The sequence below is a fragment of the Nocardioides sp. cx-173 genome, from assembly GCF_021117365.1.
Lineage (GTDB): Bacteria > Actinomycetota > Actinomycetes > Propionibacteriales > Nocardioidaceae > Nocardioides.
The window spans coordinates 1-57,671 of the sequence record NZ_CP088262.1; the positions used below are offsets into that span (position 1 = coordinate 1).

46 protein-coding genes, 2 tRNA genes and 1 pseudogene (1 of these 49 running past the window's edge) are annotated in these 57,671 nt (G+C 69.7%); 34 read left to right on the forward strand and 15 right to left on the reverse strand.

All coding sequences use genetic code 11. The annotated features are described in order from the left end of the window. The first annotated feature begins 312 nt into the window (after positions 1–312). The 16 genes from dnaA (at position 313) to LQ940_RS00080 (ending at position 20,816) form a co-directional block, all read left to right on the forward strand. Positions 313–1,740 carry a chromosomal replication initiator protein DnaA gene (gene dnaA, locus LQ940_RS00005; protein ID WP_231241251.1) on the forward strand — a complete coding sequence of 476 codons (1,428 nt, stop codon included), beginning with the start codon at positions 313–315 and terminating at the stop codon, positions 1,738–1,740. A 25-nt stretch (positions 1,741–1,765) separates the two neighbouring features. After that, positions 1,766–2,191, forward strand: coding sequence for an organic hydroperoxide resistance protein (locus tag LQ940_RS00010; RefSeq protein ID WP_231241250.1), 426 nt, complete (start codon positions 1,766–1,768; stop codon positions 2,189–2,191). Positions 2,192–2,544: 353 nt separating this feature from the next. After that, complete coding sequence (dnaN, locus tag LQ940_RS00015; protein WP_231241249.1) at positions 2,545–3,684, forward strand: DNA polymerase III subunit beta; 1,140 nt, start codon at positions 2,545–2,547, stop codon at positions 3,682–3,684. A 34-nt stretch (positions 3,685–3,718) separates the two neighbouring features. Next, positions 3,719–4,690: a phosphogluconate dehydrogenase (NAD(+)-dependent, decarboxylating) gene (gene gnd, locus LQ940_RS00020; protein ID WP_231241248.1), complete on the forward strand. Its 972-nt coding sequence runs from the start codon at positions 3,719–3,721 to the stop codon at positions 4,688–4,690. Between the two features lie 11 nt (positions 4,691–4,701). Beyond that, positions 4,702–5,844 (forward strand): DNA replication/repair protein RecF, encoded by a 1,143-nt coding sequence (recF, locus tag LQ940_RS00025; protein WP_231241247.1) that lies wholly within the window; start codon positions 4,702–4,704, stop codon positions 5,842–5,844. After that, positions 5,837–6,385 carry a DUF721 domain-containing protein gene (locus LQ940_RS00030; protein ID WP_231241246.1) on the forward strand — a complete coding sequence of 183 codons (549 nt, stop codon included), beginning with the start codon at positions 5,837–5,839 and terminating at the stop codon, positions 6,383–6,385. Before recF ends, LQ940_RS00030 begins: the two co-directional genes overlap by 8 nt. Before the next feature lie 252 nt (positions 6,386–6,637). Continuing rightward, positions 6,638–8,749, forward strand: coding sequence for a DNA topoisomerase (ATP-hydrolyzing) subunit B (gyrB, locus tag LQ940_RS00035; protein WP_269214280.1), 2,112 nt, complete (start codon positions 6,638–6,640; stop codon positions 8,747–8,749). A gap of 150 nt (positions 8,750–8,899) precedes the next feature. Continuing rightward, on the forward strand, positions 8,900–11,482 hold the full coding sequence (gene gyrA / locus LQ940_RS00040) for a DNA gyrase subunit A (protein WP_231241463.1): 2,583 nt from the start codon (positions 8,900–8,902) through the stop codon (positions 11,480–11,482). A 6-nt stretch (positions 11,483–11,488) separates the two neighbouring features. Further along, complete coding sequence (locus LQ940_RS00045; RefSeq protein WP_231241244.1) at positions 11,489–12,067, forward strand: DUF3566 domain-containing protein; 579 nt, start codon at positions 11,489–11,491, stop codon at positions 12,065–12,067. Between the two features lie 78 nt (positions 12,068–12,145). After that, positions 12,146–12,222: transfer RNA gene (locus LQ940_RS00050), tRNA-Ile, on the forward strand. 43 nt (positions 12,223–12,265) lie between these two features. Further along, a complete protein-coding gene (locus LQ940_RS00055) occupies positions 12,266–12,391 on the forward strand; it encodes a DLW-39 family protein (RefSeq protein WP_231241243.1) in 126 nt (41 codons plus the stop codon). Between the two features lie 14 nt (positions 12,392–12,405). Then, positions 12,406–12,478: transfer RNA gene (locus LQ940_RS00060), tRNA-Ala, on the forward strand. A gap of 167 nt (positions 12,479–12,645) precedes the next feature. Further along, positions 12,646–14,643 (forward strand): type I restriction-modification system subunit M, encoded by a 1,998-nt coding sequence (locus LQ940_RS00065; RefSeq protein ID WP_231241242.1) that lies wholly within the window; start codon positions 12,646–12,648, stop codon positions 14,641–14,643. 23 nt (positions 14,644–14,666) lie between these two features. Beyond that, on the forward strand, positions 14,667–15,866 hold the full coding sequence (locus LQ940_RS00070; protein ID WP_231365056.1) for a hypothetical protein: 1,200 nt from the start codon (positions 14,667–14,669) through the stop codon (positions 15,864–15,866). After that, positions 15,866–17,713, forward strand: coding sequence for a DUF262 domain-containing protein (locus tag LQ940_RS00075; protein ID WP_231241240.1), 1,848 nt, complete (start codon positions 15,866–15,868; stop codon positions 17,711–17,713). Before LQ940_RS00070 ends, LQ940_RS00075 begins: the two co-directional genes overlap by 1 nt. 4 nt (positions 17,714–17,717) lie before the next feature. After that, entirely contained in the window at positions 17,718–20,816 is a 3,099-nt protein-coding gene (locus LQ940_RS00080) for a type I restriction endonuclease subunit R (protein WP_231241239.1), read from the forward strand. A gap of 9 nt (positions 20,817–20,825) precedes the next feature. On the opposite strand, the gene LQ940_RS00085 is transcribed toward LQ940_RS00080, so the two are convergent. Then, positions 20,826–22,094 carry a hypothetical protein gene (locus LQ940_RS00085; protein ID WP_231241238.1) on the reverse strand — a complete coding sequence of 423 codons (1,269 nt, stop codon included), beginning with the start codon at positions 22,092–22,094 and terminating at the stop codon, positions 20,826–20,828. Positions 22,095–22,339: 245 nt separating this feature from the next. Between LQ940_RS00085 and mobF the strand changes: the two genes are divergently transcribed. The 3 genes from mobF (at position 22,340) to LQ940_RS00100 (ending at position 25,566) form a co-directional block, all read left to right on the forward strand. Continuing rightward, entirely contained in the window at positions 22,340–24,964 is a 2,625-nt protein-coding gene (mobF, locus tag LQ940_RS00090; protein WP_231241237.1) for a MobF family relaxase, read from the forward strand. A 172-nt stretch (positions 24,965–25,136) separates the two neighbouring features. Then, positions 25,137–25,376, forward strand: a complete 240-nt coding sequence (locus LQ940_RS00095; RefSeq protein ID WP_231241236.1) for a hypothetical protein — start codon at positions 25,137–25,139, stop codon at positions 25,374–25,376. After that, positions 25,369–25,566, forward strand: coding sequence for a helix-turn-helix domain-containing protein (locus LQ940_RS00100; RefSeq protein ID WP_231241235.1), 198 nt, complete (start codon positions 25,369–25,371; stop codon positions 25,564–25,566). Before LQ940_RS00095 ends, LQ940_RS00100 begins: the two co-directional genes overlap by 8 nt. 27 nt (positions 25,567–25,593) lie before the next feature. Here the strand turns inward: LQ940_RS00100 and LQ940_RS00105 are convergent, their stop codons facing one another. After that, positions 25,594–26,016, reverse strand: a complete 423-nt coding sequence (locus LQ940_RS00105) for a hypothetical protein (protein ID WP_231241234.1) — start codon at positions 26,014–26,016, stop codon at positions 25,594–25,596. A 361-nt stretch (positions 26,017–26,377) separates the two neighbouring features. Between LQ940_RS00105 and LQ940_RS00110 the strand changes: the two genes are divergently transcribed. From LQ940_RS00110 to darG, 3 genes are all read left to right on the forward strand, one after another. Beyond that, positions 26,378–26,704, forward strand: a complete 327-nt coding sequence (locus LQ940_RS00110; protein ID WP_231241233.1) for a DUF1508 domain-containing protein — start codon at positions 26,378–26,380, stop codon at positions 26,702–26,704. Between the two features lie 104 nt (positions 26,705–26,808). Then, positions 26,809–27,453, forward strand: a complete 645-nt coding sequence (darT, locus tag LQ940_RS00115) for a type II toxin-antitoxin system toxin DNA ADP-ribosyl transferase DarT (protein WP_231241232.1) — start codon at positions 26,809–26,811, stop codon at positions 27,451–27,453. A gap of 17 nt (positions 27,454–27,470) precedes the next feature. Further along, complete coding sequence (gene darG, locus LQ940_RS00120; RefSeq protein WP_231241231.1) at positions 27,471–28,529, forward strand: type II toxin-antitoxin system antitoxin DNA ADP-ribosyl glycohydrolase DarG; 1,059 nt, start codon at positions 27,471–27,473, stop codon at positions 28,527–28,529. Positions 28,530–28,535: 6 nt separating this feature from the next. Here darG and LQ940_RS00125 read toward each other — a convergent pair whose 3' ends face one another. Further along, entirely contained in the window at positions 28,536–29,714 is a 1,179-nt protein-coding gene (locus LQ940_RS00125; RefSeq protein ID WP_231241230.1) for a tyrosine-type recombinase/integrase, read from the reverse strand. A gap of 645 nt (positions 29,715–30,359) precedes the next feature. Between LQ940_RS00125 and LQ940_RS00130 the strand changes: the two genes are divergently transcribed. After that, positions 30,360–34,319 (forward strand): hypothetical protein, encoded by a 3,960-nt coding sequence (locus LQ940_RS00130; protein WP_231365057.1) that lies wholly within the window; start codon positions 30,360–30,362, stop codon positions 34,317–34,319. Between the two features lie 142 nt (positions 34,320–34,461). Here the strand turns inward: LQ940_RS00130 and LQ940_RS00135 are convergent, their stop codons facing one another. Continuing rightward, positions 34,462–36,768, reverse strand: coding sequence for a transketolase-like TK C-terminal-containing protein (locus LQ940_RS00135; RefSeq protein ID WP_231241228.1), 2,307 nt, complete (start codon positions 36,766–36,768; stop codon positions 34,462–34,464). Between the two features lie 133 nt (positions 36,769–36,901). Between LQ940_RS00135 and LQ940_RS00140 the strand changes: the two genes are divergently transcribed. Then, entirely contained in the window at positions 36,902–37,357 is a 456-nt protein-coding gene (locus LQ940_RS00140; RefSeq protein WP_231241227.1) for an Lrp/AsnC family transcriptional regulator, read from the forward strand. A gap of 22 nt (positions 37,358–37,379) precedes the next feature. Here LQ940_RS00140 and LQ940_RS00145 read toward each other — a convergent pair whose 3' ends face one another. Further along, positions 37,380–38,027 (reverse strand): dihydrofolate reductase family protein, encoded by a 648-nt coding sequence (locus LQ940_RS00145; RefSeq protein WP_231241226.1) that lies wholly within the window; start codon positions 38,025–38,027, stop codon positions 37,380–37,382. Between the two features lie 143 nt (positions 38,028–38,170). On the opposite strand from LQ940_RS00145, the gene LQ940_RS00150 reads away from it, so the two are divergent. After that, complete coding sequence (locus tag LQ940_RS00150) at positions 38,171–39,931, forward strand: MFS transporter (RefSeq protein ID WP_374229472.1); 1,761 nt, start codon at positions 38,171–38,173, stop codon at positions 39,929–39,931. Here the strand turns inward: LQ940_RS00150 and metX are convergent. From metX to LQ940_RS00165, 3 genes and pseudogenes are all read right to left on the reverse strand, one after another. Further along, a pseudogene (metX, locus tag LQ940_RS00155) lies at positions 39,851–40,894 on the reverse strand (homoserine O-acetyltransferase MetX); the annotation flags it as partial. The gene LQ940_RS00150 and the pseudogene metX sit on opposite strands and share 81 nt — an antisense overlap. Continuing rightward, entirely contained in the window at positions 40,891–42,174 is a 1,284-nt protein-coding gene (locus LQ940_RS00160; RefSeq protein WP_231241224.1) for an O-acetylhomoserine aminocarboxypropyltransferase/cysteine synthase family protein, read from the reverse strand. The gene LQ940_RS00160 and the pseudogene metX, both read right to left, overlap by 4 nt. Positions 42,175–42,367: 193 nt before the next feature. Beyond that, entirely contained in the window at positions 42,368–43,390 is a 1,023-nt protein-coding gene (locus LQ940_RS00165) for an App1 family protein (protein WP_231241223.1), read from the reverse strand. Between the two features lie 47 nt (positions 43,391–43,437). Between LQ940_RS00165 and LQ940_RS00170 the strand changes: the two genes are divergently transcribed. Next, a complete protein-coding gene (locus LQ940_RS00170) occupies positions 43,438–44,337 on the forward strand; it encodes a hypothetical protein (RefSeq protein ID WP_231241222.1) in 900 nt (299 codons plus the stop codon). A gap of 14 nt (positions 44,338–44,351) precedes the next feature. On the opposite strand, the gene LQ940_RS00175 is transcribed toward LQ940_RS00170, so the two are convergent. Genes LQ940_RS00175 through LQ940_RS00185 form a run of 3 tightly spaced genes read right to left on the reverse strand, consistent with a single transcriptional unit; the run spans position 44,352 to position 48,803 of the window. Further along, a complete protein-coding gene (locus LQ940_RS00175; RefSeq protein WP_231241221.1) occupies positions 44,352–46,643 on the reverse strand; it encodes a transglutaminase domain-containing protein in 2,292 nt (763 codons plus the stop codon). Beyond that, positions 46,640–47,845, reverse strand: a complete 1,206-nt coding sequence (locus LQ940_RS00180) for a DUF58 domain-containing protein (protein WP_231241220.1) — start codon at positions 47,843–47,845, stop codon at positions 46,640–46,642. Before LQ940_RS00180 ends, LQ940_RS00175 begins: the two co-directional genes overlap by 4 nt. After that, positions 47,838–48,803 carry an AAA family ATPase gene (locus LQ940_RS00185; RefSeq protein ID WP_231241219.1) on the reverse strand — a complete coding sequence of 322 codons (966 nt, stop codon included), beginning with the start codon at positions 48,801–48,803 and terminating at the stop codon, positions 47,838–47,840. Before LQ940_RS00185 ends, LQ940_RS00180 begins: the two co-directional genes overlap by 8 nt. 95 nt (positions 48,804–48,898) lie before the next feature. On the opposite strand from LQ940_RS00185, the gene LQ940_RS00190 reads away from it, so the two are divergent. From LQ940_RS00190 to LQ940_RS00205, 4 genes are read left to right on the forward strand one after another with little or no spacing between them, the layout of a single operon-like run. Continuing rightward, positions 48,899–49,648 (forward strand): SURF1 family protein, encoded by a 750-nt coding sequence (locus LQ940_RS00190; protein ID WP_231241218.1) that lies wholly within the window; start codon positions 48,899–48,901, stop codon positions 49,646–49,648. After that, a complete protein-coding gene (locus LQ940_RS00195; protein WP_231241217.1) occupies positions 49,645–50,001 on the forward strand; it encodes a DUF3817 domain-containing protein in 357 nt (118 codons plus the stop codon). The genes LQ940_RS00190 and LQ940_RS00195 overlap by 4 nt, the downstream gene beginning before the upstream one ends. 3 nt (positions 50,002–50,004) lie before the next feature. Beyond that, positions 50,005–50,829: a patatin-like phospholipase family protein gene (locus tag LQ940_RS00200; protein ID WP_231241216.1), complete on the forward strand. Its 825-nt coding sequence runs from the start codon at positions 50,005–50,007 to the stop codon at positions 50,827–50,829. A 7-nt stretch (positions 50,830–50,836) separates the two neighbouring features. Further along, on the forward strand, positions 50,837–51,865 hold the full coding sequence (locus LQ940_RS00205; RefSeq protein WP_231241215.1) for a 1-acyl-sn-glycerol-3-phosphate acyltransferase: 1,029 nt from the start codon (positions 50,837–50,839) through the stop codon (positions 51,863–51,865). A gap of 49 nt (positions 51,866–51,914) precedes the next feature. On the opposite strand, the gene LQ940_RS00210 is transcribed toward LQ940_RS00205, so the two are convergent. After that, a complete protein-coding gene (locus tag LQ940_RS00210; protein ID WP_231241214.1) occupies positions 51,915–52,580 on the reverse strand; it encodes a DLW-39 family protein in 666 nt (221 codons plus the stop codon). Positions 52,581–52,749: 169 nt separating this feature from the next. On the opposite strand from LQ940_RS00210, the gene LQ940_RS00215 reads away from it, so the two are divergent. Beyond that, positions 52,750–53,262, forward strand: coding sequence for a peptidylprolyl isomerase (locus tag LQ940_RS00215; protein WP_231241213.1), 513 nt, complete (start codon positions 52,750–52,752; stop codon positions 53,260–53,262). 113 nt (positions 53,263–53,375) lie between these two features. Continuing rightward, positions 53,376–54,200 (forward strand): rhomboid family intramembrane serine protease, encoded by an 825-nt coding sequence (locus tag LQ940_RS00220; RefSeq protein ID WP_231241212.1) that lies wholly within the window; start codon positions 53,376–53,378, stop codon positions 54,198–54,200. A 135-nt stretch (positions 54,201–54,335) separates the two neighbouring features. Here the strand turns inward: LQ940_RS00220 and LQ940_RS00225 are convergent, their stop codons facing one another. Continuing rightward, positions 54,336–54,992, reverse strand: a complete 657-nt coding sequence (locus tag LQ940_RS00225; protein WP_231241211.1) for an FMN-dependent NADH-azoreductase — start codon at positions 54,990–54,992, stop codon at positions 54,336–54,338. Between the two features lie 106 nt (positions 54,993–55,098). Between LQ940_RS00225 and LQ940_RS00230 the strand changes: the two genes are divergently transcribed. Then, complete coding sequence (locus tag LQ940_RS00230; RefSeq protein ID WP_231241210.1) at positions 55,099–55,599, forward strand: MarR family winged helix-turn-helix transcriptional regulator; 501 nt, start codon at positions 55,099–55,101, stop codon at positions 55,597–55,599. 36 nt (positions 55,600–55,635) lie between these two features. Here LQ940_RS00230 and LQ940_RS00235 read toward each other — a convergent pair whose 3' ends face one another. Continuing rightward, positions 55,636–56,157: a cell division protein CrgA gene (locus LQ940_RS00235; protein ID WP_231241209.1), complete on the reverse strand. Its 522-nt coding sequence runs from the start codon at positions 56,155–56,157 to the stop codon at positions 55,636–55,638. On the opposite strand from LQ940_RS00235, the gene LQ940_RS00240 reads away from it, so the two are divergent. Then, positions 56,156–56,947: a DUF881 domain-containing protein gene (locus LQ940_RS00240; protein WP_231241208.1), complete on the forward strand. Its 792-nt coding sequence runs from the start codon at positions 56,156–56,158 to the stop codon at positions 56,945–56,947. The two genes, LQ940_RS00235 and LQ940_RS00240, sit on opposite strands and share 2 nt — an antisense overlap. Here the strand turns inward: LQ940_RS00240 and pknB are convergent. Then, on the reverse strand, positions 56,944–57,671 hold the final stretch of the coding sequence (pknB, locus tag LQ940_RS00245; protein ID WP_231241207.1) for a Stk1 family PASTA domain-containing Ser/Thr kinase. It continues 1,066 nt past the right edge of the window; the window shows 728 of its 1,794 coding nt (coding positions 1,067–1,794); the start codon falls outside the window, past its right edge; the stop codon is at positions 56,944–56,946. The two genes, LQ940_RS00240 and pknB, sit on opposite strands and share 4 nt — an antisense overlap.

Genomic DNA, 57,671 nt, shown 5'->3' on the forward strand with positions numbered 1-57,671 from the left:
GTCCACACCTGTGGATGACGGCTTGCCGGTCCCGGCGTGCGCGGGTTAAGTTCGGGCCACCGAGGTTCCCCCGCAGCCTCCGACCGGCCCGGCTCGACGGGGTCTGTGACCTCCGCCACACCGGTGGGAAAAGGCCATCTGACCTGCGAAGACATCAGATTCATACCGGTCCAGCTGCGTCTCGGACCGGCTCTGTCCACAGACACAGAGTCGGGTTCACAACCTGTGGACAAACTTGTGGAGACAGCGCCGCCCGGATCGGGCGGCACGATTGACTCGGGCACGAAAGGCGGCGGGAACCACGTGGAGCACATGACGTCCGACCTCGACCAGGCGTGGCGGCAGGTCGTCAACGACCTCCAGCCCAACCAGCGGGCCTGGCTGCGCGCGAGCAGGCCGGTGACCCTGCACGAGAACACCGCGATCATCGCGGTGCCCAACGACTTCACGCGGGTGCAGTTGGAGGGCCGCCTACGCGGCCAGCTCGAGGACGCGCTGACGGTCAGCTTCGCGCGCGAGATCCGGATCGCCGTCACCGTGGACGCCACGCTGGATGAGGGGCAGATGGCCCCGGAGCATCCACATGTCGCTTCGGAGACAAGTCGAGAGATCGACATGTCGACAATCTCCCAGGCCCCGCCGGCACCCCCGGCACCGGTCTTCGTGCCGGAGGCCACCGAGTCGGTCAAGGGCAGCGCGCTCGAGACCCGGCTCAACCCGAAGTACACCTTCGAGACCTTCGTCATCGGCAGCTCCAACCGGTTCCCCCACGCCGCCGCGGTCGCGGTGGCCGAGGCGCCCGGCAAGGCGTACAACCCGCTGCTCGTCTACGGCGACTCCGGTCTGGGCAAGACCCACCTGCTCCACGCCATCGGCCACTACGTGCGCAGCCTCTACGCCGGCGCCAAGGTGCGCTACGTGTCGAGCGAGGAGTTCACGAACGAGTTCATCAACGCGATCCGCGACGACCGGCAGGACCGGTTCAAGCGGCGCTACCGCGATGTCGACGTCCTGCTCATCGACGACATCCAGTTCCTGGAGGGCAAGACCCAGACCCAGGAGGAGTTCTTCCACACGTTCAACACCCTGCACAACGCCAACAAGCAGATCGTCCTGACCTCCGACCGGGCGCCCAAGCGACTCGAGGCACTCGAGGACCGGCTGCGCAACCGGTTCGAATGGGGCCTCATCACCGACGTCCAGCCGCCCGACCTCGAGACCCGCATCGCGATCCTGCGCAAGAAGGCCGCGATGGACCGGCTCACGGCGCCGCCGGACGTGCTCGAGTTCATCGCGTCCAAGATCCAGACCAACATCCGCGAGCTCGAGGGTGCCCTGATCCGGGTCACGGCGTTCGCCAACCTCAACCGCCAGGAGGTCGACATGACCCTGGCCGAGATCGTCCTCAAGGACCTGATCCCCGAGGGCGGCGAGCCGGAGATCACCGCCTCGCTCATCATCGCCCAGACCGCGTCGTACTTCGGGCTCAGCATCGAGGAGCTCACGGGACCGAGCCGCGGGCGGCACCTGGTCATGGCGCGGCAGATCGCCATGTACCTGTGCCGGGAGCTGACCGACCTGTCCCTGCCCAAGATCGGGGCGCAGTTCGGCAACCGCGACCACACCACGGTGATGTACGCCGATCGCAAGATCAACCAGCTCCTGGCCGAGCGCCGGGCGGTCTTCAACCAGGTCAGCGAGCTGACCAACCGCGTGAAGATGCAGGCTCGCCAATCCTGACCGGCTGACCCTTGTGGGCCCTAGGTTGGTGCCCATGAAGCCTCTCTACACCGCCTCCGCCGTCGCCACGGGCGACGGCCGCAACGGCCACGTCCAGTCCACCGACGGCCTCGTCGACACCGACGTCCGGACCCCGCCCGAGCTCGGGGGTCCCGGAGGCGCGACCAACCCTGAGCAGCTCTTCGCCGCCGGGTACGCCGCGTGCTTCCACTCCGCCCTCAAGATGGTCGCCGGCAAGGCCAACGCCGACACGACCGACTCCGAGGTCGTCGCGGACGTCTCCCTCGGCTCGAACGACGACGGTGGCTTCGGGCTCGCCGTCCAGCTCGAGGTCACGCTGCCCGCCCTGGAGCGGGACCTCGCCGAGCAGCTAGTGGCCCAGGCGCACGAGGTGTGCCCCTACTCCAACGCCACCCGAGGCAACATCGAGGTCACTCTGACGGTCGCCTGACGCCCTCCCCTGCCTGTGGACGAAGGACCCGCGAGGTCCGAACTACACGGGGAGGATCTGTGGAGGAGCGGCCGGGTCCGTCCCGGGACGGATCGTCGTTCCACATCCGCGGCGAGCCGCCCCGCGCTCCTCCACAGCGCCATCCACCCCTCGGCACGCACCTGACCTGCACGTACGCCACTTCTCCACAGTTTCCACCGACGCTATGACGACTACCTACCTGTAACTGTCCAGATCCTCGGTGCACGTCTACCTGGGCCCCTGCCTGGGGATGACTCGTGCGGTCGGTGCCCACGTGGCAGGATGCGCATCCCAGACTTGTGTGATTCCGAGCCACTCCCGAAGGATCCATCGTGAAGTTTCGTGTCGATCGTGACGTGCTCGCCGACGCCGTCGCCTGGGCCGCCCGCAGCCTGCCGGTCCGCCCGAGCGCCCCGGTGCTGGCCGGCCTCCTCATCGACGCCTCGGACGACGGCCTGGTGTTGTCGTCCTTTGACTACGAGACCTCCGCTCGCGCGACCCTGACCGCCGAGGTCAGCGACGAGGGACGCGCCCTGGTCAGCGGCCGGCTGCTCGCCGACATCTGCCGCAGCCTGCCGGCCAAGCCGGTCGACATGGCGCTGGACGGATCCCGGGTCACCCTCACCTGCGGCTCGGCCCGGTTCACGCTGCAGACGATGCCGGTCGAGGACTACCCGACCATCCCCCAGATGCCCGAGGCGACCGGCACGGTGCAGAGCGACGTGTTCGCGCACGCCGTCGCCCAGGCGGTCACCGCCGCCGGCCGCGACGACATGCTGCCGGTGCTGACCGGCGTACGCATCGAGATTGACGGGTCCACGATCTCGCTGCTCGCCACCGACCGCTTCCGCCTCTCGCAGCGTGAGCTCACCTGGGACCCCCGCTCGCCGGACGAGTCCTTGGCCGCGCTGGTCCCGGCCCGCGTGCTCGGCGACACCGCCAAGTCGCTCACCGCGGGCAGCGAGGTCAAGATCGCGCTCTCCGCGAGCGGCTCGGGCGAGGGCATCATCGGCTTCGAGGGCAACGCGCCCGGCGGCCTGCGCCGCACGACCACGCGCCTCCTGGACGGAGAGTTCCCCAAGGTCCGCAGCCTCTTCCCGGCCGAGAAGCTCACCGTCGCCAAGGTCGACAAGGCCGCCCTGATCGAGTCCGTGAAGCGGGTGTCGCTGGTCGCCGAGCGCAACACCGCCGTCCAGCTCGCGTTCAGCGACGGCGTGCTCACCCTGGACGCCGGGTCGGGCGACGAGGCCCAGGCCTCGGAGTCGATCGAGGCCGACATCGAGGGCGAGGACATCACCACCGGCTTCAACCCGCAGTTCCTCCTCGACGGACTCACCGCCATCGACGAGGCCGTCGTCGAGCTCGCCTTCACCCAGGCCTCCAAGCCCGTGGTGCTGAGCGGGGCGGTGGAGGACGGCGGCGCCGACAGCGGCTTCCGCTACCTGCTGATGCCCAGGCGCCTGCTTTCCTGACAGCACACGCCCGCACGCTTTGGGGAGGATTCGCATGGAGCTCGGACTGGTCGGCCTCGGCAAGATGGGCGGCAACATGCGCACCCGGATGCGCAACGGCGGCGTGACGGTCGTCGGCTACGACCACCACCCCGAGGTCTCGGACGCCGAGAGCCTCGAGGCGATGGTCGCGCAGCTGTCGGCACCCCGCGTCGTCTGGGTGATGGTCCCGGCCGGCCAGCCGACCCACGACACGATCATGGAGCTGAGCGACCTGCTCGAGGAGGGCGACCTGATCGTCGACGGCGGCAACTCGCGCTGGACCGACGACATCGCGCATGCCGAGTCCCTCGCCGAGAAGGGGATCGGCTTCGTCGACTGCGGCGTGTCCGGTGGGGTCTGGGGCTTGGAGAACGGCTACGCCCTCATGTACGGCGGCACTCCCGAGGACGTCGCCAAGGTCCAGCCGGCGTTCGACGCCCTCAAGCCCGAGGGCGAGTTCGGCTCGGTCCACGCCGGCAAGGTGGGCGCCGGCCACTTCAGCAAGATGGTCCACAACGGCATCGAGTACGCGATGATGCAGTCCTACGCCGAGGGCTGGGAGCTGCTCGAGAAGGTCGAGATGGTCGACAACGTCACCGAGGTGCTGCGCTCGTGGCGCGAGGGCACGGTGATCCGCTCCTGGCTGCTCGACCTCCTGGTCAGCGCGCTGGACGCGAAGCCCAACCTGGAAGGGATCCGCGGCTACGCCGAGGACTCCGGGGAGGGTCGCTGGACCGTCGAGGCCGGGATCGAGCACGCCGTCGCCACGCCGGCGATCACGGCCGCGCTCTACGCGCGCTTCGTCTCCCGCCAGGACGACTCCCCGGCCATGAAGGCCGTCGCGGCCATGCGCAACCAGTTCGGCGGGCACGCCATGCAGACCAGCGCCCCCAAGGGCGGCGACGCGGACGGCGGTACGCCGGACCAGTCGCCCGCCGCCGAGAAGGCCGGGTCCGGCGACGAGTCCGCGCCGGCCGAGAGCTAGCCGCACCTGCGGTGTACGTCTCCCACCTCACGCTGCACGACTTCCGCTCCTACGCCACCGCCGACGTCGCGCTCGAGCCCGGCGTCACCGCCTTCATCGGCCGCAACGGCCAGGGCAAGACCAACCTGGTCGAGGCGATCGACTACCTCTCGCGACTCTCCTCGCACCGGGTCGCGACCGACGCACCGCTGGTCCGCGCCGGCTGCACGCAGGCCATCGTGCGCGCGGCCGTCGTACGCGAGGGCCGCACGGCGGTGCTCGAGGTGGAGCTCAACCCCGGCAAGGCCAACCGGGCGCGAGTCAACCGCTCGACCCTGCCGCGGGCCCGCGAGCTCGTCGGGCTGGTGCGCACCGTGGTGTTCTCCCCCGAGGACCTGACCCTGGTCAAGGGCGACCCCTCGGACCGGCGGCGCTTCCTCGACGACCTGCTGGTGCTGCGCGTGCCCCGGTTGGCCGGCGTGCGCTCGGACTACGACCGGATCCTGCGCCAGCGCAACTCGCTGCTGAAGACCGCGGGACATGCGCGCCGCGGCTCGAGCTCGCAGGAGTCGGCGCTGTCGACCCTCGCGGTCTGGGACGGTCAGCTCGCGCGCGCCGGCTCCGAGCTGCTGCGCGAGCGGCTCGCGCTGGTCGACGCGCTCCGGCCCTACGTCGGCAACGCCTACGCCACGGTCGCGCGCGGGGCGTCGCGGGAGGACGCCGCGATCGAGTACCGGCCGTCCTTCGAGCTGGGCGAGGATCTCGAGGCCGGGCTGCTCGCCGAGCTCGAGCGACGCCGGGGCGATGAGCTCGACCGTGGGATCTCGCTGGTCGGCCCGCACCGCGACGAGCTCCTGCTGACCCTGGGTGGGCCGGCCGACGCAGGTGGCGTCCGCCTGCCGGTGAAGGGCTACGCCTCGCACGGGGAGAGTTGGTCCTTCGCGCTCGCGCTGCGCCTGGCGTCGTACGACCTGTTGCGCTCCGACGGCGACGACCCGATCCTGATCCTGGACGACGTCTTCGCCGAGCTCGACACCGAACGCCGCGCCCAGCTCGCCGAGCTGGTCGCGGGGGCCGAGCAGGTGCTGGTCACCGCGGCGGTGGCCGACGACGTGCCCGAGGCGCTGGCGGGGACCCGCTACGCCGTGGCCAACGGGGAGGTGACGCGTGTCTGAGCAGGACGTGCCCGAGCCCCCGGAGCCCGGTGTCCCCGAGGAGCCGCACGCCGACGACGGCCTGGACCTGGCGCGGGCCCTCACCCGCGCGGTCGCCGGCTCGACCCCCCGGCGCCGGGCCCAGGCCCGCGGCCGCTCGCGCCCCGGCCTCGCCGGCCGGGTCAGCGGGGCGCACCCCGACGACCGCGACCCGCAGACCCTGGACACGACCCTCGCCCGCCTGGTCGACGACCACGGCTGGGCCCTGGACCTGCGGATGCGCGGGGTCTTCGCGCGCTGGCCCGAGCTGGTCGGGGCGGAGGTCGCCGCCCACTGCACCCCCGAGACGTTCACCGACGGCAAGCTGCTGGTGCGCACCGACTCCACGGCGTGGGCCACCCAGCTCACCCTGCTCGCGCCGACCGTCGTACGCCGGCTCAACGAGGAGCTCGGCCCCGGCACCGTGATCGCCATGGACGTGGCCGGACCGCACCTGCCGAGCTGGAAGAAGGGCCGCCGCAGCACCCGCGACGGGCGTGGCCCCCGCGACACCTACGGCTGACCGGGGATCCATCCCGCCGCCCGCACCAGACGATCTGCGAGCCGCGCGACGGTATGGGGACCCGTGCGCCCCCCTGTTCGGGCCTCCGCGAGGCGCCTATGGGGCGCTCAGCGGCGTATTTGTCCACAGATCCCCCCCGCCTCGGGGCAACACGCGTGGAATACGGCCCTAGAACCGGTATCATGGACATCGGCCGCCGTGACGGGACTACACCCCGGTCCGTCGGCCTTCTGTGTGCCATCCCACCGTTAGATGAGGTTCTGCGTGTCCGACGCCAGCCCCCAGCCGCACAGCACCGTCAGCGGCGAGTACGACGCATCCGCGATCCAGGTCCTCGAAGGCCTCGAGGCCGTGCGCAAGCGCCCCGGCATGTACATCGGCTCGACCGGTGAGCGTGGGCTGCACCACCTCATCTGGGAGGTCGTCGACAACTCCGTCGACGAGGCGCTGGCCGGCCACTGCGACCGGATCGTCGTCACCCTGCTAGCCGACGGCGGGGTCCGGGTCGAGGACAACGGCCGCGGCATCCCGACCGACACCGCGCCCGGGCAGGAGATGCCGGCGCTCACGATGGCGCTCACCATGCTGCACGCCGGCGGCAAGTTCGGCGGGGGCGGCTACAAGGTCTCGGGCGGCCTGCACGGCGTCGGCATCTCGGTCGTCAACGCGCTCTCGACCCGCGTGATCGCCGAGGTCCGCAACCGCGGCCACGAGTGGCGCCAGACCTTCACCATCGGCGTGCCCGACGGGCCGCTGGAGCAGGTCCGCCCGATGGAGCCCGGCGAGCGCACCGGCACCACGATCACCTACTACGCCTCGCCCGAGATCTTCGAGACGACGACGTACTCGCTGGAGACCATCACCAACCGCATCCGCGAGATGGCCTTCCTCAACAAGGGCCTGGAGATCGTCGTGCGCGACGAGCGCCCCGCGGCCGACGACCTCGTGGAGGCCGTCCAGGACGCCACGGTGGAGGGCGAGGTCGACACCGCCGGCCACGACGCGATCAAGAAGGCCGAGGGCGGCGGCCTGGAGCAGGTCTTCAAGTACGACCGCGGCCTGGTCGACTACGTCGAGCACCTCAACCGCCGCAAGGAGAAGGCCAACCCCACGATCATCGCGTTCGAGGCCGACTCCGACCTGTTCTCCAACGGCAAGGGCGCGGCCGACGCCGACCACCACATGAGCCTCGAGGTGGCCATGCAGTGGAACACCTCCTACACCGAGTCGGTTCACACCTTCGCCAACACGATCAACACCCACGAGGGCGGCACCCACGAGGAGGGGTTCCGCTCGGCGCTCACCTCGCTGGTCAACCACTGGGGCGAGGAGTGGGGCCTGATCAAGAAGCGCGAGGACCGGGTCTCCGGTGACGACATCCGTGAGGGACTCACCGCGATCATCTCGATCAAGCTCGGCGAGCCGCAGTTCGAGGGCCAGACCAAGACCAAGCTCGGCAACACCGAGGCCAAGGGCTTCGTGCAGCGCCTGACCAACGACCAGCTGGGCGCGTGGTTCGAGCAGAACCCCGCCGAGGGCCGCGACATCGTGCGCAAGAGCCAGGCCGCGGCCTCGGCCCGGATCGCCGCCCGCAAGGCGCGCGACCTGGCCCGTGGCCGCAAGGGGCTGCTCGGCGGCGGCGGCCTGCCCGGCAAGCTCTCGGACTGCCAGTCCACCAACCCCGCCGAGTGCGAGGTCTTCATCGTCGAGGGCGACTCGGCCGGCGGCTCCGCACGCCAGGGCCGCGACCCGCGGGTCCAGGCGATCCTGCCGATCCGCGGCAAGATCCTCAACGTCGAGAAGGCGCGCATCGACAAGGTGCTCGCCAACGCCGAGGTGCAGGCGATCATCTCCGCACTCGGCACCGGCATCCACGAGGAGTTCAGCCTCGAGAAGCTGCGCTACCACAAGGTCGTGCTGATGGCCGACGCCGACGTCGACGGCCACCACATCAACACCCTGCTGCTCACGCTGCTGTTCCGCTTCATGAAGCCGCTCATCGAGCACGGCTACGTCTACATGGCCCAGCCCCCGCTCTACCGGATCCGCTGGAACAAGCCGGCCGAGCACGAGTTCGTCTACTCCGACGCCGAGCGCGACCTGATGATGCGCGACGGTCTCGAGCAGGGCAAGAAGCTCCCGAAGGAGAACCCGGTCCAGCGCTACAAGGGCCTCGGCGAGATGAACGCCGAGGAGCTGTGGGAGACCACGATGAACCCCGAGCAGCGGCTGATGCTGCAGGTGACGCTCGACGACGCCGCCCAGGCCGACGAGATCTTCTCGATCCTCATGGGCGAGGACGTCGAGCAGCGCCGCTCCTTCATCCAGCGCAACGCCAAGGACGTGCGATTCCTCGATATCTAGGTATCTAGCAGCTTCCCTAGACATCGATAGACGCGACGAGAGAGACGAAGACACGTGAGCGAGACCCCCACTGACACGACCGGCGGCCCGGGCGGGCCCGAAGGCCCCGGGCCCGGCGGCCGGATCGAGCCGATCGAGCTGCAGACCTCCATGCAGCGCGCCTACATCGACTACGCGATGGCGGTCATCGTCGGCCGGGCGCTGCCCGACGTACGCGATGGGCTCAAGCCGGTGCACCGCCGGGTGATCTACGCGATGTTCGACGGCGGCTACCGCCCCGACCGCGGTTTCTCGAAGTGCTCGCGCGTCGTCGGTGACGTCATGGGTCAGTACCACCCGCACGGCGACACCGCGATCTACGACACCCTGGTGCGCCTGGCGCAGCCCTGGGTGATGCGCGCGCCGCTGGTCCAGGGCCAGGGCAACTTCGGCTCGCCGGGCAACGACTCCGCGGCCGCGATGCGCTACACCGAGTGCCGCATGGCGCCGCTCGCGCTGGAGATGGTGCGCGACATCGGCGAGGACACCGTCGACTTCCAGCCCAACTACGACGGCCGCTCGCAGGAGCCGGTCGTCCTGCCCGCGCGCTACCCCAACCTCCTGGTCAACGGCTCGGCCGGCATCGCGGTCGGCATGGCCACGAGCATCCCGCCGCACAACCTGCGCGAGGTCGCGGAGGGCGCCAAGTGGGCGCTCGAGCACCCCGACGCCACCCGCGAGGAGCTGCTCGACGCGCTGCTGGAGCGGGTCAAGGGTCCCGACTTCCCCAACGGCGCCATGATCGTCGGCCACGAGGGCATCGAGCAGGCCTACCGCACCGGCCGCGGCTCGATCACCCAGCGCGCCGTCATCGAGGTCGACGAGGACAACCGCGGGCGGACGATCCTCTCGATCACCGAGCTGCCCTACATGGTCAACCCCGACAACCTGGCGCTGAAGATCGCCGAGCTCGCCGACTCCGGTCGCGTGCAGGGCATCTCCGACGTACGCGACGACTCCTCGGGCCGCACCGGCCAGCGCCTGGTCGTGGTGCTCAAGCGCGACGCCGTGGCGCGCGTCGTACTCAACAACCTGCTCAAGCACACCGAGCTGCAGACCAACTTCAGCGCCAACATGCTGGCGCTGGTCGACGGTGTGCCGCGCACGCTCTCGATCGACCAGTTCATCAGCAACTGGGTCACCCACCAGGTCGAGGTCATCCAGCGTCGCACGCGCTACCGCCTGGCCGAGGCCGAGCGACGGGCCCACATCTACCGCGGCCTGGTGAAGGCGCTGGACCAGCTCGACGAGGTCATCGCGCTGATCCGCCGCTCGCCCGACGTCGCCGAGGCCCGCACCGGCCTGATCGAGCTCCTCGACATCGACGAGGAGCAGGCCGACGCGATCCTGCAGATGCAGCTGCGGCAGCTCGCCGCCCTGCAGCGCCAGAAGATCATCGACGAGCTTGCCGAGCTCGAGCTCAAGATCGCCGACCTCGAGGACATCCTCGCCAACGAGGCGCGCCAGCGGCAGATCATCGGCGACGAGCTCACCGAGATCACCGACAAGTACGGCGACGAGCGGCGCACCCAGATCATCGCGGCCGACGGCGACCTCTCGATGGAGGACCTGATCCCCGACGAGGACCTGGTCGTCTCGATCACCCGCGGCGGCTACGCCAAGCGCACCCGCGCCGACCAGTACCGCTCGCAGAAGCGCGGCGGCAAGGGCGTGCGCGGCGCGACCCTGCGCGGCGACGACGTCGTGGAGCACTTCATCGCGACCACCAACCACCACTGGCTGCTGTTCTTCACGACGGCCGGTCGCGTCTACCGCACGAAGGCCTACAACCTGCCCGAGGCCTCGCGCGACGCCAAGGGCGGCCACGTGGCGGGGCTGCTCAGCTTCCAGCCGGACGAGTCGATCGCGCAGGTGCTGGCGATCCGCGACTACGAGCAGGCGCCCTACCTGGTGCTCGCGACCCGCAACGGCCTGGTCAAGAAGACCCGGCTGGGCGACTACAACAGCCCGCGGCAGGCCGGCGTCATCGCGATCAACTTCCGTGAGGACGACGACGAGCTGATCGGCGCCGAGCTGGTCAACGCCGAGGACGACATCCTGCTGGTCTCGCGCAAGGGCTCGGCGATCCGGTTCCGCGCCGACGACGCGCAGCTGCGGCCGATGGGCCGGGCGACGTCCGGGGTCTCGGGCATGAAGTTCCGCAGCGACGACGACGCGGTGCTGTCGATGTCGGTCATCCGCGCGGCCCAGGCGGCGGCGGAGGACTCCGACGAGAACGTCCAGTACGTCTTCACGATCACCGACGGCGGCTTCGCCAAGCGCACCCGGATCAGCGAGTACCGGCTGACCAACCGCGGCGGGCTCGGCGTACGCGCCATGGCCCTGGCCAATGAGGACCGCGGCGGTCTGGTGGGTGGCTTCATCGTCGAGGACGGCGACGAGGTGCTGGCGATCACCCAGGGCGGGCAGGTCGTTCGCAGTCCGATCAACGAGGACTTCCGGCCCACCGGGCGCTCGACCATGGGCGTGAAGTTCGTCTCGCCCAAGGCCGGGGACTCGGTGGTCGTCGTGGCTCGCTCGGTCGAGGCCAAGGTCATCGAGGAGGCCGAGGAGAATGCGGAGCACCACGCCGCGGACTCGGCTACGGAGACGGGCGAGTCGTCGGATGTGGTCGTGGATGTCACAATCGAGGAGTCCACTGACCCGGAGAACCCCGACGACAGGCGAGAGTGAGGGCTGATGACGGAGCGTTCCGCCCAGCCAGCCACCCCCCGCACCCAGACCCGCCCCGGGTCGGATCGCCCGACGGCGGACGACACCGCCGTACGGCCTGCGCTGCGTGAGCGGATCCAGGCCAAGGTCGCCAACGTCACCGACGAGCACCGCGCCAACGCGGAGCCGGAGTCGAACAAGGCGGCCAAGAAGGCGGCGGGCTCCGCCAAGCCGCCGCGGCGCGCCCGCCTGCGGCTGACCCGGATCGACCCGTGGTCGGTGATGAAGACGGCGTTCCTGCTCTCGGTCGCGTTCGGCGTCGTCACCGTCGTGTCCGTGGTGATGGTGTGGTCGGTGCTCGGCGCCGCCGGCACCTGGGACTCGATCAACGACGCCATCCGCGACAGCATCGGCGGCACGGAGACGGCCAACTTCGACATCGAGAACTACATCGGCACCTCGCGGGTCGTCGGGTTCACGATGCTCGTGGCCGCCGTCGACGTGATCCTGCTGACCGCGATAGCGACCCTCGGCGCCTTCCTCTACAACATGGCCGCCGCGCTGCTCGGCGGCATCGAGGTCACCCTCGCGGAGGACAACAACTGAGCCCGGCCGCGAGGTGCCCAGCCGTTTTGTGGGGCGCGTTCGCGGTGGGGTAATGTTCGCGGCTGGCAGTCGCCACACGGGCCTATAGCTCAGACGGTTAGAGCGCTTCCCTGATAAGGAAGAGGTCAGAGGTTCAAGTCCTCTTAGGCCCACCACCCACCCATCCGGGGCACCGCCCCACCTGCCACGGGAGACAGCATGAAGAAGGCCCTTCTGGTCCTCCTCGCAGTCGGCGGCGCCGTCCTGGCCCGCCGCAAGGCCGCCGAGAGCCGCGCCGAGCAGGCCCTGTGGGCCGAGGCCACCGACAACGTCGAGAAGGCCTGACTCCTCGACCTCCAGGGGCCTTGGCGCAATTGGTAGCGCACCTGCTTTGCAAGCAGGGGGTTAGGGGTTCGAGTCCCCTAGGCTCCACAGAGAGAAGCCGCAGGTCAGACTGCGGTTTCTTCGCATTTCGGGGCTAACCCCCTGCTGACTTTCTGATCGTTGTGGGGGACTGGTGGGGGAAATGGACCCAGCTCAAGCATGGTTCGAAGCAGGTGCTGCGGGCTCCGGTGGACGCATGCCCGAAGATGGGTGCCATGCCCATCCCGGACGACGTGTGGAACGAACTCATCGAGATGCACCCGGGAGAGCTCAAGAACCGCGGCCCGCTCGCGGCGCGATGGGGCGATGGGGCGCTCGAGGAGCTCATCGAAATGGGCCACCTGACCGCCGAGGGCGGGCGAGTGAGCCGCACCAAGGTCTCGGTTGACGCAGAGAGTCTTTGGGACGTTCTCCCGGAGGACGGCTCGTCGATCGGCAACCAGCGAGCCCGCACCGAGGTTGGCTGGAAAAGCGAGAAGCGGTACGACGCCGCCAAGGCGCTTCTGCTCGCGACAGATGAGATAGCTGTGGGGCGTGGCAGGGGCGGATCTGTCCGCCGGCGAATCGACGGGGGGGACGAGATGACGGCTCCACCCCAAGCGGGGGCGGCACCGATCCAGGCTGCTCCGGCCTCCGCCAAGCCCGCGTCGGCCGCGAAGTCCAAAGCGCTGAAGCCGACCAAGTCGCTTGAACAGCGTCTGTGGGAAGCTGCCGACGCGCTGCGCGGCAACCAGGAGCCCAGCGAGTACAAGCACGTCGTTCTGGGTCTGGTCTTCCTCAAGTACATCTCCGACCGCTTCGAGGCGCGCCGCAGCGAGCTCGAAGCAGAGCTCGTGGCAGACGGCATGCCCGAGAACCGCATCGCGGACTTCCTTGAAGCGCGCGATGAGTACGCCTCCAAGAATGTCTTCTGGGTGCCTTCCGAGGCGCGCTGGGAGGCAATCCAAGAACGAGCGAAGCTGCCGACCGTGGGCACCGACGTCGATGCCGCCATGGACCTCATTGAGAAGGAGAACCCGGTCATCCGGGGTGTGCTCCCTCGCAACTACGGCCGGGAAGGGCTCGACAAGGGACGCCTCGGCCAGCTCGTCGACCTGATCGGATCCATCGGTTTCACTGAGACCGACGACTACGGATCCGACGACGTGCTCGGCCGGGTGTATGAGTACTTCCTAGGTCAGTTCGCCGGCAAGGAGACGGGCAAGGACGCCGGCGCGTTCTACACACCTCGCAGCGTGGTAAAGACGCTCGTCGAGATGCTCGAGCCGTTCGAGGGTCGCGTCTACGACCCCGCCTGCGGCTCAGGTGGCATGTTCGTCGAATCTGCGAAGTTCGTTGCCGCTCACGGGGGCACCAGCAGCAAGATCTCCGTCTACGGCCAGGAGTACACCGACGCCACCTGGAGACTGGCCAAGATGAACCTCGCACTCCGCGGTATCGAAGCTGACCTTGGCGAGCGCGCGGATGACTCCTTCGCTCGTGATCTCCACCCGGACTTGCGCGCCGACTTCATCCTCGCCAACCCACCGTTCAACGTGTCGAACTGGTGGGACGCGAAGCTCGCCGACGATCCCCGCTGGAAGTACGGCACGCCGCCTGCCGGAAACGCGAACTTCGCCTGGGTTCAGCACTTCATCCACCACCTCTCTCCAACGGGCACCGCAGGCTTCGTCCTCGCCAACGGATCCCTGTCATCCAAGTCGATTGGCGAGGGCGAGATCCGCCGCAAGCTCGTCGAGGCCGACCTCGTCGACTGCATCGTCGCCATGCCGGACCGGCTCTTCTTCAACACGGGTATCCCCGTCAGCCTGTGGTTCGTCTCCAAGGAACGCCACGGCAACGGCCACCGCGACCGCCACGGCGAGGTGCTCTTCATCGATGCCCGCAAGCTCGGCCGGATGGAGACTCGACGGCTCCGCGTCTTGGATGACGCCGACATCGCAAAGATCGCCGACTCCTACCACGCCTGGCGCAACCACGACAGCCGTTACGAGGACGTGGCCGGATTCGTCAAGGCGGCGACTCTCGACGAGATCAAGAATCACGGCTTCGTCCTGACCCCAGGCCGGTACGTCGGCGCCGCGGAAGCGGAGGTCGACGACGAACCTATCGCGGAGAAGATCGAGCGGCTTACCAAGGAGTTGTTCGCCGAGTTTGACCATGGGCGGGAACTCGAGACGGAGATCCGCGCGCGACTGGACGAGTTGCCATGACGTATCTAGGCGAGCTCGTCGACATGACCTTCGGAAACGCATTCAAGAGCACCGATTTCAGTACTCGCGCGTCGGACATTCGCCTACTGCGAGGCGACAACGTCGCACAAGGTCGGCTCCGCTGGGATGGGGCCAAGCGATTCCCCGCGACGAGACTTGCTGAGGTAGTGCGCTACGAGCTACGCGCGGGCGACGTTGTCATCGCAATGGACCGCCCATGGATCGCGGCTGGGCTCAAGTACGCCGTTGTCCGCGAAAGTGATCTCCCATGTCTTCTGGTTCAGCGAGTAGCGCGTCTTCGAGCAAAGGGGGCCCTTGATCAGGGCTACCTGGTGGCCCTCATCGGAAGCAGGGCCTTCACCGACTACGTCGTCGGGGTGCAGACCGGTTCGGCCGTGCCACACATCAGTGGTGGGCAGATCGCGGACTTTACGCTTCCGTCATTGCCAACTCTCAAAGAACAGCGCGCCATCGCCGCCACCCTCGGCGCCCTCGATGACAAGGTCGAGTCCAACCGCCGCGCGATCGACCTCCTCCGCCGACTGGCTGTCGCGAGTCTTCGTGGGGCCGCACGAGAGCAACGACGCGTGAGCGACGTGGCGGAGGTACGTAAGGGCCTTTCGTACAAGGGCGCGGGCCTGACCGATTCGGTGTCAGGGTTGCCAATGGTCAATATGGGCAGCGCTGCAAACTTCGGCTGGCTGAAGCGAACGGGTTTCAAGTACTACAAGGGCGAATACAAGCCGCGGCACATTGCGCCAGCCGGCTCTCTTGTCGTCACCGGTGTCGAGCAGACCTGGCGGCACGAGATCATCGGATGGCCTCTTCTCGTACCATCCGATGTCGGTGACGTGCTGTTCACCCACCACATGCTGCTGGTGACGTTCGCTCCGGAGCACGACTGGATGCGGCTACCGCTCTGGGCGCACCTGTACTCGCCGGCAGCGCGCGCCAAGTTGGAGAGCACGATCCACGGCACGACCGTTGCCACGCTTCCGGCTGGAGCGTTGAGCGATCTGTCCTTCACCGTCCCGAGTCGGGAATCTTCTGCCATAGCCGCTGCAGATGCGATGGTCCGCCGGGCCTGGGCACTAGAGACCGAATCTGAGCACCTCTCCGCACTACGCGACACACTCCTTCCCGAACTCCTTTCTGGTCGAATCCGCGTGCCGGAGACCGTCGACGTCGTACAAGATGTGCTCAACGAAAGTGAGAGTGCCTGATGGGCTTCCAGACGCCGCTCTACGAGTTGAGCGACTACCTGAAGTGGACGACGAGCGGCAAGATCCAGCTCCCCGACTTCCAGCGGGGATACAAGTGGGAGGACGAGCGGATACGGCAGCTGCTGGTCACGATCCTGCGGGGTCATCCCCTTGGAGTGGTCATGCTCCTCAAGGCCGGCAACGACCAAATTCGGTTCAAGCCCCGTCCTGTCGAGGGCGCGAAGGTCCCCGACGGTGCAGTCGCTGAGTCACTGTTGCTTGACGGTCAGCAGCGACTCACGTCACTCACCCAGGCACTGACGGCCGATGGCGTGGTGGACACGATGGACAGTCGCGGCAAGCGGATGAGCCGCCGCTACTACGTTGACATCGATCTCGCCCTAGAAGGCGAGGACCGCATGGACGAAGCGGTGCTGTCCCTGCCTGGAGACGGAGTGGAGCGGACCAACTTCGGCAAAGACATCGTGCGCGACGTCTCCACTTCAGAGAAGGAGCGAGAACAAGGGCTCTTCCCGTTCCGGCTGCTGTTCGGAGGCGCCGACACGGTGACGTGGCTCTTCGCCCTGGAGGACAAGGAGGAGGCGAGCCAGTTCCACGCCCAGGTGATCCAGCCGGCGAACACCTACAACATCCCTGCGATCGAACTCGACAACTCGACGAGCAAGTCAGCGGTCGCGACCGTCTTCGAGAAGGTCAACACCGGCGGACTCTCGCTCAACGTCTTCGAGCTGCTCACCGCCACCTTTGCCGGCGACAAGACCTACTTCGATAAGCATGGCACCGACTTCCGGCTCAACGACGACTGGAAGGAGACCCAGGCGAAGTTCGCGTCGTACCCGGTTCTCGCGGGCCTGGAGAACACCGACTTCCTCCAAGCCCTCACGTTGCTCGCCACCAGGAAGCGCAACCTTGCCGACACCGGGTCCCGCCCTCCGGCAATCAGCGCGAAGCGTGAGGATGTTCTCAAGCTCACTCTCGATGACTACCTCGAGTGGGTAGGGCCGCTGCGCGAAGCGTTCATCTGGGCTTCGGACTTCCTCGCCGACCGACACATCTTTGACACGCGGTTCCTTCCCTATGCAAAGCAACTCGTGCCGCTTGCAGCCATCCGGGTCGTGATGGGGCATGACGCTGACCTGCTCGGCCCGCGCAAGAGAATCGTTCGCTGGTTCTGGTGCGGCATCCTGGGCGAGCTCTACGGCTCGGCCATCGAGACCCGCTTCGTCCGTGACTTGGAGCAGGTGCCGGCATGGGCACGCGGCGATGTCGATGCTCCGACGCCCAACACGATCAACGACGCCACCTTCGTCGAGTCTCGGCTGCACTCCCTGCGGACTCGGCTGGCTGCTGCGTACAAGGGCATCTACGCCCTTCTGCTCGATCACAAGGCGCGCGACTGGATGGAGGACAAGGCCCTCGACAAGGTCCAGTACGTCAACCTCGCTGTCGACATCCACCACATCTTCCCGCAGAAGTGGTGCAACGAGAACGGGATCGACGATGAGCACCGGGAGAGCATCGTCAACAAGACGGCGATTTCGGCTGTCACGAACAGAACCATCGGAGGCGCTGCCCCGTCGGCCTACCTGCAGGTCATCGAGAAGAAGGCGCAGATCTCCCCCGAGCACCTCGACGGGTTGCTCGAAGCACATCTGGTGCCAGCCGAGTTGCTGCGCGCGGACGCCTTTGACGGCTACTTCGTTGCCCGCAGGGAGCGGCTGTGCCAACTGGTCGAGGCGGCGATGGGCAAGGGCGTGCCACGCGATGTCGATCGAGGTGAGTCGGAGGAAGACTCCGCGCAGTTCGAGATCACTGAGATCGAAGAGCTCCCGGACGAAGCGGAGTAGGCCCGTGACCGGATTCGACGAGTCGGTGATCGAGGCCGCCGCGCTCGACTACCTTCGCGAGATCGGCTACTCGACCGAGTTCGGCCCGAACATCGCGCCGGGAGGACTTGCCGACGAGCGTCGGTCGTGGGACGAGGTCTACCTACTCGCCCGGCTGCAGGCCGCCGGTCAACGACTCAACCCCGATCACACGGGCCTCGTGGACGAAGCGATCAAGCGGCTGCGCCGCGCGGAGTCGCAGTCCGAACTCGCCGAGAACCTCCGCGTCCACCAACTGCTGATCGATGGAGTGCCCGTCGAGCACCGCGGCACAGACGGTCAGGTGCGCACGGCGTACGTTCGGCTGGTCGACTTCGACGAACCCGCCAACAATGACTGGCTCGCGGTCAATCAGGTCACCGTCGTGGGCACGAAGAACCGTCGACCCGACGTAATCGTCTACATCAACGGCATCCCGTTCGCGCTCCTGGAGTTGAAGAACTCGGCCAACGAGCACGCGACGCTCCGCACCGCCTGGAATCAGGTTCAGACCTACCGCGCGGATACCCCTGCACTGTTCACGCCCAATGCGATGACCGTGATCTCAGACGGCACTTCCGCAGCGATGAGTTCCTTCACCGGCGCCTTCGAGCACTACGCACCGTGGAAGACCATCGACGGCCGAGACGTCGTCACCAACAAGTCCGCCCTGGAAGTCCTGCTCAAGGGGGTGTTCGAGCCGGCACGGTTCCTTGACCTGCTGAAGAACTTCATCATCTTTTCCGACGAAGCCAATGGGTTGGTCAAGCGCGTCGCGAAGTACCACCAGTACTGGGCGGTCAATGCCGCGGTCGAGTCCACGGTAGAGGCTGCCGGGCCGGGCGGCGATCGCCGCGGGGGCGTCGTCTGGCACACCCAGGGCTCGGGCAAGAGCATCGAGATGCTGCTATATGCCGCCAAGCTGATGCGGGATCAGCGGATGGGCAACCCGACGCTCGTGTTCCTCACCGATCGCAACGACCTCGACGACCAACTCTTCGGCGAAGTCTTCGCACCCGCGGCGATCCTGCCCGAGAAGCCCGTACAAGCGGCGTCCAGAGCCGATTTGCGCTCGCTGCTGCAACGGGCTTCGGGCGGCATCGTCTTCACCACCCTTCAGAAGTTCGCGCCGCTGGCCGGCGACGACATCAACCCGGTGCTGACGGATCGACGCAACGTCATAGTCGTGGCCGACGAAGCCCACCGCTCGCAGTACGGTTTCGGCGAGACCCTGGCAGCTGACGGCACACTCAAGGCGGGCCTCGCGAAGCACATGCGTGACGCGCTCCCAGGAGCGACCTTCCTCGGGTTCACCGGAACGCCCATCGAGTCCGGCGATAAGTCCACCCGCTCGGTCTTCGGCGACTACATCGACGTCTACGACCTCACGCGCGCCGTCGAGGACGGCGCGACGGTCAAGATCTACTACGAGTCCAGACTCGCCAAGATCGCGCTCTCCGATTCGGACATGAGCGCCCTCGACGAGCTGGCCGACGAGATCACGAGCGAGATCGAAGAGGATGAGGCGCGGAAGACGAAGTCCAAGTGGGCACGGCTCGAAGCCATCGTGGGCGCTGAAGATCGTCTCGACCTCATCGCAGCCGACATCGTGCAGCACTGGGAGAAGCGCCGGGAGGCGATGCTCGGCAAGGCGATGATCGTGACGATGTCGCGCCGTATCGCCGCACGCCTCTACGAGAAGATCGTGGCTCTCCGTCCCGACTGGCACGATGACGACCCGATGGCCGGCGGCATCAAGGTCGTCATGACCGGCTCTGCTGCCGACCCCCCGGCGTTCCAGCCTCACCTGCATTCCAAGGACGTACGGCGCGACATCAAGGCACGGGCCAAGAACCCCGACGACCCCCTCGAGATCGTCATCGTCCGCGACATGTGGCTGACCGGCTTCGACGCTCCGTCGATGCACACGATGTATGTCGACAAGACGATGCAGGGCGCCGGCCTTATGCAGGCAATCGCACGCGTGAACCGAACGTTTCGCGACAAGCCCGGCGGGTTGATCGTCGACTACATCGGCGTCTTCGCCAATCTCCAGAAGGCACTCGTCGAGTACTCCCCGTCCGACCGTGACCAGGCCGGCGTGCCGATCGAAGAACTCGTCGACGCCATGCTCGAAAAGCACGACATCGTCCGGGGCCTCCTGCACGGCTGCGACTTCGATTCATCGCCCAACCTCGCCGCTGGTCCGCGACTTGCCGAGCATGCGAAGGTGCTCGACTTCGTCATGGCCGACCCTGACCGACAGGGCCGCTTCCTCGACCAGGTCCTCGCTCTGGCCAAGACCTACGCACTCGCCGGCGCCCGGGAGGAAGCGGCGACCATCCGAAACGACGTACGACTCTTCACCGACGTACGCGCAGCGATCCTGAAGATCCTCAACCCCGACTCCGGGCGCGGGGGATCAGGCGCCGTGGAGGTCGACACCGCTATCGGCCAGCTCGTAAATGAGGCCGTTTCCGCGGACGAGGTGGTGGACATCTACAAGCTCGCCGGTGTTGAGACACCCGAGATCTCCATTCTCTCCGACGAGTTTCTCGACTCCTTGGCCCACAAGGACAAGCCGAACCTCCAGCTCGGGCTGCTACGCAGAATCCTCAGCGACCGGATCCGGACAGTCTCCCGATCGAACCTCGTGCAGTCGCGGAAGTTCTCGGAGCAGCTGGAGGAGGCGATCAACAAGTACACCAATCGGGCGCTGACGACGGCCGAGATCATCGCCGAGCTGGTCAAGCTCGCCAAGGAAATGCGCGACCAGGCCAACCGCCACGAGCAACTCGGACTGACTGAGGCCGAAGCAGCTTTCTACGACGCCATCGTCCAGAACGAAGCAGCAGTTCTTGAGCTCGGCGACGAGAAGCTGAAGAAGATCTCCGTCGACCTCGTCTGGTCGGTCCGCAACTCCGTGACGATCGACTGGAACTACAAGGAGTCGGTCAAGGCCGGAATGCGATCGAAGGTCCGTCGGCTGCTCGCCATCAACGGCTACCCGCCCGATCTCGAGGAAAGGGCCATCGAGTTGATTCTCGAACAGGCGGGACTGTTCGCTGACGTGAGCACCGGCTGATGGGTTAGCTCATCCGCGCCGGTCGAATCCGGCTGCCAAGGTGGCGTCATGGACGCCCAGTTTGGTGCCGAGCCAGGCTCGGATCAGGTTCATGCCCTGCGCGGCGAAGTCGCGAGCGGCCATCGCGGTCGGGAGTGGATTGTCGGCGTGCTTCGTGCCCTTGAAAGCGGCATTGAAGCCATTGCGCCATGCCTCCACGGGCTGCCCGGCGTAGATCCGCGGATGCTCTACGTATACGGAGTCCGTCACCAACTCCAGCAGTTCCAGGTACTGGGGAGTACGCCCGAGCCCTCCTGCTGCCGTCCACAGGGCGTACCCCAATGCTTCGAGGGCGACGCCGATCTGGAGCAGGTGAGACTCGATCGTCGTACCGCGCTGGAACATCGTCGTCACCGCGATCCACGTCGGCCGCGACCACAGGGCCCAGTTGTTGATCCATTCTTCAAGTGCTCTCCGCTCGACGTCCGCGAGCCGGAACAACGGGTTTGCCTTAGCGCGGTCGAGGGGCTCGATCCACGTCGCCGACCTCCCGAAGGTCGGCTCGTAGACCTCGCGCCACAGGCGGCGATCGTCATCGTCCGCGGCGTAGGGCTGATCGTCTTCTCGTTTCACGGACACGATGCCCGCGAGGCACGGCTTGCCGAAGACGAGGCACATCAGGTCCTGCAGCATGTGGTGGACAGCAGCATGCTCCTGCCACGATCGGAGGTCGGCTGTGCGGGTGCGAAGTAGCGCCAGATCGGTGATGCCGAAGACATTGCCCTTGGGGCTCGGGTTGTAAGTGAAGGACGACTCGACTGTGGCCTCGGCATCTCCACCGAGCAGGATCGATTGCTGGTTCTCGGCATGCAAATTGACCCACGATCCGAAGTCGGTTGTCTGTGTGACGGTCGACATTCCTGTCCAATTGGAGAGTCCGTCGATCTCGCTGGCCATGCCGTCAACCTCGACGTAATCCACGTCGCTATCACCGGCAGCGATCACCCGTTGAGCCCGAAGCCGAGTCAATCCGGTCCCCAGCGTGGAGACCGAACCGCCAACGTCACGACAGCCGCCGAGGACGTACGAGCCCTTTGTGTCGTGATACCGAAGCGTCGTCGGAACGCCGTCAGCATCACGATCGAGGAATCCCACGAAGAGGCCGCCTGTCGAGTCGACCCGAGGAAGGCTGATCACTCCTCCGCGTTCGTCAAGCCGGAGGAACGCTGCGCTTAGCTCCTCGTCCAGACCTTCAACATGACCGACACCCTCGAGTCCGTGAACCAGCTTGCGAGCCATGTGCTCATACAACTCTAGAACTGGATCACTTCTAGTCTCCCCGGCCCAACGCCGATACCGAGCTTTGACGAGCTCGAACGAGTCCTGAAGTCGCGGCCCCGTCACCCGCCTTCACGCCACCAAACCGAGCGGCACGCATGCTACGAAGGTCCGTAGATCGGTCCACCCCTCGGGGTGGGCCGAGCGTCATTTCAAGGCTAGGTGACGAGTGTTGACGGGCGGTGACGAGGCAGATGCACGGTGGCGTGAAGTTCTACCGAGGCTCTGCGGCCGCCGCGCGCTCCTACGTCGAGGCCGACCACTCACGCGCCGACGACTACTACCTGGCCGAAGGCAGCGGCCTGGCCGAGCACTACATCGCCGGCGCCGGAGCTGTGCACCGCGTCGGCGACCTCGACGGCCCGACATACGAGCGCTGGGTCGGCGGGTACGACGTGCTAACCGGCGCTGCCAAGGGGCGCCTGCGCGACGACGCACGCGCGCTGCGGTTCGTCGAGGTCATCGTCAACGGGCCGAAGTCCTGGTCGCTCGCCGCCGCACTCCACCCCGACATCGCGGCGGCGTACGACGCGGCGATGAGCAGAGCAGCTGGTGAGGTGATCGGGTGGGTGGCCGAGCACGCCACCACCCGGGTCGGGCCGCGCGGGCGTCAGGTGCAGGTGCCGGTGGAGATGGTCGAGGCGGCCGTCGTACGTCACTACACCTCGCGAGCCGGCGACCCGCACCGTCACCTCCACGTGCAGATCAACGCACGCGTCTTCGCTCGCGGCGCGTGGCGTGGACTGCACTCGGTCGGCGTCGTCGACAGCATCGAGGCACTCAACGGGATCGGTCACGCCGCCGTGATGTGCGACCCCGACTTCCGGGCCGCGCTCGCTGAGCGGGGCTACAGCCTCGACGACGACGGCGAGATCCAGCAGCTCGCGCCGTACGCCGGCGGGTTCAGCCAGCGCGCCGCACAGATCAACCGCAACGTCGACCGGTACGAGGCCGCCTGGCGGGCCGAGCACCCCGACCAGGAGCCCGGGCCGCGACTGCGCCGTACCTGGGACCGTCGCGCGTGGGCGGACGCGCGACCCGACAAGGTCGTGCCCCAGGGCGGCGCCGACCTCGTCGCCGCATGGAACAGCGAACTGCGCGACCTCGGCTTCACGCCACCGACCATCCGCGCGCCAGAGCCGGGTCTTCAGATCGGTCGGATCAACCGCGACGTCGCCGCCGACCTTGTGCTCAGCCGGCTCGGCGGCAAGCGGTCGGCGTGGAACGCAGCCGACATCCGCGGCGAGGCCGAACGACTGATTGCCTCCGTCGGCGTGGTCGCCGAGCGACCCGTCCGGCACGAGCTGGTGGAGGACGTCGCCGATCGTGCCCGAACACGATGTGTGCCGCTGTTGGAACGTGATGACGTCCCGGAGCATGTCCGCAGTCTGACGTCCGAGCGAGTCCTCGATGTCGAAGCCGACCTGGTCGACAGCATCGCTGCACGCTCTGCGCGGCCGGTCACTGACGCGGTCCGGCTCCGCGGCGTCGCGCACCTCGACCCCGCGCAACGACGCGTCGTCGCGGCTCTCGCCGGTGACGCCGGCCTTCTGGTGATCGAAGGCGCCGCCGGCACTGGCAAGACCACCACCCTGGCTGCCGCGCGCGACGTACTGGACGACGCCGATCGTCGACTCGTGGTCGTCACACCCACGCTCAAGGCAGCCCAAGCGGCGCAGCAGCAGGTCGGTACCGACGCCTTCTCCGCCGCGTGGCTCATTCACCAGCACGGCTACCGCTGGGACCAGGACGGCCACTGGTCGCGGACCGACGCCGCGCCCGAGGCCCGCGCCCGTCTGCTCCCCGGCGATGTCCTCCTCGTCGACGAGGCCGGCATGCTCGACCAGGACACCGCTCGCGCGCTGTTCGCCATCGCCGACCGGGCGCACGCAGTCGTCGCGCTCCTCGGCGATCGCCACCAGCTGCCGGCCGTTGGCCGCGGCGGTGTCCTCGACCTCGCCGCACGCTGGGTGCGACCCGAAGCGCACCACGAGCTCGAGTCGGTCCACCGATTCAGCGATCCCGCGTACGCCGACCTCAGCCTGCTCATGCGAACCGGCGAGCGTGCTGGTGAGGTCTTCGACGCCCTTCTCGAACGCGGCGAGGTCGTCGTCCACGCCAGCGAGGTCGAACGCACGGCCGCCCTGGCCGCGATCGGTGCCGACGGCGATCAGCTCGTCATCACCGATACCCGCGACCAGGTCGGTGCGCTCAACGCAGCGATCCGCGACCGCCGACACTCCGTTGGTGAACAGTCTGGCGAACTCACCACGTGTCGTGGTGAGCGGATCGGTCTCGGCGACCGGGTGGCCACCCGACGCAACGACCGCGACCTCGCAGTCGCCAACCGCGACACCTGGACCGTCGCAGGCATCGGCGTCGACGGCAGCCTCCTCGTCACCGGCCGCGCCGGCCGACGCACCCTGCCTGCCGCGTACGTCCACGATCACGTCGAGCTCGCCTTCACCACCACCGCCTATGGAGCCCAGGGAGAGACCGTCGACTCCGCCCACCTGGCACTCGGCGACGCGACCGGGGCCGCCTCGGCGTACGTCGGCATGACCCGCGGCCGCCACCGCAACGTCGCCCACCTCGTCGCCGAGACGGTCGACGACGCCCGCAGCCAATGGGTCGACGTCTTCAACCGCGACCGCGCCGACCTCGGCCCAACGCACGCCGCCGACAGAGCCGCGGACGACATCGACCGGTACGGACCGAACGCGCAGCCGACCGCCGCGGGACTCCACGCTGAGGGGTTGCGCGACGGCCCACGTCGGCCACCCCAGCCGATCCCGGCTCCTCGACCGAGCTCCCGTGGGATCGGCCGCTGACCAACTCCCTCTCGCCGAGTGATCGCCCGGAGCGGTCTGGATGACATAGGTGACCAGGAGAGGCTCGGGTCTCGACAGCACCGGTCACAGATGTCCGATCCGCAGAGCGCGATGTTGCTTCTCCAGGCAGGAGTCGCCGAATCCGTCGGCGGCCACGGCGAGAGGCGAAGTGATGGTGACACCCATCGGCATCCCGGACGACTGGGACGACGACAACCTGATCCTGTTCGAGGAGTTCTGCGAACTCATCCGCACACCTCAGCGCACCGTTCGCGACTGGCGCCGACGCGGCGTCGGACCACGCTGGACACGCTTCCAAGGCGTCGGCCGGCTCTACATCACCGTCGCCGAGGCCCGACGCTTCCTCGCCTCAGCCACCGCCACACGAGCGGAGGTGCGCTCCGATGGCTGAGCGACGCCCCATCCCGGTCTACCTCAGCCTCGAGGAAGCCGCCGAAGCCATGTCGGTCTCGGTCAAGACCATCCGGCGCTGGATCGCCGCCGGCACCCTCCCCGCATACCGCTGCGGCAAACGCGCCATCCGGATCAAACTCGAAGACCTCGAAGCAACTCCCCGGCAGATCCCGTCCGCTCGCTGGTGAGACCTGCTGAGATTCGCGCCGCAGCAACTAGGCCGATCTCGCAGTGAAGCCCACTCCCGCGGTCATGAGGGGACGGAGTGCCTGGACCAAAGCCGCAAGCTCAGCCGCGGCGAGGTTGCCAGGCACGCCAACCTCCACCAGGGTCTCGGCCCGAGCGAAGGCGACGCGAGCGGCGGTCTCGAAGCGGCCGAGTTGCTCTGGGCTGAGCGCGTCGGCCTCTGCCTTGCGACCGTAGGAGGCGACCTCGTGCTGGGAGCGACGCAGGTACTCCTCGAACGTGTCGACGTGAGCCTTCGCCCGCTTGTAGTCGCGGTCAGCTCCTCGCCGGCAGGTGTCTGAGCAGTACTCCTTGCGACGACCGGGCCCAAGCTCCTGAACAACGGGCTTCTTGCAGGTGAGCCGCCCGCAAGGGGGGGCAATCTGGCCAATGCTCGGGTCGTCTGCATTCATGATGTCCGCCTATTCGCGCGCTATGGGGGCTCGTAGGCGTCTAGTGTCGCGGCAGATCGTCGCCAGGGGCCGCAGAAGCGCCGAACTACAACGGTGTTTATTCGCGCAATTCACCGACGAAATAGCCCCCGCCTCGTCGGCGTGTTGCGCCGCGGCGGGGCAGCACCGCTGCTGGACTGGCGTCGTCACCTGAACCCAGGTGGCGCAGAAAGCGCGCAAATGCCAAAGCGCCCGGCTGGGAGGCCGGGCGCTGAGGTGCACGGGACATGAGATGTCGCCGCACGGGTTGAACTGCAATGACATCACCGGTCCCGAGCTCGCGCAAGACACGCACTGAGGTGCGAGACGGGAGGGATCGCCAATGTGGCGGTTCGTCGTAGCAAACAACCAGGCCGGAAACCCCACGTGGTGGCTCTACGCCGGCAACAACGAGATGGTGGCGTGGGCCGGTGAGACGTTCGCGTCGACCTACAACGCCAGCCGGGCCGCGTCGGCCTTCAAGGCGGGAGCGAAGACCGCCCGGTACGACGTCTACCAGGACGCCGGCGGCTCCTGGCGATGGCGAGCGTGGCGCGGCTCCGACAAGGTCGCGGCGTCCGGTGAGTCGTTCTCGAGTCGGCACGCGGCCCAGGAGGCGGCCAACCGCGTCCGTGACAACGCGGGTGGGGCGGGTAGCGCCGCAGCCTGACCCGACAGGGGCGCCGGCTCCCACCTGGGAGCCGGCGCCTTCGTGGTCGCGCACAGTCGCCTGAGATTCTCTGCAATCATCCTGTTGAAGAATGAGGAGGTAGCGTGGTTCGACCAGTTCCCACGCGTGTCTACCACTTCACGCATGTTGATAATCTGTCGACGATCCTGCGGGAGGGGATCCAGTGTCACGCCCAGGCCGGAGCCAGCGGACTGACCGCGGTGGACATCGGCAACCGCGCGATTAAGGCGAGTCGAGCCTCGCGTCAGGTGCCCGTGGCGCCGCACGGGTTGGTGGGGGACTACGTTCCCTTCTACTTCGCTACCCGGAGCCCGATGATGTCGGCCATCGACAACGGTCGGGTCCCCGAGTACACGGACGGCTCGGATCGCCTCATCTACCTCGCCACGACGCTCGAGGCCCTTACGGCAGGGAGTGCCGAGATCGTGCTGACCGACCGGAATGCCGCGCTGGCCTTCACGGAGTTCCACCGCTTGGCTGACGGTGAGCCCGCTGAGGACTTCATCGACTGGCCGCTCATGGAGGCGCGGTACTGGAACAACACCAATGAGTACCCGGATCGGCGAGAGCGCCGGATGGCCGAGTGCCTCGTACACCGGTCGGTTCCCTGGGAGTCGGTGCTCTTTGTCGGTGCAAGGAGTCAGACTGTGGCCGACCAAGTGGACCAGATCGTTGGCGCCGCTGAGTGGATACCGCGCGTGGCAGTGCGGACCAACTGGTACTTCTGAGGCATGCTGGAGGTGAGATGATTAAGGAAACAGCCGGGAACCTGCTGCTCGCCGACGTCGAGGCGCTCGTCAACACCGTCAACACCGAGGGTGTGATGGGCAAAGGCATCGCGTTGCAGTTCAAGAAGGCCTACCCAGCGATGTACGACGCCTACCGCAAGGCGGCGAAGGCTGGCGAGATCTGCCTCGGCCACGTTCAAGTCTGGCCGACCGGACAGATGACTGGCCCCAAATACGTCATCAACTTCCCGACCAAGGGCCACTGGAAGTCGCGGTCTAAGCTCAAGGACATCGAGGCGGGACTCGTCTCTCTGATTGACGTGATCCAAGAGTTTGGCATCCAGTCGATCGCTGTCCCGCCGCTGGGATGCGGTAACGGTGGCCTTGACTGGCGCTACGTCGAGCCTCGGATCGTTGCAGCCTTCGAGCACGTTCCGGACGTCGACGTTCAATTGTTCGCACCGGAAGGTGCTCCGGCCGCTGCCGAGATCGCAACGGCGGCGAAGCGTCCCGAGATGACGCCGGGACGGGCGGCCTTGGTCGAGCTCATTCATCGCTACACGGGCCAGTCGTTCATGGCACCCGGGCTCATCGAGTCGCAGAAACTCATGTACTTCCTCCAGACCGCTGGTGAGCCACTCAGGTTGAAGTTCGCCGCCAACCGGTACGGCCCGTATGCCGACAACCTTCGTCACGTTCTCAATGTCGTCGAAGGGCACTTCCTCAGCGGCTACGGCGACGGTAGCGCGACCGTTGCGGAAGCAGAACCGTTGGTGGTGATGCCCGGCGCTGCGGAGGAAGCGGAGCAAACACTCGAGAGTGCCGACGAGACCCGGGAGCGCATCGACCGCGTCCTCGACCTGGCTGCCGGATTCGAGTCGGCCTACGGTCTTGAACTTCTTGCGACGGTGCACTGGTTGGCGACACAAGACGTGACAGTGGACGATGACGCGCTCATGGAGAAGGTATGGGAATGGTCACCGCGCAAGGCGCGGATGTTCACTGCTGACCATGTGCGCACGGCGCTCGAGGCATTGCGCAGGCAGGACTGGCTTCCAAAGGCCACGGCCGCCTGAGGGAAGTCAACGATCACGCCTGGCGCTCCACGCGTCGTACGTATCGCCGATCTTCTCCGCCAGTGTCTTGTCACGGTCCAGCGTGGCGTGTTGGTAGATCGCCATCGCTGCTTGGGACGCGTGCCCGGCGCGTGCCTGGAGCTCGGCGGCGGTGGCGCCCTGCTGGCCGGCGAGGGTCAGGGCGGTGTGCCGGAGGTGGTGAATCGTCAGGTCCGGTCGACCGGCGGCTTCGCGCGCTGGGCGGTAGCGGTCCATCAGGTACCGCACGCTCATGTGGTCGGTCCGATCGCCGGCGAACAGCAGTCCAGCCGGGCCGGGAGCGGTGTGCTCGAGCAGGTGCTTCGGCAGCATCGGAAGGAACGGCGGCGGGACGTGCACGGTACGGACTCCGCTGGCCGTCTTCGGTGCGCTGATGACGCGTCCGCAATTGGGGCAGGCGTCCTTGGTCCCGGGGATGACGTCCTTGTCGACCTTGCGCGTGACCCTGATTCGACCGCTAACGCCGTCGATGTCGGAGCGTCGCAGCTCCAACAGCTCGCCCTCGCGGAGGCCCACGAACGCGGCGAGCACGATGAGCAGTCGCAGCCGCTCGGGCATCGTCTCGATGATGACCGCAAGCTCGTCGAGGGTCGCCGGCACGGCGACTCGCTTCACGCGAGCAGAGCCGGCGCCGCGGATCTTCGGTGGCGCTCGGAAGATGAGCTCCTCCTCCTCGGCCGACTGGAGGATCGATCGCAGGAGCCGGTACGCCGCGGCGTTGCTCGACTCGGTGGCGGGATCGAGCGAGGCGCGCCACTGCTTGATCTCCGACAGGGTGACCTCGGTCAGCGGCATCTCACCGAAGTAGGGGAGGATCCGCGACCTCAGCAGCTGCCGGTAGTTGCGCTGTGTGGTCGGCCGCAGGCCGCGCTCGACCAGGAAGCGCTCGGCGAACGAGCCGACCGTGTTCCAGGCCGCGGCGGACTGCCGCTTGGACTCCGCCACCTGGCGTGCCCTGGGCGGAGTCCACTCCTCTCGGTCCACCAACGCCCGCTCGGCCGCGAGCCACGCTTCGGCGTCCATCTTGGTGGCGAGGGTGCGCGAGTAGCGGGTGCCGTCGGGCATGGAATAGCGAGCTCGGTGGGTCACCTTGCCGGTCGCGCTGACCCGCCGCTCGACCTCGCCGAAGCCCCGTCGCCTGGCCATCCGGCAGCCGCCCTTCGATCCCGATTCCTAACCCCCTGCTTGGTTAGCAGCAGGAGTCCCTGTGGGGGACTGGTGGGGGAAAGAATGTCCCCAATAGGGGAATCTTGTCCACCTATGTCCGACGTTTCCGCAGGTCACAGCCATATTGCGCCTGCTCCGGGTCGATTTGCAAGCAGGGGGTTAGGGGTTCGAGTCCCCTAGGCTCCACCAGCGAAATCCCGGCAGCCTGGGATCTTCTTCTTTTCTGAAGTGTTCCGGTCGACTTCCAGATTGGCTTCTAGGGGCTGGTGGGGAGAGCTCGATCCGTCGCCGCGAGGTGTTGAGTCAGCTTGCGTCGAGGAATGCCTGGTAGCGGGCTTCGAGCGAGAGCCGGTCGGTGAGGGACTGTGGCCACGTCGTTCTTCGGCGCCTAGTCGCGCGGTCCGGCTCGGCGAACTGGCTCGGCTCTGCGGCCCGGCTGGTGGCGTCGCCGGGTCTCCGAGCGACGCGAGATGTGCGCAACTCCTTGCCTCGGGGGGCGATGGGTCGTGCCGCCGGACCTCTGACGTGTCCAGGACCGGCGCCTGTGCAAGGCGCTGTGTCCGAAAGGTGCCAATACTTCGACAACACCTGCTATGGGGTGCGGCCTGCGGCACCATCACCAGGGTGATCTTCTCCCCCGCCCGTCTCTCCCGCACGTTCCTCCGTGTCTTGGTGGCGCTTGTGCTGGTGGGCGTGGGGGCCGTGATCTCGCCGGCGCCGGCTTCCGCGGACGCCGGCGGTCGCGGGTTCTACATCCCCGGCGCCTTCGCGAAGGTGAGCGCCGGGGAGTCGCTGACGTATCGGGCGTACATGGACGACTTCACCCCCGTCCCGAAGATCTTCGTGGACCCCGCTTCGGCGTCGGTGTGTCAGATCACCGGCTACGACCGCAGCACCTGGCTCCTGACGGTGCACATGCTCAAAGGCGGCACGTGCACCATCTGGTACGAGTACACGACTCCCAGCGTGCGCGCTCGTTCCGACATCCCGGTCGACCCTCACGTGCGCCAAGGCGTGACTGTCGAGGGCGCCCCCACCACCGTCCCGCTCGGCGCCGGGCAGGTCGCCTTCACCGCCTACTCCGACGGTGACCACGGGGCGCTCGACGTCGTGCAGGCCGTCGTCCCCGGCAACGGGATCGAGACCTGTCGGGTGACCGGCTACAACCGCAGCACCTACCGGGTCACCGTGGCCCTGTTGCGTGGCGTGGTGTGCAACATCCGTCTGGCCCGAAACGAGACCGCCGTCTACCACGCCTCAGAGCGGTACTTCCAGTTCAACATCGACGACCCGCAGTCAGACCAGAGCCTCCTCTGGTCTCCCGTTGCCACCGCACCGTCGTGGGCTGACACGCCAGTGACGCTGGATGGCACCGCGACCTCCGGCTTGCCGATCACCTACACGTCGACGACGCCGAATCTGTGCACCGTTGAAGGAAACACCCTGCACGTGGTGGACGGTGTCGGGCTGCTGCCGAACCTCTACGGCTACTGCACCGTCACGGCCTCCCAGCCCGGCAACGCCCAGTGGTACCCGGCCGCGCCGCTGACGCGCACCATCAAGCTGACTCCCCGGGAGCGCACCCAGACGGTGACCTGGCCTTACGACCCGTATCAGCGACTGGGCCCTGCGGGCGGCGACACGCTCGTCGTGCAGGCCTCTGTCGACTCGGGCCGGTCGCTGAGCTACCAGAGCCTGACGCCTCACGTGTGCACCGTGTCCGGCAACGTGGTCACGAGCAGCGTCACCTATGTCCGCGACACCTGCCGAATCCGCGCGACTGCCGCTGGCGCCTACGGCTCCTGGGAGAGCGCCAGCGCCGACATCGGCATCCCGGTGATGGCGTCCACCCGGCCCCCGGAGTTCTACACCAACCAGCTGGTCTTCCCTCAGATCTCCAGCCGCGAGATCGTCGCCGGACCTTTCGACATTGAGGCCAAAGGTGCGTTGCCCGTCACCGTGTACACCCTGAGCGCCGGGGTCTGCACGGTCTCGGGCAGGACGGTCACACCGCTCACGGTCGGCACGTGCACGCTGCGCGCGATCCAGAGCCAGAACCAGTACCAGCAGGCGGTCGTGAAGGAGCAGTCCTTCCAGATCGCTGCGGGACACCAGAACCTCGACTTCCCGGCGCTCGCTGACCGTGTGGCCACCGACGACCCGTTCACGCTGACCGCTCGCACGTCGTCGGGTCTGGCGGTCGAGTTCGCCAGCCTGACCCAGCAGGTGTGCACCCTGTCAGGTGGCAGCCTCATCCTGCACGGTGCTGGGACCTGCACGGTGCGCGCCGAGGCCGGCAACGCCCTGTGGGCGGCCGTCTCCCAGGACCGCTCCTTCGAGGTCACCGCCGCCCCGCAGACCCTCGACTTCCCCGCCCCCGCCGACCGTGTGGCCACCGACGGGCCGTTCGCGCTGGCTGCTTCGACCAGCTCGGGGGTGCCTGTGAGGTTCACGAGCGCGACTCCTGGGGTGTGCGCGGTGGATGGCGACGTGGTCTCGCTTCTCACCCACGGGACCTGCACGGTGCGCGCCGAGGCCGGCGACCAGGTGTGGGCGCCTGTCTCTGCGGAGCGGTCCTTCGAGGTCACCGCGGCCCCGCAGACCCTCGACTTCCCGGTCCTCGCGGACCGTGTGGCCACCGACGACCCGTTCACGCTGGCTGCTTCGACCAGCTCGGGGGTGCCTGTGAGGTTCACGAGCGCGACTCCTGGGGTGTGCGCGGTGGATGGCGACGTGGTCTCGCTTCTCACCCACGGGACCTGCACGGTGCGCGCCGAGGCCGGCGACCACGTGTGGGCGCCTGTCTCTGCGGAGCGGTCCTTCGAGGTCACCGCCGCCGCGCAGACCCTCGACTTCCCCGCCCCCGCCGACCGTGTGGCCACCGACGACCCGTTCACCCTGGCCGCGTCGTCCGCCTCGGGGGCGCCTGTGACATTCAGCAGCCTGACCCCGCAGGTGTGCACCCTGGCTGGTGGCCTGGTCACCCTGCACCGCTCGGGGACCTGCACGGTGCGGTCCTCCGCGGCGGGCAACGACGTCTGGGCGCCTGTCTCTGCGGAGCGGTCCTTCGAGGTCACCGCGGCCCCGCAGACCCTGGACTTCCCCGCCCCCGCGGACCGTGTGGCCACCGACGACCCGTTCACGCTGGCCGCTTCGACCAGCTCGGGGGTGCCTGTGACGTTCACCAGCACCAGTCCGGCGGTGTGCACCCTTACTGGTGACCGGGTCTCCCTGCACGGTGCGGGGACCTGCGCCGTGCGTGCCGAGGCCGGCAACGACGTCTGGGCGCCTGTCTCTGCGGAGCGGTCCTTCGAGGTCGCCGCGGCCCCGCAGACCCTCGACTTCCCCGCCCCCGCCGACCGTGTGGCCACCGACGACCCGTTCACCCTGGCCGCGTCGTCCGCCTCGGGGGCGCCTGTGACATTCAGCAGCCTGACCCCGCAGGTGTGCAGCCTGGCTGGTGGCCTGGTCACCCTGCACCGTTCGGGGACCTGCACGGTGCGGTCCTCCGCGGCGGGCAACGACGTCTGGGCGCCTGTCTCCCAGGACCGCTCCTTCGAGGTCGCCGCCGGCCAGCAGATCCTCAGCTTCTCGGCGCCCGCTGACCGCATGCTCGCCGACGGGCCGTTCACGCTGGCCGCCTCGACCAGCTCGGGGGCACCTGTGAGGTTCACGAGCGCGACACCGGGGGTGTGCGCGGTGAACGGCGACGTGGTCTCGCTTCTCACCCACGGCATCTGCACGGTGCGCGCCGAGGCCGGCGACCAGGTGTGGGCCCACACGTTCGAGGAGCGTTCGTTCGCTGTCTCCGCGCACGACCAGACGATCCACCTGGGCGGACTCGTCGGCACTGCGCTGTCCAGCCGCTCCGTCACCGCTTCCGCAACGTCCAGCCTGGGGCTCCCGGTCACGCTCACCTCGACGACGCCGGCCGTGTGCTCGGTCTCCGGTGTCGCCGTCGCGCTCCTCAAGGCCGGGACGTGCACCGTTCGAGCAACCCAGGACGGCACCTCGACGGTGCGTCCCGCGCCCGCCGTGACCGCGTCGTTCCCGGTGTGGGGCACGCCGGCTGCGCCGAAGACCGGCCGCCTGACGCAGATCGTGACGGTGCTGGGACAGGGAGAGTCCGACCTTCGGGTCGTCGCTTCCACTCCCGCCTGCCGCGTCAGCGGTGGCCGTCTGGTCTTCGTGTCGCCCGGTGTCTGCCGTGTCCGCGTGATGGGCGCCGGGAGCCGGGTTGTGCGTGTGGTCGTCTCCAAGGTCTCCGCGGCTTACGCCGCGACGTCGGCCAGCCACCTTGCGCGGGCGGGGAAGCTCTCCTTCGCGAAGGGCTCTGCCACGCTGTCTCCCCGTGCCAAGTCCTCCCTGCGCGTCCAAGCCCGGTCCCTGCGAGGTGCGAAGCTCGTGGTGGTCTACGGCAACCGCAGCGCGGGCGAGTCGTCGGCGCTGGCGGGGGCACGGGCTCGGGCGGTCGTCTCGTACCTACGCGCCCACGGCGTCAAGGTCACGATCGCGAAGGTCGGCTTGACTGCGAAGAAGGCGGCCGGCCCCGGCCGGGCAGCAGACCTGTTCGCCTTGCGCTGACGGCACCGCTGGGGCGCTTTCCCGGGCACGTGCGGTAAAGCTGGCGGCGGCTCGTACCGTCGCGGAGTGGATGCCTCCGCAAGCGCGTGTGGCTGCGGGTCGCGAAGGTGTCGAGTGCGCCCACCTCGGGCGCCTCACCCACTCAGCGGCCGAGCACGCCGTAGGCGGCGTCCACGATCGAGGTGGTGTCGATCCCGTGCAGGCGGTAGGCCTCGTCCACGGTGCTGGACTGGCCGAACTCAGTGACCCCGAGGTTGCGGATGCGGTCGCCGCGTACGCCGGCGAGGAACGAGAGCGTGTGCGGATGGCCGTCCAGCACGGTCACCAGCGGGGTCGCCTGGTCCGCGGGGAACAGCTCGTCCACGATGGCGCCGCCGTCACCGGCGCTGCGCCGTCCGCGCTGCTGGAAGGAGCGGAACACCAGGTCGGCGCTGGTCAGGCAGACCACGCCCGCGCTGATGCCATGCCCGGCGAGCGCGTCGGCAGCCGCGATGACCTCGGGCATGATCGCCCCGGCGCCCACCAGCGTGACCTCGTCCGCCGGCGACGAGCGCAGGCGGTAGCCGCCGGCCACCGCCTGACGGCGGCGCCGCTCCAGGAGGCCTTCGTCCTCGGGCAGCTCGGCGAGCGCGGGGTCCAGCGGCCGGGTCGAGAGCCGGAAGTACGACGACGTGCCGCCCGGCACGCCGACTCGGCTCATGGCGTGCAGGAACGTCCACTCGAGGTCCTGCGCGAAGGCCGGCTCCCAGGCGATGCAGCTCGGCTGCTCCAACCCGATCGACGGCGTGGTGATCGACTGGTGCGCCCCGCCCTCCGGGGCCAGGGTCACCCCCGACGGGGTGCCGACCAGGATGGACTGGCCTCCGGCGTACATGCCGTAGGACCACGGCTCCAGCGCGCGCGAGACGAAGGGGTCGTAGAGCGTGGCCACCGGGATCAGGCGCTCGCCCCACCGGCTCCACGTGGTGCCGAGCTCCCCGAGCAGTCCGACCAGGTTCACCTCGGCGATGCCGAGCTCGACGTGCTGTCCGTTGGTCGCCTCGGACCACCGCAGGACCCGCTCGCGGTCGTCGGCGAACCAGTCGTGGCGGTCCTTGACGCTCCACACGCCGGTCTTGTTGATCCAGCCCCCCAGGTTGGTCGAGGACGCGACGTCGGGCGAGCACGTGACCACGCGGGCGGCCGCCGCGGGGGCGTCGCGGACCAGGTCGGCGAGCAGCCGGCCCAGGGCCGCCTGCGTGGAGCCGGGCTTGCGATGCGGGTGGCCGAGCGTGGTGGGGACCTGGAGCGCCGCCGGCGCCCCGACGGGAGTCCTGCGCAGGGCCCGGCCGCGCTGCGCGCACAGGACGGCCGCGGGCGTGCCCTCGTCGAAGGTGCGCCAGGAGTCGTCCAGGCTGGCGCCGGTCGCCGCGGCGAGCTCGCGCATCTGCTCCTCGCCGAGCAGTGCGGAGTGGTTGTTCGGGTGGCCCTCGGTGGCCAGTCCGCGACCCTTGATCGTGTAGGCGAACACGACGGTCGGCCGGTCGTCGGCGATCTTGTCGAAGGTGTCGACCAGCAGCCCCAGGTCGTGTCCCCCCAGATCCCGGACTGCGCTCGCCAGCTCCTCGGCCGGGAGCGCGCTCACGAGGGCCTGGAGCTCCGGTGAGGCCCGGTCGAGGAGGATCCGCGCGGCGACCTGGTCCGGAGCCACGCGAAGCATCCGCTGGTACTCCTCGTTCGGCATGGACTCCAGGCGCTCCCGGAGATCGGCACCGCCGGGACGCTCGAAGATCCGCGAGATCGTACGGCCCCACTTCAGCGTCAGCACCTCCCAGCCGGCGGCCTCGAACATCCCCTGGAGCCGCTGGATCTGGATGTCGGGCACGACCCGGTCCAGCGACTGCCGGTTCAGGTCCACGACCCACAGGACCTCGCCGAGGGACGCGACCATCGGGTCCGCCACCGCCTCCCAGATCGCCCCCTCGTCGAGCTCGGCGTCGCCGAGCAGGCTCACGAAGCGGCCCGCGTGCGGGGTGTCGGGGAAGTGCGAGCTCGCGTAGCGGTGCGCGACCGCCGCCCACAGTGCGGCGGTGGCGCCGATGCCCACCGAGCCGGTCGAGAAGTCGACCGTGTCGGGGTCCTTGAGCCGGCTCGGGTACGACTGCAGGCCGCCCTTCTCGCGCAGCGTCGTCAGGTAGGCCGGATCCAGGTCGCCGAGCAGGTGGTTCAGCGCGTGCAGGACGGGGGAGGCGTGCGGCTTCACCGACACCCGGTCCGCGTCGGTCAGGCTCTGGAACCACAGGGCCACCATGATGTCGACGATCGAGGCCGACGAGGCCTGGTGGCCGCCCACCTTGACCCCGCTGGTGTTGGGGCGCCCGCGGTTGGCGGCGTCGACGATGGCGGCGGAGAGCCACAGCACGCGCTGGGAGATGGTGCGCAGGACGGCGAGGTCGATCGGGTCGGTCACGCGCACACGGTCTCAGCGACCGGCGGCCCTGACTATCGGTGTTGATCGTTTCGCGCTCGATTCGCAGTATTCATGGCAAACTCAAGCTCGATATGTGGGCGAAGTCATCAGTGCAGCGCAGGATCTGACTCGCATGGCCGTGGATGAGGTAGACCGCGCGATCCTCGACCTGCTGCGTCGCGACGCGCGCACCACGGTGGCCGAGATCGCGCGTACGGTCCGTCTCTCCCCGGCTCCGGTGGCCCGCCGGATCGCGCGGCTGGAGCAAAGCGGCGTGATCCGCGGCTACCGCGCGATCATCGACGACAAGCGCGGCGGCTCGCTCGAGGCGTTCACCGAGATCCGGCTCGCGGGCTCCACCGAGACCGGCGAGCTCGCCGAGATCCTCAAAGACGTGCCCGAGATCCAGGCGTTCTACACCATCGCCGGCGACCCGGACGGCCTGGTGCGCATCCGCGTCGACGACGTGGACCACCTGCAGCGCGTGGTCAACGCGATGCGGCGTACGGGCAAGCTGACGGCCACCAAGACGCTCATCTCGCTCTACTCCTGGGAGCGCTCCGACGACCCGCCGACCGAGCCCGCCTGAGGTAGCTGCCCGGGCAGCGGTCCTAGCGCCGCCAGAAGAGGTGGTGCACGACCGCTCCGCTCGGGCTGGGCACGACGTCGCGGTGGTAGCGGTCCAGCAGCTCCTCGGGTGAGCTCCACAGCCGCGAGCCCCCGCCCAGCTCCACGGGAGAGACGGCGACGTGGAGGGTGTCGACCAGGCCCGCGTCCAGGAACTGGCGCAGCGACTGGGCGCCGCCGCCGAGGCGCACGTCCTTGCCGTCGGCGGCGGCCAAGGCCGGCTCGAGCACCTCGGCGGGGGAGCCGGAGACGAAGTGGAACGTCGTGTCGCCGAGCGTGAACGACGGCCGCTCGTGGTGGGTCATGACGAACACCGGGGTGTGGAACGGCGGCTCGTCGCCCCACCAGCCCTGCCACTCGTGGTCGGTCCAGGGGCCGCGCTGGGGCCCGAACTTGTTGCGGCCCATGATCTCGGCGCCGATGTTGCGGTGGAACTCGCGGACGAGATAGTCGTCGAGGCCCTGGCTGCCGCCGGGGTCGGTGCGGTTCGGCCAGCTCGCGGTGGCCCCGGCCCACGCCATCATGACCTGGGGGTCGGCGTGCCCGAACGGGCGCTCGAGGCTCTGCCCCTCGCCCGCGGCGTACCCGTCACTGGACACCACGATGTTGTGTGCGCGCACCAGCTGGCTCACGGTTGCTCCCTCTGTCGACGCCCGGCGTGTTCGTCGAGTGTGACCCCGCGGGCCCCGCGAAGTCATCGGGGAAGGTCACCTCCAGCGGGAGAAGGAGAAGAACGATAGAATATACGATCATCCGTTGACCGCGTAGGAGTCCCGTGAACGACCCGACCAGGTCCGGTGCCGCCGCCGGGTCCGCCCTCGGCGCCCGCCGGGGCCGCGCGCTCGTCCTCATCTCCGTGGCTCAGCTGATGCTGGTCCTGGACGGCACCATCACCAACATCGCCTTGCCCCACGTGGCCCGCGACCTCGCGATGTCGGCGGCGGCGCTGACCTGGGTGGTGACGATCTACGCCCTGGCCTTCGGCGGACTGCTGCTGCTGGGCGGTCGCCTCGGCGACCTGTTGGGTCGGCGGCGCACCTTCACCGTCGGCCTGCTGGTCTTCGCCACCGCATCCCTGCTCGGCGGGGCGGCGACCGAGGGGTGGATGCTGCTGGCGGCGCGTGCCCTGCAGGGGGCGGGTGCCGCGCTGGCCTCGCCCGCGGCGCTGGCCCTGATCACCACCAACTTCCCGGCGGGTCGGCCACGCAACCGGGCCATGGGGGTGTTCGCCGCGATGTCCGGCATCGGCGCGGCGACCGGGCTGCTCCTGGGCGGCTTCCTCACCGGGCTCGACGGCATCCTCGGCATGGAGGTGACCGGGTGGCGCCTCACCTTGTGGATCAACGCCCCGATCGGCCTGGCCGCCGCCCTGCTCGCCCCGCGCTGGCTCTCCGAGGCCCCGCGCAGCCCGGACCGGCTCGACGTGCCGGGCGCCGTGACCGGCACCCTCGCGCTGCTCGGCCTGGTCTTCGGGCTCTCCCGCGGCGGGGAGGCCGACCACGGGTGGGACGACCCGCTGACGCTGGTCGCGCTCGTGGGTGGCGTGGTGCTGGCGGTGGCGTTCGTGCTGATCGAGACCCGGGTGGCGAGCCCTCTGCTGCCGCTGCGGATCGTCGTGGACCGCACCCGCGGGACCAGCTTCGCCGCGATGCTGTTCGCCGCGTCGGCGCTGATCTCGATGTTCTACTTCAACGGCCAGTTCGTGCAGCGGATCATGGGCTACGAGCCGCTGCACGCCGGGGTCGCGTTCCTGCCGTTCTCCGCCAGCGTGATGCTGGGCGCCGGGCTGTCCGCCGCGCTGGTGAGCCGGCTCGGGGTGCGGGTGATCACCGGCACCGGCACGCTGCTGGCTGCCGTCGCGCTCTTCGGGTTCTCCCGGTACGACGTCGACGACTCGGTCACGGCGGTGCTGCGCAGCATGGGCCCGGCGGGCGAGGCCCTCGGCGCCGACGTGTCGTACTCGACCTCGGTCCTGCCCTACCTGGTCCTCATGGGCGTCGGGATGGGGATGACGTTCGTGCCGATGACGCTGACCGCGGTCCACCGCGTGGGCCGCGAGGACTCCGGCGTCGGCTCCGGTGTCCTCAACACCGTGCAGCAGGTCGGGGGCGCCCTCGGCCTGGCGATCCTGGGGACCGTGTCGTTGCACGCCGTCAACGCGCGCACCGAGGACGTGGCCGGTCCGCTGCGCGAGGGCTTGAGCGCCTCCGGCCTGGACCCGGACGCCGCCGTGCCCGGCGGCGCCATGTCCTACCTCGACTCCGCCCTCTACACCGCGACCTACACCGACGGCGCGACCCACGCCTTCCTCGGCGCCTCGCTGCTGATGCTGGTCGCGTCGGTGCTGATCTGGACCTTCTTGCGGGTCAGCCCCGCCGAGCTCGGCGCCTCAGGCGAGGAAGGCGGCGATCCGCTCGTGGTAGCCGGGGGGCTCGAGGAGGAACGAGTCGTGACCGAAGGGGGAGGCGAGCTCGGCCCAGTCGACCTCGACGCCCAGCGCCGCCAGGTGTCCGGCGAGCACCTCGGACTGCCGTGAGTCGAAGCGCCAGTCGGAGTCAAAGGACGTGAGCTGGAAGCGGGCGGTCGTACGGCGCAGCGCCTCGGCGGTGACCTCGTCCCCGAACGGGTCGAAGTAGTCGAGCAGCCGGGTGAGGTAGAGGTAGGACAGCGCGTCGAACCGGTCGAGGAAGACGTCGCCCTGGTGCTGGAGGTAGTGCTCGACCTCGAAGTCCGGCTCGAATGTCCAGTCGTCGCCGTGCCGGCGGCGGCGGTGCGCGAACTTGGTGTCCAGCGACTGCGCCGACACGTAGGTGATGTGGGCCATCATCCGGGCGATCTTCTGCCCGCGCCACGGGAACACGCCCTGCTCGACGTAGCGGCCACCGCAGAAGTCGGGGTCGGACATGATCGCCTGGCGCCCCGTGGCGGAGAACGCGATGTTCTCCGCCGTCAGCCGCGAGGACGCGGCCACGAGCACCGCCCGGTCGATCGCCTGGGGGTCGTCGATCGCCCACTGCAGCACCTGCATGCCGCCCAGGGACCCCCCGACCGCGGCGTGCAGGCGCTCCACCCCCAGGTGCGCGACCAGCCGCCGGTGCACGGCGACCAGGTCGCTCATGTGCAGCATCGGGAAGTCGAGGCAGTACGGCGCCCCGGTGGCGGGGTCCACCGAGAGCGGCCCGGTCGTCCCCGAGCAGCCGCCGAGCAGGTTCGCGGAGATCACGAAGAACCGGTCGGTGTCGACCGGTTTGCCCGGGCCGATGAGGTTGTCCCACCAGCCGCGCCGCTTGGCCCCGACGTGCAGCCCGGCGGCGTGGGCGTCGCCGGTGAGCGCGTGGCAAACGAAGACCGCGTTGTCGCGCGCAGGCGACAACTCCCCGTAGGTCTCATAGGCGACCTCGACGTGGTCGAGGCGACCTCCGCCACGCAGGAGCAGCGGGTCGTCGGCGTCCGCCAGGACGACCCGCTGCGTCTCGACGTAGCCGAGCGCGCCCGTCACTTGCTGGCGGCCAGCGCCTGGTCCAGGTCGGCGATGAGGTCCTCGACGTTCTCGATGCCGATCGACAGGCGGACCATGTCCTCGGGCACGCCGGCGGCGACGAGCTCCTCGGGGGTCAGCTGGCTGTGGGTCGTGGTGGCGTTGTGGATCGCCAGCGACTTGGCGTCGCCGATGTTGGCCAGGTGGCTGAACAGGCCCAGCGACTCGATGAAGCGCTTGCCCCCGTCGCGGCCGGACTTCACGCCGAAGCTCAGGATGCCGCCGTAGCCCTTGCCGGTGCCGATGCGGTCGTGGACCTCCTTGTAGGGGCTGTCGGCCAGGCCGGGGTAGCTCACCCACGACACCGAGTCGTGCGCGGCGAGGTACTGCGCGACCTGCAGCGCGTTGGCGCTGTGGCGCTCCATGCGCAGGTGCAGCGTCTCGAGGCCCTGGAGGAACAGCCAGGAGTTCATGGGCGTGATCGCCCCGCCGGTGTTGCGCAGCAGCACCGTGCGCGCCCGGATGATGTAGGCCGCCGGCCCGACCGCGTCGGTCCACACGACGCCGTGGTAGGCCGGGTCGGGCTTGGTCAGGCCCGGGAACCGGTCGGCGTGGGCGGCCCAGTCGAAGCGCCCGGAGTCCACGATGACGCCGCCGATCGAGGTGCCGTGGCCGCCGATGAACTTGGTCGCGGCGTGCACGACCACGTCGGCGCCCTGCTCCAGCGCGCGCACGAGGTACGGCGTCGGGGCGGTGTTGTCGATGATCAGCGGCAGCCCCAGGGCGTGCGCGGCCTCGGACCAGGCCGGGATGTCGATGACGTTGATCTTGGGGTTGCCGACCGTCTCGCCGAACACCAGGCGGGTCTTGTCGTCGACGGCGTTCGCGAGGTCCTCGGGCTTCTCGGGGTCGACGAAGCGCACCTCGATGCCGAACTGCGGCAGCGTGTGCGCGAACAGCGCGTAGGTGCCGCCGTACAGGGTCGAGAGCGCCACGATGTTGTCGCCGGCGTAGGTCAGGTTGAGCACCGCGTACGTCGTGGCGGTGGAGCCGCTCGCGACGGCGAGCGCGCCCACGCCGCCCTCGAGCTGGGTCATCCGCTGCTCGAAGACGTCCTGGGTCGGGTTCATGATCCGGGTGTAGATGTTGCCCGGCTCGGCGAGGCTGAAGAGGTTGGCGGCGTGCTCGGTGTCGTTGAAGACGTAGGAGGTGGTCTGGTAGATCGGCACCGCCCGGGCGTTCGTCGCGGGGTCGTGCTCCTGGCCGGCATGCACGGCCAGGGTCTCGGGACGGTAGGTCATCTGCGCTCCTGCGGTGATCGGTGGTGCCGTGGTCGTTGCAGCCACCGTAGGCAGGCGCCGGGACCTGCCCGGCCGAGTCCCGACTGCCGGACACCCGCACCGGAGGGGTCACCGGCCGCGGCGCCCTCGGCGGGGATAGTCCCGGACGTTTGTGTCGGTGGGAACAGCGTTCTCACCACACATGTGTCAGGGACTACCGCCCAGGGAGGAGGTTGCGGCGCCGCATGGCCACCGCCAGCCCGGAGCCGTCGGGGGCCCAGACGGCGGGGGTGCCGCCCTCGGTGGCGGCGCTGGTGAGGGGGTCGGGGCCGGTGGGGACACCGTGCTGGGCGAGCTGCTCGCCGACGCTGAGCTGGCGGATCGCGATCGCGCGGACCCGGTCGGGATGGGCGACCGCGGCCTCGGCGTAGATGGTGGGGTCGTGCTGGCCGTCGTCCCCGACCAGCAGCCACCGCACCTGGGGCAGGTCCGCGAAGAGCCGCTCGAGCTGGGCATGCTTGTGGGCCGGCCCGGAGCGGAACCACCCGGTGCTCGTCGGACCCCAGTCGGTGAGGAGCAGCGGGCCGGGCGGGTAGCCGTGGCGGGCAAGGAAGTCGCCGAGCGCGGCCGCGGTGTTCCAGGCGCCGGTGGAGAGGTAGCAGAAGACGACGTCGGGGTGCGCCCTGACGATGTCGGCGTAGAGACCGGCCATGCCCGGCACGGGCGTGCGGGCGCTCTCGCGCACCAGGAACGCGTTGCGGAAGGCCACGAGGGGACGGGGCAGCATCGTCACGATCACGGTGTCGTCCACGTCGCTCACCACCCCGTACGTCGTCTCCGGGCCGACGATGCGCAGCCGGGTCTCGACGGGTGTCGTGTCGCCCACCGAGAGCAGGGCGGTGGCCCAGCCCGAGGGCAGGTCGGCCGGCAGCCGGACGTCGACGTAGCCGTCGCGCCCGCTCGTCACGACGTGGGTCTCTCCCCCGAGCCGCACCGTCACGTCGATGCCGTCGGCCGACACCGTGGTGAAGCGGCGCCACCCGCGCCGCTCGGGTCGCTCGTCGCGCGGGGTCCCCGGCGGGGCGAGCAGGACCCGGGCGAGGACCCGCACCCAGCCCGGAGCGCCGTACCCCACGTACGGCGTGAGGTGCGGCGACCAGCCGCGCGCGGCGAGCCGGCGCTCGACGGCAGCGTGGATCCCGTCCTCGATCCGGGCGGCGCGGTGGGTCGGGCTCATGCCGGGAACCTACCCGCGCGCCGGTTCGGCGGTGGCACACTGCCCCGGTGAGGTACTGGGGTGCCGCCCTCGCGGTCGCGGCGGCTGCGCTGAGCGGCTGCTCCGCAGGCGAGGTCGAGCCGGCGCCGGCGCCCCCGTCGTCCTCAGCCGGCGCGACGGCCGACGACCCGGAGGCCGACCCGGACCCGGCGCGTGCGGCGCTGGCGCTGGTGCCCGACGACGCCACGACGCTGGCGGTCACCGACTTCGACCAGGTCCGCCTCGAGCTCGGCGCGGCACTGCTGACCGGGGCCTCGGCGCCCGCGGAGCGGGAGGCCTTCTGGCGCAGGGCGATCGCGCAGGCTCCGCTGCTCTCGACGGGGGTCCTGCGCCCGTCGGACGCGCGGCTGCTGCGCGACTACGGGTTCGCGCAGGACGACGTCGCCTGGGAGGCGAGCTTCACCGGCCCGTCGGGCGAGGGCTGGCTGGCCGGACTGCGCGAGGGCCTCGACCTGACCGGCGTACGGCGCGCGGTCGCGGACGGCGTCGGGCCGCTGGCGGGCGGCGTGCTGGACGAGGAGGCCCGGGTGCTGGCCGTGGGGGCCGCTCCCGACGAGGGCGCGAGCTGGGGGGCGGAGCCGGTGCTCGTCGAGCTGGTCGGCGGCGCGGCGATGTCGACGTACGTCGAGCGGGGCTGCGTGTCGCCGGCCGATCCGGCGCTCGACGAGCTCGACGAGCTGGACGAGCTCGAGGCGTGGTCGGTGTCGCTGGGCGCCCTGCTGGCGACGGTGCGGCTCGGGGCGGATCGCGGCGACGCGTTCGCCCGGGTGCGGCTGGCGGAGCCGCCGTTCGCCCAGGGGGTGGCCGACCCGGTGAGCGGGCGGCTGGGCTACGCGATGACCGACCCCGCCCTGGCCGCGCGCCGCATCCTCGCGCGCGACGCGCCGTTCGCGGCGTGTGCGCCCTAGCGGCCGGTCGGCCGTTACCTGCCCTCCGCGTCACCCGGCGGCGGACGCAGCGATGAGGGGCTGAAGAGCGCCCAGATCCGCCGGCGGAGGGAGACGCCGGCGGCGAGGCCGGAGCGGTGGTCGCGCACGAGCGCCCAGAACGCCGCCGCGTCGGCCGCGGGCGGCTCGTCGGCGCCGAAGATCCGGGAGTCGGCCTCGGCGGCCAGGGTCAGGAGCGAGCCGTCGCCGGTGGCCCCACCCACGACGCGCGCCTCGGCGGGACGGGTCAGGCCGGCGGGGACCGGGTGGCCGAGGTCGCGCGCGCGGTCGACCAGCTCGAGCCAGGCGCCGGCGTAGCGCGCGCTGACCCGGCGTGCGGCGAGGCGGCGCCGGCGGCGTACGACCTTCGCGAGCGGTACGGCGGACAGGAGGAGCACGATCACCAGCAGCACCATCCAGCGCCACGGCACGCCGCCGGAGCCGGCGCCTGCGTCCGGGGACAGGTCCTCCTCCTGCTCCTCGGCCTGCGGCTCCTCGGCCTCGGGCTCCTGCGCCTCGGGGCTCTGGGGCTGCAGCGGTGGGAAGGACCGCAGCTTCGGGCGCCCGACCTCGGACCGCTCGGGTGGCTTGTGCCCCATGAAGGCCTCCGTCGGCAGGGTGCGCCAGCTGCCGTCCTCGATGCGCACCTCCACCCACGCCTGGATGTCCTTGCCGCGGACGGTGCCCGACCTGGGCACGACGGCCCCGACGACCACCCGGGCCGGCACCCCGAGCCGAGTCGCGAGGAGGGCCATCGCGGCGGCGTACTGCTCGTCGTCGCCGACGGTCGGGACCCCGAGCACGAAGTCGTCGCCCAGCCGCTCCTTGGCGTGGCCGGGTCGGTAGATCGCCTCCCAGGACGCGAAGCCGGAGCTGTAGCGCCCGACCTTCTTCAGCCGAGCGGCCACCTGGAAGAGCGCCTGCATGGGGTACGTCGTACCGACGGCCCAGGCGTCGACGGCGGGCTGGAGGAACGCCGCCTGGTCGTAGAGCTCGGGGTCGAGCTGCTCCGACGGCGACATCCACTGCTTGAGCGGGCCTCCGGTGACCCCGGTGGCGAACAGGTAGGCGTCACTCTTCTCCAGACCGTCGTCCATCACCGCGGTCTGGGTGGCGGGGTTGTAGCGCAGGTGCGACTGGGCGTCCTCGCGCGCGCTGCCCAGGAACTGGAAGGCCCGCACCGCCCCGAGGGTGGGCACCCACGGCATCGTGTAGTTGGCCGTCGGTCGGACCGTGACCCGGCGCTCCTTGCCCGAGGAGGGGTTCTCGATCGTCGTCGAGAGCCGCAGGAAGCGGTCGTCCTCGCGCTCCGGGTCGGTGTCGTTGTCGGCCTGCCAGCTGGACCCGTCGTAGGTGTCGAGGGCGGCCAGCCGCAGGCGGGCCCCCGTCGGGGCACCCTCGACCTCGAACAGCTTGGCGTTGAAGACGTTGCCCTCCTTCCTGCCTCGCTGCCGGGTGTAGTGGCGGAACTCGTCGAGCGGGGTCGAGAGCTTCTCCACCTGGTACGGCGCGAGGCGGCGGCTGAGCAGCAGCCGCTCGTCGGGCTGCGACGTACTGGCCAGGAGTCCGGCGACCAGGGCCACGACCACCACCAGTGCGACGCTGCCGACCAGCCGCCAGGCCCGCGCGGGGTCGGGCCCGTGGGCCGCCTCGTCCACGCGCAGGCCGCGCAGGCGCATCCACCACATGGCCAAGGTGCCGTAGCCGACTCCTTGGAGCAGCACCGACACCGGCTCCGGCTGGGCCAGCAGGAGCACCGCGCCCAGCATGAGCGTCGGGGGCACGAGCGGCAGCGCGGCGCGGGTGCTGCGCAGGGCGAGGGCGGCGCCGACACCGGCCGAGGTGAGGCTGAGCAGCACCGGCGCGATCAGCACCGCGCCGGAGCCGTCGATCGGGGGGTGCGTGCCGAGCAGGATCGGCCAGCCCTCGGCGTTGGCGCGGACCCCGGACTCCAGTGTCCGCAGGCCGTCCAGGCGCAGGGTGCCGTCGACGATCGGCCCGGAGGCCAGGTAGTAGCCGATCAACAGCACCAGGGTCACGATCTCCACGCCGCCGCGGGCGGAGACCACCGTGACCGCGACGAGGATGCCGGTCAGCGCCGCCAGCCCGCCCGCGACCCACCAGCCGGGCCCGCGGAAGGTCGACTCCCAGCCGACCAGCGCGATCGCGGTGAGGCCGAAGACCAGCACCAGGTCCCAGACGTGGAAGGGCTGCACGGCCGGCTCGCGCGGCGGGGTCCGCGGCCGGGGTGCGGGCCGCAGGTGCGGCGTCAGGTCGGGGGCGCTCACAGCACGATCCCGCGCACGTGCGAGGCCAGCAGGCCGGGCAGCCGCTCCAGCGCGTCGACGGTGACGAGCTGTGGGCCCTGGGCGCCGGGGGCGTCCGGGTCGGCGCGCGGGTCTGCGCGCAAGCCCAGGAACCGCACGTCGTCGGGGAAGGCGTCGCGCACCGCGGGTAGCAGCTCGGTGTCCAGCCGGCCGCCGGACACCACGATGAGCTGGCTGGCGTCGGGCGCGAGGTGCGCCGCCGTACGCGCCGAGACCACCAGGTCCCCCGCGGCGAGCTCGGAGAAGCAGAACGCGTCCAGCACGTGCTGGGCCGCGCCCGAGAGCTGCTGGGGACCACAGACCAGGCTGAGGTCGAACTCGTCGAGCGCCACCCTCATGACCACCGAGGCCGCGATCTGCAGCGCCAGCTCGAAGTCCTCGGGGTCGGCGTAGGCGGAGCGGGTGTCGTCGACCAGGACGACGGCGTGGGTGCGCCGGGTGTCGTGGTACTGCCGGACGTACAGGCGCCCGGCTCGCGCCGACGAGCGCCAGTGGACGTGGCGCAGGTCGTCCCCGCGCACGTACTCGCGCAGGGCGTGGAAGGCCAGGTCGCTCATCGAGACCTGGTCGCTGGGGGTGCCCTCGAGGTCCTTCACCGAGCCGGGGCCGAGCCCCTCGACCGAGACCATCCGCGGACGCACGAGCAGCTCGGCGGGCTCCGACCAGGCGGCGTGGCGCTGGAAGAACCCCAGCGGGTCGGTACGGCGGGCGCCCGCGGGCCCGACCCGGAGGACCCCCCGGCGTACGGCCGGCACCTCGAACTGCTCGGTCACCGGCTGGTTGCGCCGCAGCACCGGCAGCCGCACGTGGACCCGCTGCGCGCCCCTGCGCTCGTCGCGGTCCGCGTCGAGCGGGATCGTGACCAGCGGGTGGTAGAGCGGCGTGAGCCGCAGGTTGGTGACCCGCAGCTCGCCGGCGCCGGTCTCGCCGGCGGTCGTGTGCGCGGGGCGCAGCTCGAGTCGCGCACGCACCCGGGTGGGGAGGGCGAAGAGCAGCAGGGCGACCAGGACCAGGAGCCCGCACATGATCGCGATCAGCCGGAACTCCTCGTAGCCGGCCTGGCCGGCGACGACCGTGCTCACGACCCCGAGTGCGATCACGGACCGGCCGGCCGGGGTGGTCGTCGCGAGGGCGAGGCGCGCCGCGCGGCGCAGGTCAGGCACGGTCGAGGGGCGGAGGCACCGCGGCCAGCAGCTGGCCGACGACGTCCGCGACGCTCACCCCGCTGAACTGCGACTGCGGGTCCAGCAGCAGCCGGTGGCACAGCACCGGCTCGGCGAGGGTGTTGATGTCCTCGGGCACGACCGCCGTACGGCCGTCGGCCGCCGCCCAGGTCTTGACCACGCGCACCAGCGCGAGGCAGCCGCGTGCCGAGAGCCCCATGCGCACGTGGCGCAGGTCGCGCGACGCCTCGGCGAGCTGGCGGATGTAGGTCACCAGCGACCGGTCGATGTGCACCTGGGCGGCCAGCGCCGCCATCTCGGCGACCATCGCGGTGGTCGCGATCGGCTTGACCAGCTCGGCGCGGTCGCGGATGTGGGAGGAGAGCAGCAGCTCCTCGGTGGACTCGGCGTCGGGGTAGCCCACCGAGCTCTTCATCAGGAACCGGTCGAGCTGGGCCTCGGGCAGCCGGTAGGTGCCGGCCTGCTCGATGGGGTTCTGGGTGGCGATCACCATGAAGGGCCGCGGCACGTCGTGGGTGACGCCGTCGACCGTGACGTGCCCCTCCTCCATCACCTCGAGCAGCGCCGACTGGGTCTTGGGGGAGGCCCGGTTGATCTCGTCGGCCAGGACGATGTCGTGGAAGATCGGGCCCGGGTGGAACTCGAAGGTCCCCTTCTGCTGGTCGTAGACCGTCACCCCGGTGACGTCGGTCGGGAGCAGGTCCGGCGTGAACTGGATCCGCGCGTGGCTGCCCTCCACGGTGTTGGCCAGCGCCCGCGCGAGCATCGTCTTGCCGGTGCCGGGCAGGTCCTCCAGCAGCAGGTGGCCCTCGGACAGCAGGCAGGTGAGGGAGAGCCTGATCACGTGGTCCTTGCCCAGCAGGGCCTGGCCCATGTTGTCGGCCATGTCGGTGAACCCCGCGCGGAACCAGTGCGCCTGCTCGGTGCTCAACGTCATGGCGGGAGGCTACCGGTCGTCGGCTCACCTGGGGCGGGCTCTCGGCCGGATCCCCGGCCGGCCGGGTGCTCATCCCGCCTCCGTACCCTGGAGGGGTGCGTGCCTTCCTCACCCCCCGGATGATCGGCGCCCACCTGCTCGCGCTGGTGTGCGTGGGGATCGCCGGTGGGCTGGGCGTGTGGCAGTTCGACGCCTGGCAGCGCACGCGGGCCGCCGAGGCCAAGGACCTGACCCAGGTCGAGCCGGTGCCCCTGACCGACGTGATGGGCAGCGACGACCCCTTCCCACCTGGCTACGTCGGGCACCCGGTGGAGGTGTCCGGCACCTGGCTGCCGGACTCGACGGTGTTCGTCTCCGGTCGCGAGGTCGACGGGGTGGAGGGATTCTGGGTGGTGACGCCGCTCGCCGTCGGCGACGCGGACGCCCCGGCCCTGCCCGTCGTACGCGGCTGGTCGCCGACGACCGAGGACGTCCCCGCGCCGCCGACCGGCACCGCCGACCTCGTCGCCTGGCTGCAGCCGACCGAGGGCACCGGGCAGGTCGACGACGACCCGCGCGACGACGTACTGCCGCAGATGCGCACGGGTGACCTGGTGCAGCACGTCGACCAGGACCTCTACGGCGCCTACGGCGTCGCCACCGAGCCGCTCGACGGCCTCGAGCCCGGGACCCTCGAGCAGCTGCCCTCCCCGGGCAGCCTCACCGGCCTGCGCAACTTCCTGTACGCCCTGGAGTGGTGGGTCTTCGGCGCGTTCGCGGCCTTCATCTGGTGGCGTTACGTGCGTGAGGAGTCGCTCACCCCGGAGCCGGAAATCGCAGAGGACCGGGTACGTTCGGAGGTGTGAACGGCACTCTGACCCGCTACCGCGTGATGGCCACGATCGTGGGGATCCTGCTGATCGTGCTGATCCTGGTGGGGATGCCTCTGAAGTACCTCTTCGAGGACGGCTCCGGCGCCCAGGAGCTCGGCGCCTGGATCACCACCAACCTCGGCGTGGCCCACGGCTGGCTCTACATGATCTTCCTCGTGACGGCGTTCCTGCTCTCCCGCAGAGCCGGCTGGGACCTCGGCTTCACGATCGTGACGCTGCTGTGCGGCACGGTCCCGGTGCTGAGCTTCTGGGCCGAGCACCGCGCGACCGCCCGGGTGCGCGCCGAGCACGCTGACGAGCTCACCGCGCACACCAGCGCGGTCTAGCCCGTGACGACCGCGTTCGTCCTCGGTGGGGGCGGGGTGCTGGGCGCGGTCGAGGTGGGCATGCTCAGGGCGCTGTTCGAGCACGACGTCGCGCCCGAGCTGGTCCTGGGCACCAGCGTCGGCGCCCTCAACGGCGCCCTGGTCGCGCGCGAGCCCACGCTGGACGTGGTGCCCCGCCTGCTCGAGCTCTGGCGCGGGGCGAGCGAGTCGGGTCGCGAGGTCTACGGCGACAAGCCGCTGCGCACGGTACGGCGGGCGGTGGCCACCGGCACCCACATCTTCTCCGCCGAGCCGCTGACCCAGCGGCTGCGCGACGAGCTCGGGGACGTCACCTTCGAGGAGCTGCCGGTGCGGCTCCAGGTGGTCGCGGCCAGCATCGAGCGCGCAGCCGAGCACTGGTTCGACTCCGGCCCGGTGGTCGACGCCGTGGTCGCGAGCGCCGCCGTACCCGGCCTGCTGCCGCCTGCCCGGGTCGGCGACGAGCACTTCCTCGACGGCGGGATCGTCAACTCCATCCCGCTCGGCCGGGCCGTCCAGCTCGGCGCGACCCGGGTCTTCGTGCTGCAGGTGGGCCGCATCGACCGGCCGCTCGCGGTGCCGCGCCGACCGTGGGAGGTGGCCCGGGTGTCCTTTGAGATCGCGCGGCGGCACCGCTTCGTACGCGAGCTCGCCGAGCTGCCCGACGGCGTCGAGTGCCACGTCCTGCCGGCGCGAGGCACGTCCGCCCGCGACGACACCCTCTTCGGCACCCGCGACTTCCGCACCGTCGAGGCCCGGATCGAGCGGACCTACGAGGCCGCCCGCGACTACCTGGACGAGCACCTGTGAGCGCCGCATGATCCGCGTCGTACGGCGGGTGGTGGTCGCGCCCGCCGTGGTGCTGCTCGCCGTCCTGCTGTGGCTGACGCTGCCCTGGTGGCTGGTCGTCGCGGCCGCCGTGTCACTGCGGCTGCCTGGCCGGTGGCGGGCGCTGCGGCTGGCCTGGGTGGTCGTCCTCTACCTGAGCATCGAGGCGTTGATGCTGGCGGTCCTGCTGGGGCTGTGGCTGGCCAGCGGGTTCGGGCGCCGCCTCCGCACGCCGTACTTCGAGGGGATCCACTACGACCTGGTGCAGGGCGTGATGTGGGTGTTCTTCCGCGAGGCGAAGCGGGTCCTCAAGCTGAGCATCGAGACCGACGGCCCGACCCCGGACGCGCACCCCGGGCGGCCGATCCTGGTCGCGTGCCGGCACGCCGGGCCGGGCGACTCGTTCACGCTGGTGCACGCGCTGATGCACTGGTACGGCCGCGAGCCGCGGGTCGTGCTCAAGGACACGCTGGCGTGGGACCCGATGATCGACGTGGTGCTGCGCCGGATCCCGGCCCGCTTCATCTCGCCCAGCCCCGGCGCCGGTGAGGACCTCGAGAGCCAGATCGCCACCCTGGCCAGCGACCTGGACGAGAACGACGCCTTCGTGATCTTCCCCGAGGGAGGCAACTTCACCCCGGCGCGGCGGCAGCGCGCGATCGACCGGCTCCGCCGGATCGGGATGGAGCGGATGGCCCAGCGAGCAGAGGCGATGACGAACGTCCTGGCGCCCCGGCCCGGCGGCTTCCTCGCCGCGCTGGACGCCGCGCCCGAGGCCGATGTGGTGCTGGTGGCCCACACCGGGCTCGACCACCTGCTCACCGTCGGCGACCTGTGGCGCGAGCTGCCGATGGACAAGCGGATCGTGATGCGGTGGTGGACCGTGCCGCGCGACGAGATCCCCGCCGGCCGCGAGGAGCGCATCGAGTGGCTCTTCGACTGGTGGCAGCGCATCGACGACTGGATCGAGGCCTACGCCGCCGCCCCCGCCGACCCGTCAGCAACGTCACCGAAATGACGCTGACCCGTCACGAAGCTCGTGACGGGTCAGCGTGGTGCGGGTCAGGTCAGGACTTGGGGTCCTGCACCTCCACGACCTCGGCCGGGTCGTCGGGGGTGGTGACGGGGTGCGGGGCCTCGGCGGCGTCGGCCAGAGCCTCGTCGGGCGAGGAGCCGCCCGGGTCGTCGGTGGGGATCGGGTCCGTGGCGGGGGCCTCGTCGGCGGGAGCCTCGGTCGGGGCCGGCGGAGGAGTCGGCACGTACGACGACTGCCAGTTGTCGGCCGCGGAGTCGCTGCCCTGCAGCTTCTTCGCGACGAACGCGACCGCGCCGGCGATCGCGGCGAAGAGCACGAACTTCTTCAGCTTGCCGCCCTTCTTGGGCTCCGGCTCGCCCTTGAGCTGAGCCACCTTCGCGTCGGCGGCCGCCTTGGCGCTCGCCGCCTTCTCGCTCGCCAGCGCCGCGCCCGTGGCGATCAGCGGGGCCGCCTTGTCGCGTGCCTCGCTGGCGGCGGCCGAGGCCTTCTCGCGGGCGTCGGCGAGGACCGGGGCGGCCTTCTCGCGAGCGTCGGCGATCACCGGAGCCGCCTTGTCGCGGGCGTCCAGGAGCGCGGGTACGGCGGTGTCCTGCACGAACTCGCGCGCCGACTCGTAGGCCGCCTCCACGTGGGGCTTGGCCGCCTCGACGTACTCGTTGGCCTGGTCCATCAACGTCTTCTTCTTGCGCAGTCCCATCGAGCGCTCCTTCTGTGGGGTGTTGCCATCCCACCATGCCGGTGGTGACGAAGCCACCCCCAGGGGGGTGACCTGCTCCACCCCGCCTTGCGACGCGTGCGAGGATCGATCCCGCAAACCGGCGTACCCGCACCTCCACGCGCCGGCACACTCCAGGCGAAAGGCAGTCATGGCTGAGCAGCAGGCCATCCTCAAGACCAACCGGGGCGACATCACCGTCAACCTGTTCCCGAACCACGCGCCCGCCACGGTCGAGAACTTCGTCGGGCTGGCGACCGGTGAGAAGGACTACGACGCCGGCAACGGCCGCACGGGCAAGTTCTACGACGGGCTCGGCTTCCACCGCGTCATCGAGGGCTTCATGATCCAGGGCGGCTGCCCCCTCGGCACCGGCACCGGCGGACCCGGCTACACGTTCAAGGACGAGATCCACCCCGAGCTCGTCTTCGACAAGCCCTACCTGCTTGCGATGGCCAACGCCGGGCCCGGCACCAACGGCTCGCAGTTCTTCATCACCCTCGGCGCCACGCCGTGGCTCAACGGCAAGCACACGATCTTCGGCGAGGTGGCCGACCAGGCCTCCCGCGACGTCGTGGACGCCATCGGGTCCACCCCCACCGGTGCTGGCGACCGCCCGCTCGACGCGGTCGTCATCGAGTCGGTCGAGGTCGTGGGCTCCTGAGCGAGCGCCCCGCGCCCGTCCCCGGGGCGCCGGTATCCACGTGCTACCGGCACCCCGGGCGGGAGTCCTACGTCCACTGCCAGCGCTGCGGCAGGATCATCTGCCCCGACTGCATGCACCAGGCCTCGGTCGGCTTCCAGTGCCCCGAGTGCGTGGCCGAGGGCGCCAAGGGCACCCGCAGTGCCCGCACGGCGTACGGCGGTCTGCGCTCCAGCAACCCCGGCGCGACCACGATCACGCTGATCGCGATCAACGTGTTCGTGTGGGTCACGATCGTGGCCACGGGGTGGAAGGGCAGCCAGCTGATCGACTGGCTGGCGCTCAGCCCCCTGGGCACCTGCTTCACCGCCGACGGCGGCGGCTACTGGCCCGACCTGACCGAGGCGACGTGCACCGCCCCGGGCATGGAGTTCGTGCCCGGCGTCGCCGACGGCTCCTACTGGCAGCTCGTCACCAGCATGTTCGCGCATGTCGAGATGTGGCACATCGCGTTCAACATGGTCGCGCTCTACGCGCTCGGCCCCCAGCTGGAGCTGGTGCTGGGCCGGGCCCGCTTCCTCGCGCTCTACCTGCTCTCCGGCCTCGCCGGCTCGACCCTCGTCTACTGGCTCGCAGGCGAGCACAGCGCCACGCTCGGTGCCTCCGGCGCCGTCTTCGGGCTCATGGGCGCGCTGCTGGTGGTGGCGTTCAAGGTGGGCGGCAACCTGCAGTCGCTGCTCACCTGGATCGGCATCAACGTCGTGATCACCGTCATCGGCGCGCAGTTCATCTCCTGGCAGGCGCACCTCGGCGGGCTGGTCGGCGGCGTCGTCATCGCGGCGGCCCTGGTCTACGCGCCGCGCCAGAACCGCACCCAGTTCCAGGTCGGGGCGCTGGTCGTCCTGGCCGCGCTGCTCGCGGTCGCGGTCGTCGTCCGCACCGCCGTCCTCACCGCCTGAGCCCCGCGCCCTGCTGTCCGCGCCGCTCCCCGGCCCGCTCTCCACAGGGTTCTCCACAGCTGTGTAGAACCACACGGGTGTAACTCGTCCACACTTGTGGAGATACTTGTGGAGAGGGCGGGCTCGGGGCGTGGGTCACGCGGCGTGCGGGCGCAGCGCGGCGAGGTCGCGCCCGTGCTCGGTGGCCAGGGCCGCCGCGGCGGCGCGCATGTCGTCGGCGAGTCCGGCGAACTCGTCCAGCGCCGGGTTCTCGCCCACGAGGGAGAACTCCTCCTCGACCGAGCGCAGGTCCAGCCCCCACACGTCCTCGAGGATGCGGCGCATCCAGCCGGTGGCGTGGTCCCACCCCTCGCGCGGGGTGCCGGCGCCGTAGGCACCGCCCCGCACCGTCGCGAGGACGGCCGGCTTGCCGGCGACGGCCGTGGTGCTCCCCGCCGCCATGCGGGGGTCGGTGATCACCAGGTCCACGTAGGTCTTGAAGTGCTGGGACACCCCGAAGTTGTACAGCGGCACGGCGAAGAGCAGCGCGTCCGCGCCGACCAGCTCGTCGACCAGCCGCGCCGCCAGCGCGGTCGCGTCGGCCTGCGCGGCCGTCCGGTCGCCTGCGGGCAGGACACCTCCCGCGACCGCGTCTGCCCACGCCGTCGCGGGGAGGGGCTCGGTGCCGAGGTGGCGGCGTACGACGTCGCTGCCGGGGTGGACGCGCGACCACTCACGCTCCACGAGGTCGCCGAGGGCGCGGCTGTGCGAGCCCTCCACGCGGATGCTGGCGTCGAGACGGAACAGGGTCATCAGGAGCTCCTTGGTAGTTGTTCAACCTTGAAATAAGTTACCACGAGTATTTCAACCTTGAAATGACTTCCAGGTAGGATGGCGTCACCACGAGCCGGGAGGTGCGATGACGGACCAGGCGGAGCCGCGCTGGCTGTCGCAGGAGGAGCAGCACGCGTGGTTCGGGGTGACGGCGATCATGTGGTCGCTGCCCGGACCGCTGGATGCTCAACTGGAGCGCGACAGCGGCCTCAACCTGTTCGAGTACTTCGTGCTCGGCTCCCTGTCGATGTCCCCTGGAAGGCAGCGTCGGATGAGCGAGATAGCCGCCCAGTCGAGCGCCAGCCCGTCGCGGGTCTCCAACGTCGTGGCCAGGCTGGAGGGGCGGGGCTGGGTGACCCGGCGTCCGGACGAGCACGACCGGCGCAGCACCATCGCGACGCTCACCGAGGCGGGCTGGGACAAGGTGGTGGCCGCCGCGCCGGGCCACATCGCCGAGGTACGCCGGCTGCTGATCGACGGGCGTACCCCCGAGCAGCTCGCTGTCCTGCGTGATGTCGGCGTGTCGGTCGCGCGCCAGGCGCTCGGCGACCGGTGCGCCGACAGCCTGCTCCCCGAGGCTCCGTAAGAGGGCCCGACCCGCCCGGAGGGCAGGCCCGGGAGGTCACTCCCAGCGCGTGGCGTAGGTGAAGCCGACGGCCATGAACGCGATGCCGACGAAGAGGTTCTTCTGGCCCAGGTCGTTGAAGACCCAGACGCGCGAGGGGTCGTCGCTGATGACGTAGAAGGTGCAGATCCACAGCAGGCCGAGCAGGAAGCAGCCCAGCATGCCGACGACGACGCCACGCCCACGACCGAGCGGGGTGGAGGGGTGCGCGGCGAGGATCAGGCCGAGGAAGAACGCGCCGAAGCCGATCAGGTAGTTCCAGTCCTCCAGGTCGGCCATGAACTTCGGCTTCCCGTCCGGGGGAAGGGGCGGCTCGGCGCGGACGGCCGTGTAGTAGTACGCGATCCACGCGATGCCGAGGAGCATCAGCAGCACGGAGACCACGAAGCGCGGCGTGAGCAGCTTGCCCCTCGGGTCCGCGAAGGGATCGGTGGCCTTGAGCTTGGGCACGTTCTGCTCCTCGTCGGGTGGCGCCTCCATGACGTCTCGCCACGGGTCGCGGGCTACCTTAGTCGCCATGACGCCCGGTTCCCACGCGAGCCCCTCGGGCCCCGAGGAGCCGCAGCCACGCCCTCGGCGCGGCCTGTGGCGCATCGGCACGCCGGTCGTCGTCCTGCTCAGCGGCTGCCTGTTCGCCGTCAGCGCGTACAACAGCGAGGGCACCGACCTGCGCCCCGGCCGCTACACCGACCTGGCGGCGCTCGTGCAGACCCAGGCCACGCAGTACGACACGCTCAAGGGCCGCCTCGACCGGCTCAACGCGGAGGTGGAGTCGCTCAGCGCGGGCGTCAACGACCGTACGGTCAACAAGCTGCGCCGCCAGATCGAGACCCTCGAGGACCCCGCCGGCCTGGAGCCGCGCAGCGGGCAGGGCATCACCGTCACCCTCTCCGACGCCCCCGAGGACGTCATCAACTCGACGAGCCGCGCGCTGAACCTGCTCGTCGTGCACCAGCAGGACATCCAGGCCGTCGTCAACGCGATGTGGCGCGGCGGTGCGAGTGCCGTGACGATCCAGGGGCAGCGGGTGGTCAGCACCACCGGCATCAAGTGCCACGGCAACGCCGTGCTCCTCCAGGGCGTGCCCTACGCCCAGCCCTACGTCATCCAGGCCGTCGGCGACCCGAGCACGCTCAGCGACACCGTGCTCGGCGACGTCGACGTCGACTACTACCTGCAGCGCGCCGAGCTGCCCGACATCTCCGTCGGCTGGGACCTCGAGACCGAGGACGCGGTCGCGGCGCCGGCCTACGACGGCCTGCTCGACCTGCAGCACGCCGAGGTGCTGCGCAAGCAGGAGGACTCCTAGCGACGCCCCCCGCGGCTGGGCAGCGGGATCGTCGGGTCGGTGGGGAGGTCGGTCGGTGGTGCCTCGGTCGGCTCCGTCGGCTCCGTGGGCAGCGTGGGGGTCGGCTCCACGTAGGTCGAGACGAAGATGATCACGTCGGCGCCGTCGTCGGCGAGCGTGCCCTTGCCGGGGATCTGCTCGACCACGGTGCCGGCCGGCTCGGTCGACGTGGGGTCCTCGCGCACGACCGGGTTGAAGCCGGCCTGGCGGATCTTCTCCTCGGCCACCGCCTGCGAGTCGCCCACCACGTCCGGCACCTTCTCCTGGCCGTCGGAGTAGTAGATCGTGACGGTGCTGCCGACCGGGACCTCCTGGCCGGCCGGCGGGTCGGTCTCGAGCACCTCGTTGCGGTCCTCGTCGGAGTCGCGTTCGACCTGGCGGACGTTGAGCTTGAGCGCCTTGAGCTGGGCGACGGCGTCCTTGCGCAGCTGGCCGACGACCGAGGGGACGCCCACCAGCGGCTTGCCGTTGGAGATCACCAGGTCCACCGCGGTCCCGGGGTCGACGAACTGGTCGGTGTTGGGGTCCTGGCTGATGACGTGGTTCTCGCGCACCGTGTCGTCCGGCGCGTACGACACGTCGCCCTTGGCCAGGCCGGCGTCGGCGATCTCGAGGAGCGCCTCGTCGTAGGTGAGCCCGACCAGTCGCGGCACCTGGGTCTGCTCCGGCGGGCTCTCGAAGAGTC

What these genes read in the sequence shown, in the direction of transcription:
- dnaA (WP_231241251.1), top strand. Translation starts at nt 313, where the DNA reads ATGACGTCCGACCTCGACCAGGCGTGGCGGCAGGTCGTCAACGACCTC.
- gnd (WP_231241248.1), top strand. Translation starts at nt 3,719, where the DNA reads ATGGAGCTCGGACTGGTCGGCCTCGGCAAGATGGGCGGCAACATGCGC.
- gyrB (WP_269214280.1), top strand. Translation starts at nt 6,638, where the DNA reads ATGAGGTTCTGCGTGTCCGACGCCAGCCCCCAGCCGCACAGCACCGTC.
- gyrA (WP_231241463.1), top strand. Translation starts at nt 8,900, where the DNA reads ATGCAGCGCGCCTACATCGACTACGCGATGGCGGTCATCGTCGGCCGG.
- LQ940_RS00045 (WP_231241244.1), top strand. Translation starts at nt 11,489, where the DNA reads ATGACGGAGCGTTCCGCCCAGCCAGCCACCCCCCGCACCCAGACCCGC.
- LQ940_RS00055 (WP_231241243.1), top strand. Translation starts at nt 12,266, where the DNA reads ATGAAGAAGGCCCTTCTGGTCCTCCTCGCAGTCGGCGGCGCCGTCCTG.
- LQ940_RS00065 (WP_231241242.1), top strand. Translation starts at nt 12,646, where the DNA reads ATGCCCATCCCGGACGACGTGTGGAACGAACTCATCGAGATGCACCCG.
- LQ940_RS00070 (WP_231365056.1), top strand. Translation starts at nt 14,667, where the DNA reads ATGACCTTCGGAAACGCATTCAAGAGCACCGATTTCAGTACTCGCGCG.
- LQ940_RS00075 (WP_231241240.1), top strand. Translation starts at nt 15,866, where the DNA reads ATGGGCTTCCAGACGCCGCTCTACGAGTTGAGCGACTACCTGAAGTGG.
- LQ940_RS00085 (WP_231241238.1), bottom strand. Translation starts at nt 22,094, where the DNA reads ATGGCTCGCAAGCTGGTTCACGGACTCGAGGGTGTCGGTCATGTTGAA.
- LQ940_RS00095 (WP_231241236.1), top strand. Translation starts at nt 25,137, where the DNA reads ATGGTGACACCCATCGGCATCCCGGACGACTGGGACGACGACAACCTG.
- LQ940_RS00100 (WP_231241235.1), top strand. Translation starts at nt 25,369, where the DNA reads ATGGCTGAGCGACGCCCCATCCCGGTCTACCTCAGCCTCGAGGAAGCC.
- LQ940_RS00105 (WP_231241234.1), bottom strand. Translation starts at nt 26,016, where the DNA reads ATGAATGCAGACGACCCGAGCATTGGCCAGATTGCCCCCCCTTGCGGG.
- LQ940_RS00110 (WP_231241233.1), top strand. Translation starts at nt 26,378, where the DNA reads ATGTGGCGGTTCGTCGTAGCAAACAACCAGGCCGGAAACCCCACGTGG.
- darG (WP_231241231.1), top strand. Translation starts at nt 27,471, where the DNA reads ATGATTAAGGAAACAGCCGGGAACCTGCTGCTCGCCGACGTCGAGGCG.
- LQ940_RS00125 (WP_231241230.1), bottom strand. Translation starts at nt 29,714, where the DNA reads ATGGCCAGGCGACGGGGCTTCGGCGAGGTCGAGCGGCGGGTCAGCGCG.
- LQ940_RS00140 (WP_231241227.1), top strand. Translation starts at nt 36,902, where the DNA reads ATGGCCGTGGATGAGGTAGACCGCGCGATCCTCGACCTGCTGCGTCGC.
- LQ940_RS00160 (WP_231241224.1), bottom strand. Translation starts at nt 42,174, where the DNA reads ATGACCTACCGTCCCGAGACCCTGGCCGTGCATGCCGGCCAGGAGCAC.
- LQ940_RS00165 (WP_231241223.1), bottom strand. Translation starts at nt 43,390, where the DNA reads ATGAGCCCGACCCACCGCGCCGCCCGGATCGAGGACGGGATCCACGCT.
- LQ940_RS00185 (WP_231241219.1), bottom strand. Translation starts at nt 48,803, where the DNA reads ATGACGTTGAGCACCGAGCAGGCGCACTGGTTCCGCGCGGGGTTCACC.
- LQ940_RS00205 (WP_231241215.1), top strand. Translation starts at nt 50,837, where the DNA reads ATGATCCGCGTCGTACGGCGGGTGGTGGTCGCGCCCGCCGTGGTGCTG.
- LQ940_RS00210 (WP_231241214.1), bottom strand. Translation starts at nt 52,580, where the DNA reads ATGGGACTGCGCAAGAAGAAGACGTTGATGGACCAGGCCAACGAGTAC.
- LQ940_RS00215 (WP_231241213.1), top strand. Translation starts at nt 52,750, where the DNA reads ATGGCTGAGCAGCAGGCCATCCTCAAGACCAACCGGGGCGACATCACC.
- LQ940_RS00220 (WP_231241212.1), top strand. Translation starts at nt 53,376, where the DNA reads ATGCACCAGGCCTCGGTCGGCTTCCAGTGCCCCGAGTGCGTGGCCGAG.
- LQ940_RS00225 (WP_231241211.1), bottom strand. Translation starts at nt 54,992, where the DNA reads ATGACCCTGTTCCGTCTCGACGCCAGCATCCGCGTGGAGGGCTCGCAC.
- LQ940_RS00230 (WP_231241210.1), top strand. Translation starts at nt 55,099, where the DNA reads ATGACGGACCAGGCGGAGCCGCGCTGGCTGTCGCAGGAGGAGCAGCAC.
- LQ940_RS00240 (WP_231241208.1), top strand. Translation starts at nt 56,156, where the DNA reads ATGACGCCCGGTTCCCACGCGAGCCCCTCGGGCCCCGAGGAGCCGCAG.
- LQ940_RS00235 (WP_231241209.1), bottom strand. Translation starts at nt 56,157, where the DNA reads ATGGCGACTAAGGTAGCCCGCGACCCGTGGCGAGACGTCATGGAGGCG.